The organism is Thiorhodococcus fuscus (assembly GCF_042682685.1).
GTDB classification, from domain to species: domain Bacteria; phylum Pseudomonadota; class Gammaproteobacteria; order Chromatiales; family Chromatiaceae; genus Imhoffiella; species Imhoffiella fuscus.
Genome location: NZ_JBHUHX010000007.1, coordinates 1 through 57671 on the forward strand (window position 1 = coordinate 1; position 57671 = coordinate 57671).

Below are 57671 nucleotides of genomic sequence, written 5' to 3' on the forward strand. Positions count from 1 at the left end.
ATCGACCCGTATCCGGACTTTCAGTCCGTAGCTTCAACCCACCAGCTTTAGCTGGTGGTTGTTGAGTGTTGCAATGAATTATGATGTCAGTCATGAGTGGGCTGTGCGGTTTTGCCGTTGGCCTAACTCATCTCATTGCGTGCATTTTCAATAAGCCATGAGCTTACCTAGCGAATTTGATCCCGTTGGTCACGTCTTCTCCAAAGGGTTTTTGCCGCAGGCTCAGCGTCGCCTTTGTGTTTGAGAGAGGGGCAGGCTAAATACCCGCTCTTGTACGATTGTGTGATTTGGTGCCTTTAATGGAAAAAAGTAATGGAAGATCCTGATTGTTATGTTTGAGATAAAATTTACCCGGTTCTTTTTCTTCCATCTGGTCAAAGCAATTATACGGGCTGTAAGGGAACTCGTTAAATTGTCTAATTTCTATGCCGGCATTTATCAATGAGGTGATCACGTCGCTTAACGAATGAGGCCAGGTGTAAATGGATGATTTGAAGTTTTCGCTGTTTTCCGTGTATGTCCCATCTTCTTCGAAATCAGGTTCGGTTTTGCCAAAATACGAATATCCCGCGAAGAGATCATTGAAAGGATGAAATTCAACCATGTAGAACGTGCCATTTGTTTCAAGACAGTCTGCAATAATGTTTGCCCATTCCTGCAAGTCGGGAAGCCAGCAAATTGCACCGTATGATGTAAATACAATGTCGAATTTGGAATGTATTTCTCTTCCATAATCATAAATGTCCGCGCATAAAAATCGCGCGTCCAAACGCGTTTCTGTCTTCAGGTAATGTGCTTTTCTGATTGCTTCGTCAGAAAAGTCCACGCCTGTAACTATTGCGCCTTCTCGTGCCCATGAGAGAGTGTCCAAACCAAAATGGCATTGAAGGTGAAGCAGCGTTTTGTCTTTTACATTTCCAAGTTCAGATAGTTCAATATTATTGAGTGATGAGGCGCCATTTAGAAAACCTTCAACATCATAAAATTTTGAACGAAAATGAATTTTAGTCCGCTGGTTCCAATTGTTTCGATTAGTGTTAATGTATGTCACGATAGTTTTTCTGTTTTTGTGATGCACATAAAGCATAAATCAGTCGATCCCAAAACGCGCAGCGGTTTTTAGGCGCGGCTGATTTTTGTTATGCGATTATTATCTCCAAGTTTTCAATCAAATCAGAAAGGACAGTTTTTTTACCTGTTCTCGATTCAAAGAAAATTTGATTTTTGCTGCCGCCATTGATTTGGAATTCATTTTCCAGACTGACTGGGATTTGATTTTTTATTGATACCGATTTTAACCTTTCGATATGATGCTTGCCTCCAGCGCATTCGGAAAATTCATTTTCAAGGCGTTTAGTCCAACCGTTAGTGTCAAAATGATATTTGACAAGAAAAAATGTAGGGAAAACTTGAGTTTCTTCCATGATAATGGTCGTGTGGGCCTCGCAATCTTCTCCTACCCTGTAATTTATCCCTGCAGCGCTCAATCGCTTCAGGGAATCGTCTAGAGACGTTGCGCTCTTGAATGCGATGCCACTGAATCCTTTGAATTTCTTTCCTTCAATGCCAAACCTGAATCTAAAATTTATGAATTCGATGTTTATATCGCCAAAATTCACGCCAATGCTGGTGTATTCGTTTTTTTCTATCAAAGGCCATGCAAAAGGCAAACCTAGTTGTTCTGCTACATTGCTGGCAATTTTCAGAGGATCAGTAGTTTCAATCATAAGATGATCTATTTCGAACATTTTTTACTTCTCTTTTTGTTTCGTGTGATTATGTGTCTCGTCGGGTTTCAGGATCAGATGTACATGGTTCGTCATTAGGCAGAAGCCGAAGCGTTTGCCACAGCTCATCTTTCGGAAGAAAGGGGCGCTGGCTCAGTGAACTATGTTCTTGCAGTGGTTATTTTCTCATTGAGCGATGTATACTCTTTTTCTGTAAAATGAATTTGTCGTATTTTTGAATACCTTTTCGCTAAATCTGGAGCCGTGACAGAATTGGCTCCTCGATATCGCTCGGATTCTCGAGGACAGCCCGCAGTCCAATTTCGACACCCATTGCGGATGTTTCCACCGACATGCTCGGAGCCCCGAGATTTTCAGGTAGCGCGGCAACGCTAGGAAGATGGGGGGGATGAATCCATCCCGCACGAATGGGCAGGCTGTTGATGTGGATCCGGTGAAGGATTCCATACATCAGATGGTTACAGCAAAAGGTGCCCGTAACATCCGATGTATCGGAAGGAATGCCGGACTCTCGCATCGCCTTGACCATGGCACGAATGGGCAGCGTCGAATAGTATGCGGCGGGGCCATCGGCAACCGTCGGTTGACCCTGCAGGGAGCACCCATTGTTGTCCGCGAGCCCGTATCGTGTCGAGTCGTTCAAATTTTGGGCAATCCGCTCGACGGTCACCATCGCACGTCCACCATATTCACCCATCATGACCACGATGTCCGGCGATGTTTCGGCAATCGAATCCCACACAAAATCGATACATTCGAAAAAGTTATTCGGGACTATGCGCGGAACGATTACCGATTCATCGATACGCTTACCATCAAGCCTCTGAGCGACCGCTTCTGCCGGGTTTTCGGGTGTATTTCCATACGCCTCGAATCCCGTTAGCAATATCTTCGCCATGGGTATTCCTCGTTGCCGCAACTCGAAGGGGATGGGTTTACTTCGGCTCGTCATCAAACCTGGTTCTTCTCGGTCGACCAGGTTTGCGATGCTCGATTCGGCGATCGATCATGGCCTCGACTTGATCGGTGAAGCGGTCGCTTCCGGTCAACTGGCCACGCTGCAAGGCTTCGCGGATCAGATTCCATTCTTCTTCCGGAATCGCTTCATGGACGAACTCACGGTACCGAAGGGCACGCTCCTCGGCGCTCGCGCTCAAGGCCATGTAGCAAGGATCCGCATCGAGCCAGTCGTAGTCCGGGCTTTCCCGAGTGTGCCACCGATAGCTCGGCCAGGGGTAGGCGGCCGGTGACTCCGTCATCCCCGCCCGCACGGGGTTCAGTTCGACATAGCGGCAACAGGCGAGCAGGTAGGCATCCGTATCGATCGGGCTCGACTTGTATCGCCCCTCCCAGAGCGTTCCGCTCCGGGATTCCTGCCGGTTGACGAAGCGCGTTTGGCGTCCCGCCAGGCGTTTCATGAACTGCCCGAGATCGGCAATCGCCTCCCCGGGCTGCAGGATCAGATGGACATGATTCGTCATCAGACAGAAGCCGAAGACCTTGACGTCATAGACATGCTTGAAGGCTTCCAGCGTGTCGAGGTAGTAACGGTAATCCGCCTCCTCGGCAAATACCACCTGTCGATTGTGCCCGCGCTGCACGACATGGTGTGGATAGTTTGGAAGAATGACGCGCCCGATTCTTGGCATGTTGAAACCGGCTCTGATCCGAGTGCCTGTGTATCATGTCAGTATAGCGCTAAATAAATCTGTCCCCTTTTTCACCTCGTCATCCCCGCCCGCACGGGGTTCAGTTCGACATAGCGGCAACAGGCGAGCAGGTAGGCATCCGTATCGATCGGGCTCGACTTGTATCGTCCCTCCCAGAGCGTTCCGCTCCGGGATTCCTGCCGGTTGACGAAGCGCGTCTGGCGTCCCGCCAGGCGTTTCATGAGCTGCCCGAGATCAGCGATCGCCTCGCCGGGCTGCAGGATCAGGTGCACATGATTCGTCATCAGACAGAAGCCGAAGACCTTGACGTCATAGACCTGCTTGAAGGCTTCCAGCGTATCGAGGTAGTAACGGTAATCCGCCTCCTCCGCAAACACCACCTGTCGGTTGTGCCCGCGCTGCACGACATGGTGTGGATAGTTCGGAAGAATGATGCGCCCGATTCTTGGCATGCTGAATACCGGCTCTGATCCGAGTGCCTGTGCATCATGTCAGTATAGCGGTAAATAAATCTGTCCCCTTTTTTGATTCACTCGTTAGGCGATTCTAGCTCGCCTCTTTGTTTATTACTCCACAGTGTACTTTGAATCCAAATAAGCTGTTATCAGGAGAAGTGCCTATATAAGTCGCAAAACACGCATCGCCTGACTGTGTTTTGAAATCCACGCGACCGCCGGGCTCTTTGCTTTCAATTTTGTTGTTCACGACTACATCAATAACGCCATTAGAGCGCCGATTTGTTACTCCAAATGATGTTGTTTCGCCAAGCGTAGCGCCACTATCCATTCGAAGCCAAAAATCGGCTTGATTTGATACAACGCCAGCAGGTTTCTGTAATAGTTCTGCAGATGCTTCTACTGCGCGAGCGTGCTCTCTAATTTGGTCTAGTCTTTGTACTATTTCTGGCGCGACATTCTGGGATTTTGCCAGCTCTATTGCTTCTTCTGAAAATCCTACCAAGGTGCTAGTTCCTGCGATCGTTTGTTCAGGCGCATTTTGTATAGACAAGTAATGCTGAGCGTAAGCTCCTCCTAAAGCACTGATTACTGTCGCTACAGCGGTTATTACTGCAGCTATAATTGTAGCGTTTGTACTGCTTGCCATTTTCTTGCTCCTGAACGAAAAACAACGTAGAAATTCAGTAAATCGGTTTGAGCGTAAGAGCAGTGAAGCCAAGATTCTTATCTATGTCAGTGCCCAAGTATTGCTTAGCCCAGCTGGCTAGCAGAAGCGAGCGTGATTATCTGCCACATTCCGTATACATGGAACTGAACAGGCTATCCGATAATCTGGGGCTTCGCCTAACGTTAAACCTAAGCCGGCCCATACTGCGCGGCGATGAGGTTGAACAAAGCACTGAGCTAAGAGCGCAGTATGGGATCGGCTTTAGGTGCGTGTTAGCTGCTATTCTTTATTCCAGTGGTTTAAGGTTAAGTAGTAATTCAACACGTAAAACCAGTTTCTCGACGGTTTCTGAATTATTGTTTGCCTTTTCGCCTTCCTGTAACACATATGTTGACAAGGCACGAAGATGAGCTGCTGCTTTTTCTATTGCTTTCCTCTCTGGCAATACGCCAAAGGACAGATGCCGAACAACCGAATAAATTGGTACTGCATGTAATTTGGAAATAAGATTGCACGAGTTCTCCCTTAGCGCTTGCTGCGCATCTGCTGACGCTTCCTTGGATCTCCCTATGGGTGTATGTATGGTTGGTGCATAAAATGCTAGGTTGAATCGGACTTCTCCCACCGTCTTCCGCAATTCATGTAGCGGCTCAATAAGAAATTTTGAAAGAAGTTGGCCGACTATATATATGCTTACGCCGGCTAAAGCACCCCAAACAATTCTTTCAGCATCAGTCATACACGTACTTTTCGCATTTGCCAGCTAACAGTGATTTAGGCGGAATTTGCCTGTTATGGTGCTAGGCGGATGTCCAGATATCAATGATAGGCTGAAACCTATCGTCAGCGAAATCTCTGCTTCAAATCGCGCCATACCTATTCCGCTCCCGTCCCACCCTGCTTCGCATACTCAATCCGAATCCCCTCCATCGTCTTCTCCACCTCATTCCGAAACCCCTGTATCCGATCCAATTCCTCACTCGAATACATCGACTTGATCCTCCGCATCTTGGCCAATAGCGGCAAATTCTGCAACTCCGACACCGGCACCCCCAGCTGAACCAGCGATTCACCGCTGCGGTAGATCCCAATAGCCAGATCCAGCAAAGCAAACTGCTTGGCCGGTGAGCAAAAGGTATCGATTTCGTCCAGCGCACTCTGCTGCAGCACTCCTTCCTTTATGAGCGCGGCCCCTTCCAACTCCCAGCGCTGCGCATCGGACAGCGCCTCTGGCCCGACCAGATTGACGATGCGCGAGAGTTCGGCGTCGCGGGCGAGGAGGGCGAGGGCGGCGGCGCGGCGTTGTTCCCAGTTCGGGTCGACCTCCGTGTGCCACCACTGGGCGGCGGTCTGGACGTGGCCCGAGAAGCTGGTGACCCAGTCGATCGAGGGATAGTGTCGGGCGTCGGCCAGCTCCTTGGAGAGCGCCCAGAAGGTCTCGATGATGTCCTTGGTGTGGCTGGTCACGGGTTCGGAGAAGTCGCCGCCGGGCGGGGAGACGGCGCCGATGAGGGTGACGGAGCCGGAGCCGGCGTTGTAGGTCTCGACCCGGCCGGCACGCTCGTAGATGGCGGCGAGGCGCGAGGCGAGATAGGCCGGATAGCCTTCCTCGACCGGCATCTGGCCGAGTCGGCCCGAGACCTCGCGCAGGGCCTCGGCCCAACGGCTGGTGGAGTCGGCGAGCATGACCACGTCGTAGCCCATGTCGCGGTAGTACTCGGCCATGGTCATGCCGACGTAGACCGATGCCTCGCGAGCCACCACCGGCATGTTGGAGGTGTTGGCGACCAGCAATGTGCGCTCCATCAGCTTGCGGCCGGAGTAGGGGTCGTCGAGCTGGGGGAAGGTTTCGAGCACGTCGACCAGCTCGTTGCCGCGTTCGCCGCAGCCGACATAGATGACGATATCGGCGTTGGACCAGCGGGCGATCTGCTGCTGGACCACGGTCTTGCCGGCGCCGAAGGGGCCGGGGACCGCGCCTTTGCCGCCCTTGAGCTGGGGGAAGAAGCTGTCGATGACGCGCTGGCCGGTGATGAGCGGCGCGATGCCGTCGTCGCGACGTAGATAGGGACGTGGTTTGCGTACCGGCCAGCGCTGATACATGCTCAGCCGGTGGTCGTTGCCCTTGGCGTCGCGTACCCGGGCGATGGTGGATTCGATGTCGTAGGCGCCGGACGGGGCGATCTCTTCCAGCTCGCCCGCGACGCCAGGTGGCACCAGGATGCGATGGAGGATGGTCTGGGTCTCCTGGACCGTGCCGAGCACGGTGCCTGGGCCGATCTTGGCGCCGGCCTCTAGTCCTGCCGTGCGCTCGAACTCCCACTGCTTGGAGCGATCCAGCGCGGGGATGGAGATACCGCGTCGAATGTAGTCGCCCGATTCCAGCGCGATCTTGGACAGGGGACGCTGCACCCCGTCGAAGATGCCGCCCATGAGTCCCGGCCCCAGCTCGACCGAGAGCGGCCAGCCGATGCCGATAGCGGGTTCGCCGGGTCGCACCCCGTCGGTCGATTCGTAGGTCTGGACTACGGCCTGGTGACCGCGCAGCGAGATGACCTCGCCGAAGAGCCCCAGTTCGCCGATCTTGACCTGCTCGCCGCTGCGCACGCCGGGCAGTTCGATGGTGACGATGGGGCCGTTGATGTCGCGGATGACGCCGACTCTGTTTGCTTCGTTCATGCTTTCATCCGGTGAAGAGGTTGGCTGTGTCGAACCCGCCGGGAAGCAGGCGTTCGAGAATGGTTTGCTGGATCTTGGGGCGTAGCCGTTCGAGCCGCCCCTCGAAGGTCTGGTCGACCCGGATCCGGCCGTCGCTGCTGGTGATCAGCACACCGGCGAGCGTATCGATGGCGTGCGCGCTGGAGGCCAGCTCGACGGTCTTGCCGGTCGGGAGCGACTGGCTGACCTTTTCCCAGCGCGCATGGAGGCGGTGCTGGTCCTGGTTGTTGGCCGAGACCACGAGCCGATCGCCCTCAATGGTCGTGACGGCGTTGAGGATGAGACTGTCGAGCCAGGCGTCGTATTGCGCCTCATCCTCCATGAACCGTCGCATGCGGTCGGCGAGGCGCCGCTCGACGCCCTGCACCAGATTCCAGCGCATGCGGTCGAGATGGGTCTGCATCTTGAGTTCGCTGGCCTGCACACGCTGATGGAAGGCACGCTCGCCGAGCGACTTGGCGATGGCTTCCTCGCGCGCCTCGCGCAGACGCAGACGTTCGGCGGCATCGCGCAGGATGCTGTCGCGGCTGTGTCCGGCGCGCTCGTGGTATTCGCTGGCCAGGCGCTCGGCGCGGGCCAGGATGGCCCGTTCCAGTTCGTCTACCTGATTCACTGTGGTTCTCGCTCTCCGGTTTGACTGGATTCGAGTGCGGCGGCGCCGAAGAGGGCCGCCAGACGCCGAGCCACATCGCTGGAGAGCGTGGGCGGCGCGTTGAGCGCCGGCACCGCGATCACCAGGATGCGACCGCCCTCGCGCCGGGCCTGCTGCAGATGCGGGATGTTCTGACCCATGATGGCGTCGTCGACGATGACGAAGGTTCGCTCGCGCGTGCGTTGCAGGTCGCGGAAGATGCGATCGACCTCCTCGGGCGAGGGATCCGGGTGGACCTCGAAACCGATCAGGCGGAAGCCGTCCGCGAGCCGACCCTCGCCGAGGAACAGCGTGCGGGTCGGCTGACTCAGGTCCTGTTGGGTATCCATCTTAGGCTGTGTCCGGCTCGGATCCTGTTGACTGGCTCAAATCGTGCGCCCGGCTCAAATCTTGTTGAGCAGCAGGATCGAGATGACCAGACCGTAGATGGCGATACCCTCGGCCAGTCCCAGATAGATGAGCGTGCGGCCTAGGTTCTCGGGCTTCTCGGTGATCGCTGCGAGCGATGCGGCACCGATGGGGCCGACGGCGATGCCGGCGCCGATGGTCGAGAGACCGGTCGGAATGCCTGCGCCGATGATGGCCAGGCCCATGCCGGTGGACATCTCCTTGAGCCCCTCCGCCGCCGCGCCGGCGGTCTCCGGGCTGGCCAGGACGTCGTTGATCCCGAGCAGCAGCAGTGCGAGCTGGGCGCCGACGAAGACGACCAGTTGGGTTCCGAGGGCTGGCTTGTACCAGCCGCGAATCGAGGCGACGAGCCGTGGGCGCCATTCCAGATAGAGTCCAGAGACGATTAGGCCGAGAATAGCGACGGACATGAGGGCGACGAGCCAGTACATGGTGAGCTCCAAAGTCATGTGTGAATGGCGAGGTTGATGGTGAACGACGGGTGCTGGATTGGGCGACCCCTCACAAGAAGCCGCGACGGAAGCGCAGCGGTTTGAAGGCGTGCCCGTCCCCCGAGAAATAGCGCGAGAATCCTTCGTAGTACTGCAGACGCATCACCTGAATCATGACGATGCCGCCCTCCAGCACCAGGACGAAGAGGTTGCCCAGGATGACGGTGACCAAATGCCCGAAGGCGCCCATCATGTCCGCCAGTGTGAAGACGGCGATGGAGAGCGCGACATGGTTGAGGCTGAAGGCCGCGACACGCAGGAAGGACAGGGTGTTGGAGACATAGCCGATGACGGTCTCCAGGGTCTCGATGAAGACGACTAGGATCTTCTCGCCCAGCCCCCCGTCCTGGTGCCGCCAGCTGTGCCAGGCCAGCGCGGCGAGCGCGCCGAGGACCAGTACGACGGTGTGGATGCCGATTCCCCCGCCGCGCGCCATCTCCAGCCCGCCGGCGACGAGCGCCAGATAGAAGATCAGATTGACGACGCCGTGGTGTCCGAACAGCGCCCCCGACCAGTTGCGAATGACCAGACGGTTGTAGATGGCCAGTAGACAGGCGGTGGTGATGAAGATCACGCCCCAGACGAGCGCGATGGAGAGCATCAGCAAGGGATCGCTGAGCGGGCTCATCCAGAGCGCCGGCAGGACGTGCTCGTAGCCGAAGACGCTGCCGTAGAGCAGTCCGAAGCCCATCGAGGCGAGCCCCGCCAGCAGACCGAACAGCCAGAAGCGGCCGAGCTTGCGCCGCGCCAGGAAGGCGGCGCCGGCGATGACCGCGCCCTGTCCGAGATCGCCGAACATGCTGCCGAACATGAGCAGGAAGGTGATGGCGAACAGGGGCGTCGGGTCCACCTCGCCATAGGATGGGATGCCGTATTGATCGACCAGCATGGCGAATGGGACCAGGAGCCGGTTCTTGGAGGCGACGGTCGGAACCAGCGGACGTTCCTCGGGAAGCGGATCGCGCGTGGTCAGATCGAAGGGGTGGTCGAGCGTCTTGCTCAGACGCTGCTCCAGGCGTTCGACGGCGCGCGCGGGAACCCAGCCGGCCAGGTGCGCCAGATGTCCGGCGCTGCGCAGCGAGGTGTCCAGCTCCACCAGCGGCTCGGCCAGCATCAGGGTATGTCGGGCCTCGATCAGTTTGGGGCGCTGTGGGGCACCCCAGCGAACCAGCGTCTCCTCCAGTGCGCGGCGCTGCTCTTCGATGCCGTTGAGTCGCGCCGCCAGCTCGCGTTGCAGCTCGGCCGGGGGACGGTCGAGTCCCTGCGGGATCGGTAGCCGCTGGAAGCCGGCCGCCGATAGAACGGTCGTCAGCGTGGATTCCTTGTCGCCCTTGGGGCCGACGATGACCACGTGGGCGTTGTCGGCCTGCTGCATGTAGACGTGCAGGATGTGATGGGCCAGACCGACGGCGCCCTCCAGTTGACGCAGGTTTTCGCGCGGGACCAGGCCGATATGGATGTCGAGGAAGCGCGTCTCGGTCTGCAGCATTCCCAGATCGATATTGAGCTCGGCGAAGTTGGCCAGCGCCGCCTGCTGTTCCTTGACCAGGCGTTCCTCGTCGTCGAGCAGGCGGAAGTCCTCCTCGTAACCGGAGGTTTCGTCCCAGAGCGGGCCGAGCCAAGCGTTGAGTCGGACGAGTTCCTCGGCATCGATCACCCGGATGGGCGCGATTTCGGCGACGGGGTCGAGCGGGATGTGCCGGACGATCTTGTCCAGGCGCGACTTGGCCTGGATGAAGACCTCGCGGTACTCGCGTCCGGGCAGGCCGGCGAGCTGGGTCTCGGTCGGCGGGCGCGTGTCCGGGTGGAAGCTTTCGGTTTCGGCCAGGGCCAGGGACGCCTGCGGCAGGTTCTCGGTCAGAACCAGTAGGCGGACGTGCTTCATTGGCATGGGCCTCAACATAGCGGGGTCTCTTTATCCGATGGATTGGTTGGCGTCCGACTGGTGCCGCTCCCGCCTCAGGCGGCTTGGCCAGCGCCTGTGGCGCATTCCGGGTCGATGAGATTGAGCGCCATCTCGATCCGATCGTTCGGAAACCCTAACAGCCGTCCCTGAATCACGGCGAAGAGTCGCATCAGATCGGCCTCCCGGAGCATCAGATAGGCCAGCGCCCGGGCGGCGCCGGACGGGCTGCGCGCCAAGAGCCAGCGGATTTCGCGTTGGGTGTGGATCTCCATGCGCCGCTGCACGTCCGCGATGGTGCGGCAGTCGGCCATCGTCTGGTTCAGGGGTTCCGGGAGTGCCTCCAGGATGCGCTCCAGGTTTTCCAGATTCACCAGGTTGAGCAGGCGCTCGCGGGTCAGCAGACGGGGCGAGGGCACGAGCTGGTAGAAGGTCTCGGACGGCGAAAGTTGATAGGAAAAGCGGAAACGCAGCATCCAAAGCAGTGCGGTCCGGTCCAGCTCGACGCCGATGAGACGGCGCAGCGAGGGCTGCTGGTGGCTGTCGAAGGCGAGGATGCGGTGTGCCAGGTCGGCGAAATAGCGCTGATCGACCGTGGCCTCCAGGGCGAAGGGCTCGCGCTGCTGTTCGTAGACCTCGCGCGCCTGACGCGCGATCCGGTGATGCGGGCCTGCCTCAAGCTGGCGCAGCATTTCCAGAACGTTCTCGGCCCCGAACAGCGCCTGGTCGGGTAGCCGGATGCTCTCGGGCAGGGCGTAGAGATTGTCGCCGATGTCCTTCTGGTCCAGTTCGTAGAGCTTGCCCCGGATCAGCGTTTTGAGGTTGAAGAGTGCGTATTTGCGTCCCCAGGCCAGGAGCAGGCCGCGCTCGGCGGTTTGCATGGGGCGGATCAGGATCTGAAGCTCGGTCATCAGCAGCCAGATCAGGCTCTGTTCGACGGCACGGCTACGGGCGGCGGTCGCGTGCTGCTCGTCGAGCAGGGCGGCCAATCCGAAACGCTCGGCCAGTGCGGGCAAGGGCATCTGGATGAGTTGTTCGGCGAGTTCGGGCGGGAAGAGCCGCGTGGCCATCACCGACACGCGCGTGTTGAGATAGGCCTGATCTGCGACGTGACTCATGGCGTCAGCGCTCGACCCCGGTCAGGATCTGGAAGGCCGTCTCCAGGGCCGCCTCTTCGCGCTGTTCCGCCTGATCCCTGAGCTGGATGTGGCGTTCGTCGTAGCGGCGTCTGAGCTCGGCGATGGTCTGCTCGGCCTTCTCCTCGGACTTGGCGATGAAGGAGCGATGCAGATCCGGAATCCGAGCCGTGAAGCGTTCGTTCTCCGTCTTGGCGTCGGCGATGGCCTTCTGGATGATGCGTTCCTGTTCCGCTTCGGCGTGCTGAGCGATCTGTTCCGCGCGCATCTCGGCGTCGAGCAATCGCTTGAGTGTGTCGTCCATAGTGGATACCTGCGACTACTAGGGCTCTTGGGCCCATACATTACGCGAACCCGCAGAGAATTGCGCGCGGGCTGTCGAGGAATTGTACGCCTTCGAAGCGGTCTGAGACCGAGGCCGTTCAAGGACGACGCGCCGCCTTCATTCCCATGAACCCGGTCCGCTGCCGACCATGCGGGCCGCCATTGAAGCCAATGGATTTCCAACAGGAGTTGACCGATGCAGATTCGACTGGGCTACGAGATGGTCTATACGTGCCCTCAGCGCACGCCCATGATCCTGACCCTGAACGTCCACTACAGTCGGGCGTCCGATCTGGTCGCCCCAGACCATGTCGTCACCCAGCCGGCGGTTCCGGTCATCGCCTATCGCGACGGATTCGGCAATTGGTGCAGCCGTCTCGTCGCACCCCCTGGGGATATCCGCATCAGCACCGACACCGTCATCAACGACAGCGGTCTGCCCGATGCGGTCGATACGACAGCCGTCCAGCATGCGGTCGAGGACCTGCCCAGCGAGACCCTGGTCTATCTGCAGGGGAGCCGCTATTGCGAGACCGACCGTCTCTCGGAGATCGCCTGGTCGCTGTTCGCAAAGACGCCACCAGGGTGGCCGCGCGTGCAGGCGATCAGCGATTTCGTCCATCAGCACATCACCTTCGGCTATCAGTACGCCCGTGCCACCAAGACCGCGCTCGAAGCCTTTCAGGAAAAGACCGGCGTCTGCCGCGACTACACCCATCTCGCCATCGCCTTCTGTCGCTGTATGAACATCCCCGCGCGCTACTGCACCGGCTATCTGGGCGACATCGGTGTGCCGCCAGCGCCTGAGCCCATGGACTTCTCCGCCTGGCTCGAGGTCTATCTGGGCGGGCGCTGGCATACCCTGGATCCGCGCAATTCGGTGCCCCGGATCGGACGGGTGCTGATCGCCCAGGGGCGCGACGCGGCCGATGTGCCGCTCAGCAATGCCTTCGGTCCGAACACCCTGAAGAGTTTCCGGGTCTGGTCCGATGAGGTGGTGGCGGGCGGCGCATGAGCGGTGATTCGGCGGGAGGGGAGCGCTTGCTCGACCCCGACGAGCCGCCCGCGTTCGAGCGGGTCAATCCGCACGGGACGGCGCGGCTTCTGCTGGTCTGCGATCACGCCTCCAATCGGATCCCCAAACGACTCGCGGGTCTTGGTCTGGCGTCCGAGCGTCTGGACGAGCATATCGCCTGGGATCCGGGCGCGGCGGCGGTCGCCCGGGGGCTTGCGGAGAGACTCGATGCCCCGCTGATCCTGGGCGGCTATTCGCGTCTGGTAGTGGATCTCAATCGCCCATTGGAAAGCCCGGAACTGATCCCTGAGCGCAGTGACGGGGTTGCGATCCCCGGAAACCGGAACCTGGATCAGGCGGCCCGAGAGCGACGACTCGCCGCCCTGTTCTGGCCCTATCATCAGGCCATCGCCGCCTGGCTCGATGCCCACTCGGATCCAGTGCCCTGTCTGCTCGCGCTCCATAGCTTCACGCCCCAACTCGATGGCGCGCGCCGCCCCTGGCACATCGGGATCGCCCACGGACGCGATCCGCGACTGGCCAAGCGTCTGCTGCGGGGACTCGCGGTGCACGAGGATCTGGTCGTCGGAGATAACTTCCCCTACGCGATCGAGGATAGCCACGATTACACCCTGACCAGGCACGGCGAGCGCCGAAGGCTTCCGCACGCCATGGTCGAGATCCGTCAGGACGGGGTGGAAACGCCCACGCAGATCGAGGCATGGGTGAATCGGCTTGCGTCTCTGTATGCGTCGGTCGGTACGCTAGAGGAACGGCATTGACGCAGGGTGCGCGCACCGGCATGGCCGGGCGCGCCGGATCCCGGTGCCTCAGGCGAGCCGACCCGTCGCGGCATCGACGCTGCAGCGCTGGCCGGTCATGCCCTGGGACTCCGCGCTCAAGAGCTGGATGTAGGCGTCCGTGACCGTCTCGGGGGCCGGATGGCTGGAGGGTTCCTCGCCGGGATAGAGGCTGGCGCGCAGGGCGGTGCGCAGGATTCCGGGGTCGAGGCTGTTGACCCGGATGTGGCTGCTGTCGCGCGTCTCGTCGGCCAGCACCTGCATCAGTCCCTCGGTCCCGAACTTGGCGGCTGCATAGGCGCCCCAATAGGCCATGCCGGTGCGACCGACCCGGTCCGAGGTGAAGACGATGGAGGCGTCCTTGGACAGGCGCAGGATAGGCATGCAGGCCTGAGTCAGCATGAAGGGCGCGGTGAGGTTGACCCGAATGACGCCCTCCCATTCGTTGGCGTCGTAGTCGTCGATACGGCTGAGGAAGGGCGCCGAGGCGGCGCAATGGACCAGGCCGTCGAGCCGTCCGAAGGTGTCGGCGACGATGTCGGCGGCGGCGATGAAATCGCGCTCGCCGGCCGTCTCCAAGTTCAGCGGCAGGATGGCGGGCTCGGGTCCGCCGTTGGCGACGATGGCGTCGTAGACCGGCTCCAGGTCGACCTCCTCGAAGGAGGACAGGATGACCGTCGCCCCCTCGGCCGCACAGGCCAGCGCGACGGCACGCCCGACGCCTTCGAGTGCGCCCGTGACTAGAATGATCCGCTCGTTGAGCCGTTGGCCGCGATCGTTCGATGGGGTGTTTGATTGAGTGCTCGATTGATCCATTGCTGGATGATCCTCGTCTTGCGGACTATCACCCGATCGGGATCGGCTCTCGCCCTGACCCCGGTCGAGTCGGTTGGTGTGATGCCGGATCGATCGGCTCGGTCCGGCTGGTGGTGATGATCGGCTTTAAAACTCGTGATGCGTGGTCCGCCTTGGAGCGGCCGGCGGCGAGTGTCTTTGAGTCTTCTGGGTTTCGAAGGGTTCCGAATCAGCGCTCACGCCAGGCATGCCAGAGCTTGCGGATGGGGGTGAGCGCGATGCGCTGGTTCACAACGTCGAATCCGCTCGATTCGAGCTCGGTCAGGAGCAGGTCGCTCAGTCGGGCGCGGATGCGGAGCGTTCTCGGCAGGGTCGCGCTGCTCGGGGCGATCTGGGCGCGCGCTGTGCGCACGTCTTCGGCGACGCGGGCGAGGAGGGCGCGTAGCTGGGTCTCGTGCTCGGTGAGCCGGATCCGGTGGAGGTCGAGGCCCGCCTCGGCGAGGCGGTCGCTGGTCAGACATCCGTGACGGCCTCGGCGCAGCGACCAGCCGCTGTCCCGGATGCCTTCGACCAAACCGCAGTAGGCGCCGAGTCGACGGGCGGCATCGATGGCGCTCGGATCGGTTTGGCCGTGACAGCGTGCGATCAGTTCGAAAAGCGCCCCTAGATCCTGCTTCGTTTCGGCCGCGAGGGCGGTGAAGTCGTCCGGCTGCGTTGGCGAGAGGCGCTCGACGGCGCTGGCGAGCAGGTCGCGCAATGGCTCGCTCGGCAGTGCGTGGCGCTCGCGGACGGAGGCCAGTTGCCGGGTCAGCGGATGCCGCGCGGTGCCGTCGAGGCTGAGTTCCAGTTCTTGAGACCACCAGTCGAGCTTGGCGGCGGCGACCTGGGGTTCGCTGACTTGGTCGGGCGTGGTGACGATCTCGTGACGCCAGGCGCAGAGGACGGCCAGGTCGTGACGCAGAGGCGCTGGCGCGAAGCGCAGGCTGTAATAGCTGGAAGAGCCGGGCGGGGTAGCCCCGTTGGGGAAGCCCCAGGTCTCTTCGGGTGTCGTCTCCGTCATGAGTCGATGGGCACGGACAGCCAGTCGAGCGTCTCCAGCGGGTGGGCGATGAGTCCGTGCGCGCCCCAGTCGGCTGGCGCGGTTTCGGTGCCGAGATAGCCGAAGAGCGCGGCGAGCGTGCCCATGCCGGCGGCGAGTCCGGCGTGGATGTCGCGCACGTCGTCGCCGACGTACCAGCAGCGGGCCGGCTCGACCCCGAGTTGGTCGGCGGCGTGCAGCAAGGGGTCGGGGGCTGGCTTGGGTCGGGGCGTGGTGTCGCCGCAGACGATGCAGGCGGCACGCTCGCGAAAGCCGAGCTGCTCCATCAGCGGTTCGGTGAGCGCGGTCAGCTTGTTGGTGACGATGCCCCAGGGAATGCCGCGCGCTTCGAGCGCATCGACCAGCTCGGGGATGCCGGGGAAGGGCCGGGTGCGCTCGACCAGGGCGGCGGTATAGAGCTCCAGGAATTCGGCCTTCAGCGGCTCGAAGTCGGGATCCTCCGGCGTCAGGCCGAAGCCGACCTGGAGCATGCCGCGCGCGCCGTGCGAGACGTGCGGTCGGACCTGCTCGAAGGGCAGCGCCGGCTGGCCGTGACGCGCGCGCAGGCGGTCGAGCGCGGCGGCCATGTCTGGGGCCGTGTCGGCGAAGGTGCCGTCCAGGTCGAAGAGCACCGCGCCGTCACGCAGGGCTGAGTGCTCAGGCATCGGTGTTGCGCACGCAGGTGACCAGATAGTTGACATCCAGGTTGTGCGGGTCGAGCCGGTAGGTCTGGGTCAGCGGGTTGTAGCTCATGCCGCTCATGTCGGTGGTGCGCAGCTCGGTCGGTCGAATCCAGGCGTCGAGCTCGGACGGGCGGATGAAGCGCGAGAAATCGTGGGTGCCGCGCGGGAGCATGCGCATGATGTACTCGGCCCCGACGACAGCCATCAGATAGGACTTGGCGTTGCGGTTGAGCGTGGAGAAGAAGACCTTGCCGCCCGGACGGACCAGTCGGGCGCAGGCGCCGATCACGGAGGCCGGGTTGGGGACGTGCTCCAGCATCTCCATGCAGGTGACCACGTCGAAGGCCCCTGGCAGCTCGTCGGCGAGAACCTCGACCGGGACGCGGCGGTATTCGACCTGCACGCCGGTCTCCAGGGTGTGCAGTTCGGCGACGCGCAGCGGCATGTCGCCCATGTCGATACCGGTCACCGTAGCGCCTTTGAGTGCCATGCTCTCGGACAGGATGCCGCCGCCGCAGCCCACGTCCAGGACGCGCTTGCCGGCCAGTCCGTCGGCGCCGCGCTCGATGTAGCCGAGACGCAGCGGGTTGATGTCGTGCAGGGTCTTGAATTCGCTGTGCGGATCCCACCAGCGCGAGGCGAGTTCCTCGAACTTGCTGATTTCGGCGCGATCGACGTTTGGATGCTGTTCGGTCATGGTCTGTGGATCCGGTGGTTGGTGCTCAATCGGGCTGCAATCGCACGGGCCGAAATCGTGGGTCGAGATCGCCAGGGCGGCTGGAATGCCACGATTCTGAAAATGGCCGCCATTCTAAACGAGCGGGAAGGTCGGCGCGTAGCGCGCGTGTTCGGCGCTTCGGTTCGGCTGGACGCGGGCGCTCGATCTGTTGCGGCCAGGCGCGCTCGGACTTCCCTGAGCGCGAATCCGCGCAGGTTGCGGCCGTGCCAGTTCAGCGCATTGGACGCCAGTGGAGGGGCTCGGTTCACTGGGCCGTCCGATCCGCGCGCGGCCTTGCGTCTCTGGAGCCGGAGACGTCATGCATGTCGTCTCGTGAAGTTTTCCCCAGATGAAGTGCATAGGTCTGTGGATAAGCTGTTATTGGAGTGGTTAAGTAATTCTTCTTTATTAAGAATCTGTGACTGGTCGAATCTTGGCCGGCTGGCGCGAGTCGGTCGGGTCGGGGAAGGTGACCTGCGCGCTGTCGAGGCTCCAGCTGTGGGCGTACCCGGCGTCGCGCCTTTTCCAGTCCTGGGTGAATTGGGCCGGTTTGGCTCGCGAGCTTCTTGATTGATCGTTATCCTTGAACGGTTACGGGGTTGGTGCGATCGCCAAGCCATGGCCGCGCTGATCGCCCCGATGGGGTTCGATGACTGATCGACAGGATTCGGAAAGGAGGCACGAATCGAAACATGACGCACTCGACGACGAGAACGTTCGACATCTATCCCGAACGCCGGCTTGTCGTTGGACGGTTCGCAGGGCCGATCGATTATCAGGATGTGATCGCATGGGTGAAGGATGCGATGGGCGAGGAGACCTTTTCGAGCGACTACGACGGTGTCGTGGATCTGCGCCGGTCGACGCTGAAGGAGGCGCGGCCGGACAGGGCCAGATTCGTTGCCAACTATACGATCGACGAGGGCTTCACCCAGGGGAGATGGGCGATCCTGGTGGATCGCCCCAAGGAAACCGCGCTGTCCTATATCTTCTCGTCGATCGCCGCAGGTCGGTATCCGGTCCAAGTCTTCTCGACGACCGATGCTGCTTCGATCTATCTGAGGCGCGATCTCTCGGATCTGCTCCCGGAATAGGCGTCGGACCAAGGCTTGAAGGTCGGAGCCTATCTGCGGGAGAAGTCGAGCATGCGGCGGATGGGGACGAGCGCGCGCTCGCGGATCGCCGGGTCGATCTGGATCTCCTGGTCGCCCGTTCGCAGTACCGTCTCCAGATTCTGCAGCGCGTTCATCGCCATCCAGGGACAGTGGGCGCAGCTTTCGCAGGTCGCGCCCTCGCCGGCGGTCGGGGCCGGAATCAGCGTCTTGTGTGGGGCGATCTGGCGCATCTTCCAAAAGATCCCGGCATCGGTGGCGACGATGAATTCCGGGTTCGGCATCTCCGAGACCGCCTTGATGAGCTGACTGGTCGAACCAACTAGATCGGCCTGATCCACCACTTCGTCCGGCGATTCCGGGTGCACCAGCACGGCGGCGTCCGGATGCAGCTTGCGTACCCGCTCCAGCGCGAAGGATTTGAACTCCTCGTGCACGACGCAGGCGCCGTTCCAGAGCAGCATGTCCGCGCCCGTCATGCGCTGGACATAGTGTCCCAGGTGCTTGTCGGGGGCCCAGATGATCTTTTCGCCCTGGGCGGCCAGGTGCTCGATCACCGGCAACGCGATGCTCGATGTGACGACCCAGTCGGCGCGCGCCTTCACCTCTGCGCTGGTGTTGGCGTAGACCACGACGGTGTGATCCGGGTGGGCGTCGCAGAAGGCGGTGAACTCGTCCGCCGGGCAGCCTTCGTCCAGCGAGCAGGTGGCGCCCAGGTCCGGCATGAGGACGCGCTTCTCCGGGTTGAGGATCTTGGCCGTCTCGCCCATGAAGCGCACGCCGCAGACCACCAGGGTCTTGGCCGGGGTCGTGGTGCCGAAACGGGCCATTTCGAGCGAGTCGGCGACGCGCCCCCCCGTCTCTTCGGCCAGTTCCTGGAGGTCGTCGTCGGTGTAGTAGTGGGCGACCAGCGTGGCATCCTCGGCCTTGAGCAGGTCGCGGATGCGCGTCTTGAGCTGGGCCTTTTCGTCTGGGGACAGGCTGGGCCACTGAGGATGGGACGGTACGCTGACCGGGTGTGGCTGGAGACCCTCGGGGGCCGGGTTGGGCATTCTGATACTCCGCATTGGTAAAGACGTCCGCCGCCCTGACTCGGCGCTGGACAATGCGTTCAATTCTAACGGTTGGTGACGATTAGATGTTACGCGGTGTTCATCCGTCGGTGTCGGATGGCGAGTCTGGGATACGGCTGAGCAGATCGGCAACGATGGAGCCGCATACGTCACCGCCGAAACCCTGGGTGTGGGTCACCATACAGGCGAAGGCGAGCCTATCCGCCCCGCCGCCCGGAGGCTGGTGCCAGCCGATCAGCCAGGCGGTGCCGTACTGTTCCTTTTGGCCTGGTTTCTGTGGCTGGGCGACATCGGCCGTGCCGGTTTTGGCGTATGTGTTGCACCATATCTCGGGATCGGTCTCGCTAAAGGCCTTGGCTGCGGTACCGGCCTGCACGACATCGCGCATGCCTCGGCGAATGAGCGACAGGTCCACCCCCAAGGGCGTCGGTGCCTTGAGTCGTACCGGATCCTCGCCCCAGGCGGCATCCAGATGAGGACGCACGATCGCCCCATCGGACAGAGTGGCGGCCAAAGTGGCCATGCGCAATGGGGTGACCAGCACACCCTGACCGATGGCGCTCTGGGCGATGATCCAACGCAGTGGTGTGGGCGTCTCGCCGAGCAGGTCGATCCGGTCTGCGCTCATCTGTGGCGAGCGTTCGCCGAGTGACGCAGGCGGTGCGGCAAGCAGCGATCGACTGGAGCCGAATCCCAGTTGGCGCATGGTGCCTATTAGGCGAAGGTCCGGTCGAGGGCGCTTGCTCAGGGGACGAGGATCGTTCTGATAGCGGTCTGCGGCTGCTCCATCGAGTTGCAGCGCCAAGGCCGAGAACCAGGTATTGAGCGACTCGCGCAGCGCGCTGGCGACGCTCAAATCATACTTGGCTGCGCTCTGTCCTGGGCACGTGGCTTTGGGCCGGCTCGGGGATGGGGTCAGCAAATTCTGAAGCGTTTCTCCAGCGAAGTTTTTGATGGTGTGATGCCCTCCGCTCGGATGGCCTCCTTCCACACCCGCATAGGGGTCGATGCGTGTCGATGCCAGATCGAGCCCTGTGAGCTGTTTGAACTCCGCAACGGAGAGTCCGCGTAGCATTCGATCGATCTGCGGTCGATCGGCGCTGGCCTCTAATCCGGCGAGTGCGATCAGTGGCTTGAGGGTCGACCCCGCCGCCTGATGGCGGTCCACGCCCTCCCAGGCGCGCATCTGAAGTGGATTGGCCAACGGATAGACGCGTGAAAACGCCGTCAGATCCCAGTTCGTGACCTGATTCAATGGCGGTGGCTGTGGGTGGCCGGCTGCGGCGAGGATCGCGCCGTCCGAGCGCAGTATGACCAAGGCGGCTCGGCGCTCCGCAGACCTGGAATCCTGCGTGTCCAGCTCCTTGAGCTTTTTGGTTAGTGCCGCGTTGGCGGCCGTTTGTAACCGGCTGTCCAAGGTGAGGGTCAGCTGAGCGCCGGGGCGCGCGGTGCCGAGCATCGCGCCGAGCCCGTAATAATCCTCGGGTCCATATCCGACCAAAGGGATCAATCCGAGCCGTTCGGCCTCGGGGGTGGGGTGCAGATCCGGGTCGAGCAGGGACACGCCATCGATCGTCGTGACGGACCAGATCGCGGGCGTGCCTCCGCTGCCAGGCCGTGGCGCGTGCCAGACGGGTTTGCACGCAATCTTCTCGTCCTGCGTTTTCATCGCCGAAACGCCGACCCGCAGCCCCTGCGAACTCAGGCTAGGATTGCGTGCTGGGTGAAGGCGGAGTGTTGCGGACAGCCGCCATCCCCCCTGGGGCACGCGTCGCCAGACGGACTCGGGAATGCGCCATTCGCCGACCTGATCGGTGTGTTGTGCGTTGCGTTCGAGGCAGGAGGGTATCGGGCGGTTGTTCCAAGCCGGTGGTGGCGCGTGGGCAAGGGACCGGCCTGCGGGCATCCCTTCCATGAATCGACCGACATAGAGGATCTTCAGCGGCAGGGGACCGGCCGCCTTGAACTCGCCGCGCCACTCGATGCAATCGGACTCTGAAGCGACGGCCGTCCAGGGAGAGAAACCCAGACGCAGTCGACCCTGGTGAACGTAGCCGAACGACGCGTCGACCGATGCAGGGGTGTCGATGAGTCGATCGTCTTTGCAATCGTAGGCCCTCCAGACCGCGTGGGTCACGCCGCTGGCGGCGCCATTGTCGCGAACGGCGGCCAAGCGGCGGCTACGGTTCCATCGCTTGATCTGGTCTTGCAGGCCCATTCCTGCGGCTGTGCCGTAGAGATCGCGTACCTGCTGCATGGCCGACTGTTGCCGAGTCTCACCGCGCCAGGCCGCAGCCAAGGGCGCATCTGGAGGTGGAATTTGCAACTGCGCATCAGGGGCAATGACAAGCTGACCGGAGTCGACGAGTCCCTCGAATAGATCCTGGGCCGCAGTGTGGGCGCCGGTGGGCTGGTGATTCGGAGGGGTGAAGGTCAGCATGCGCCAGGCAATCAGGATTCCAAGCGCGCTCAGTGTGAGCGTGGCGAGGCGACTCATGAGGCAGGTTCCGGGTCGAAGTAGCCGATGACCAGGGTCGTGTTGTCAGTGCCTCCCGCATCGATTGCCGTTCGAGCCACCTCGCCGATTGCGCCGGGGACCATGAGGTCGGTTGGCGGCGGCAGATCGCATCTGGTTTCACTCCATAAACCGTCGGTCGCCAAGATCAAGGCCGCGCCTCTTGGCAAGTCGATCGTGCGAAGATCGGCGTGCCCTTGCAGTGAGCGTGATAGGTCGCGCGTGGCATCGAGCCGGATTTCGGGCGCGAAACCGAAGCTTTCATGGCCCTCCGCATCCAGGATGACACCCCAAGCCCCATGTCCAAGCGCCTGGGCGAGGCGTTGATCGCTTCTCTTGCTCTCGGCGGCATAGGCCGAGGTATCGATGCGTCCGTCACGATAGCCGAATTCGGCCAATGTATGGTCATACGTCAGAGGGTGCCAGCGATCGTCCATGCCGAGCCAGGCGCGGCTGTCACCAAGATTCAGCACATGACAACAGCGTCGGAGCCGATCGATCTCGGCCCAGACCAGTGTGGTTCCTGGGCTGTTGGCTTGACCGGTTCCGAACTGGCGAAGCAGGTTTCGATGCAGATCGACGACGGCGCGGCGCTGCTTGAATGCCGATCGGCAGGGGGGCAATCGCCGAAGCGCGTCGACGGCCGACTCGGCGATTTCGCGTCCATGGGTATGGCCGCCCATACCATCCAAGACGGCCAATCGGATCCAACGGGCCGGCCAGGACGCGCGCGTCTCCTCTGCGACCGATCCGTCGCGTAGCCAACGCGCCTTGGGCTGTCCATCCGAGCCTTGGGCAATGATCAGATAGTTGTCCTGATTCTCGCTCCTGAGACCGGTGAGGCTGACCGCCTCGGTCTTGAAATCAGGCAGCAGCGCGGAGATACAGCGTCCGATGACACCCATTAGCCACCCTTGGAGCGAAAGCGCAGCAGATAATTTCCGGCCAGCAGGCAATCTCCGGGCGGAATGCGCAGTGCCTGACCCTCTTGGTCGTCCTGCATGGACTGTAGACGCCCATGTCGATCGAGGTGCATGAGCGAGCAGTTCGGTTTGCAGGCCTCGGCCAGCAACTGGTCTCCGTCCACCCAAATCCAGGCGTGGCTACGCGACAGACTCAGGTTGCAGAGCGTGAATCCAGGATCGATGCCGTTGGACCAGAGCAGCCCGCCGGGCTGGGCCAGTTGATCCAGTGCAATATCGGGCAGATTGCCGGGGTTCGTCGGATCCGTGCGTCCCAATAGACGCCTATCGTATGCCGGCGAGTAGAGGTCCGGTCGAGGGAGCGATAAAAGCCCTCGGCTTCCCGGTGACTCGAACGGAAGCAGTTTGGCGTCGGTTTGGCCGATCTCGACCGGCCCGCTCAGGTGGTCGCCAAGCGTCTGAAGCGGCTTGCCTGGAATGGCGAGCGAGATGCCGCGTCCATCCAACTGCACGCGGATGAGCGCGTCTGGATGCCGTCCGATCTGCTCTGGCGTTGCCAGCGTGCCGTCTTGTCCCAACCAGATCGTCCACTGTCTCAGTCCCTGATGCAGGGATGTGAGCGCAATGGCTTCGAGCTCCAGGGTGTAGGGTGAGATGGGCGAGGGCAGGCCGGGTATCAGTGTGCCGCCAGCGTCGCCGAATGTCTGCTGCTGCGCGAGATGCGCGGGCGCGAGTTCCAGCGACAGTATGTGTGGATCCTGGCCATCGGGACTGCGAAGCTCGAAGATCCAGCCGTCTCCTTGCCGTCGTTCGCTGGCCGTCCAATCACTCCTGCTGCTGCCATACGCCGCCCACTCGTTGACCCCAGTGCGGCGCACGAGGAGATAGGCGTCATCCGGTGTGCGCCAACCTGGAACCGGTATCGGGCCTCGTCCCTCCGGCGTCAGCAATAGACATTCCTGATCCGCATAGAACCCCGGCGGCTGTGCCTGCGCGTGTCCGCTCGGCAACCAGCGTAGCGACTCCAAAACCAAAGGGGCCTGATTCAGATTTGGTAACAGGTTGAAGGCCGGCCGGTCTTCGAGGTCTGGAAGAAAGACGGCGGGACCGAACAAGGACACCACCTGATCGTCAGGCAACTGCGGATCGGGTCGCAGCAGGTAACGTGGCGGACGCCCGGTTGGCAGGCTGGCCTTGAAGGCTTCTCGATGGCGGAAGATCAAATTTTGCGCCGCCACCTCGATGCGTTCGCCGCCCGTCGCCCGGATATCCTGGTCCCAGGCCGTCTGAGGGATCGAGAGGATGACGTCGGTGAAGCAACGATCGCCCAGAACCCATCGTCCGTGATTGGGGTCGCTCAACCGAACCCAGCGTCGATGATCTTGAAGGGCGCGACACAGGCGTCTGTTGGGCTCTCCGCTGGATAGCTCGCGGATATGGCGCCCGCTGCCGCCGCTATTGTCCCAGAGCGCATCCGCATCGAGTGGATCCTCGACTCCGCTCAGGGTCAGACTCCAGAGCAGGTGGTCGTCGTTCGGCGGCAGCCATTCATTGCGGCGGTAGGAAACGGGCGAGTCTCCCGAACCTCCCAGGGCTTGGCGAACGCGGTTGATGAAGTCGACCATGGCATGTCAATCCCATTTCGAATCCGAGTCGCGCGGCGGTCGTGCTCGACGCATCGTCTCGGTGCAAGGCTGTGCTTGGAGGCGCTGAACGGTATGATCTTCGTGGCCGATCGGTGTCTCCTTAAACCGACTTGACCGCGCGACTTCCGCCCCTGTTCCTCGAAGTCTGAGCGGCGAGTGTACTCTGGGTTCCTGAATTCGCACATGCATCAAGATCGCTCGCTCGGTCCCTTTTCGTTGGCGGTTCTACTGTTGCTTGGTTACGGCTATGCGGCTTGGTTGCTGCTGGCGCATGCGCCAAGCGGCTCGGTCGTGGCGAAGGTGACGATTGCGCTTGGGGCGGATGAGAGCCCCCTGATTCTTGGGCGGAAAGAATTGGGGCAGCGACCAGGCAGCGATTCCGCCGTCTTGGATCATCTGCGCGTGCGACACGACCAGTCGGGCTGGTGGGCAGCCAATGTGTCCGATCGACGTCGGGTCGATGCGCCAACGGCCATGCATCCCACGCGCTATCTGCGCCGCTGGTCTCTAGCCCCAGGTGATCGTCTGAGCCTGGATGGCAGGGTGATCGAGGTGACCGAGGCCCGGGCGGATCGTCTGATTCTTTCCGCACCCTCTGGTCGCGCCCGTTGGGAAGCGGGAGCGCTCGTCCAGGAACAGGGACGCTTTTCCGGCTGCCCGGATGAAGGCGGCGATTGGTGGATGCGTCGGGTGCGGCCCAAGGCCGAGATCGCCCTGTTTTCGATCGGCGGCCAGGTTCCTTGTCCGACGCGCTGGTCCTTGCCTGGTCTGCCTGCCAAAGGCGTCCGTGTGCTCTGGTCCGAGGGGCGTTTTTGGCTGGCCCCAGGAACGGCCGAGGTCCGCTTCTCTCGCGCCGGCGAACAGCGGTGGCGTGGCTTCGGAGATTTGGAGTGGCGTCTCGACGACCCGGTCGAGTCGGCACAGCGTCTGATATTGGGGCGCACCAGCTACAGGCTCGACTGGACGGATGCAGGGTCCAATGGCTCGACTCTGATACTCGTACCGACCCGAGGAACCGACGTCTGGCCGGAGGGACGCGAGGTGACGCCGCCTGTTTCGCGAGATGAGCGCGTGTCGCCGGACTGGCGGCCATACGCGCCGACCGCTGCTATGCCGTCGATGACCGAATGGATGGTCGGGCACTGGCCTTGGTGCTGTGCCGCGCTGGTCTTGGCCTTGGTGGCCGGAGTGCTCGAACTGCGTCGGCCCAGGCCGTATGGGCAGATGCCGCTTGGCGTTCGGCTGATCGCTTCGGTGCCGGCTCCTCTGTTCGGCATCCTGACCTTGGCGACCGCCTGGACCGGTCTCGTTTCACCGGCGTGGTTGTTGATGTCGATCGGTCTGGGGTGGGGGCTGGCGACGCTGCTGCTCGGTCTCGGCGGCCGGCTCGCCGGTCCTGTCGGCTGGTTGTGGTCGGCCGCACTGGGCCTGGTCTTGGTCGGTGCGCTGGTACAGGGACAACTGGGGCTTGGCGGCGACGATACCCGTTGGCTCCTGATCGCCCAGGACCACTGGCGTCTGTTGGCCCTGATGGGCTGGTCGATCGTCCCGCTGACCCTAGTCCGGCGCGAGACCTTCGAACGCTTGGCGACTCAGCTGACCGATCCGGAGGCATCCGCCGCCTGGAGACGTGTGCGTCTCTCGCTCTTGTCGGGCGCTGCGCTCGTCTTGCTGGCTCAGGGGCTGTTCGGGCAAGAGGAGGGCCTGGCTGGCGTGCAACCGGTCGAAGGCGTCAAGATCCTCACGGCACTGCTGCTCGCCTATGTGGCGCGACGTATGTGGGCGCGGCGTGCCGGTCTCGGCAGCTACCATCGCGCCGCGCCGCTGCGCTCCAGCCTGGAGTTGACCGGGATCGCCTTCTTCTTCCTGGCGTTTGCCTTGGCATTGCTCTGGGCGGTGCATGACATGTCGCCGGCCTTGCTGCTCCTGATGCTGGTGCTCCCAGGGATGTGGCTGGTCGCGCCCCATCCGCTGGGTGTGCCGAGCCGGGGTGCGCGATGGACCCGGATCGGGATCGCCGGGGCGAGTCTGCTGGGGCTCGGTTTCCTGATCTGGATCCACGCCGATCCGGACACGCTGCCGCGCTGGTTTCCGCAATATGCCCGACTCATGGCCTGGGCGCAGCCCGAGCGTTTTCCCGAGAGCGGCTATCAGGTCAGGTTGGCCTTGGATCTGGCCGCCGAGGGAGGGCGCATGGGGCCAGTGACCGGTCCATTCGGTTGGAATGGTGCCGTGATGGGGGTACCCGTGGTCCAGAACGATTTCATCGGGGCCTTCGTGCTCGATCGCGCCGGTTCCGTCGGCGGCATCCTCGTCCTGCTGCTTCAATTGTTGTTCGCCGGATCCCTGTTTGCGTTGAGCGAGCGTCTATCCGCCTGGGGTCGCCGTCAGGACGTCGCCCAACAGGGGCTTGGCGTCTTTTTGTCGTTCGCCCTATTCGCTTTGGCCTGGCTCTTCATCGCCCATGCGCTCATCGCATGGGGCAATGTGCTCGGGCTCCTGCCGGTCATGGGACAGCCCATGACCTTCATCGCCAGCGGCAACAGCCACCTTCTATTCTTTGCCTTGCCCCTGCTGCTGATCGGGCTGACGAGTGGCTGGATGATGGTGGGGGCGGAGTATCGGCCGACGAGATCCGGCTAACGTGGATCCCGGGCGAGTCGAAAGCCGATATCGGCGTAGCGGTAGCCCGGCTTGTTACTGCCTCGGAGCGCGGAGCGCACCCAGTTCGGTGCGGCGTTGAACCAGGAGCTGCCCCGGAGCGACCGGCGGCCGGGATTGGTTTCATCGGCACACCGACTCTCGGCTCCGCCATAGCGTTTATCGTAGACCGAGCAGGTCCACTCCCAGACATTGCCGAGCATGTCCTCCAGCCCCCAGGGGTTGGCTCGGAAGCTGCCGACCGGGGCGGACCATTCGTAACCATCGTCACAGGGAAAGCCCAGCTTCCAGCCATGCGCCTTGTCGGCGATGTTGGCGTATTGGCAGGCCCTGGCATCCACGGCATCGCCCCAATAACGCGCGCCTCGCGTCCCCGCGCGGGCGGCATATTCCCATTCCGCTTCGGTTGGCAGCCGGTAGCGACCTTTGCCCTGCGCGTTGAGCCAGGCGATGTAGGCTTGGGCGTCGTACCAGCTTACGCAGGCGACCGGATGAAGATGCTGGTCGTATTGATCGGGGTTTAGGGTGTGCCAATTCGCGTCTGCCCTGGCGCGCCACGACGTCCAACGCTTCTCTTGGTCGTAGTCCGCAAAGCAGCCCTCAAGGTCCCCCGCATTGCGCTCCGCGTCCGTGTGGTATCCCGTCGCTTCGACGAACCGTCTGAACTCGTCGACCGTGACTTCATGTCTGCCCAGGAGGAAGTCTTGGACACAGACTTGGTGTTGGCGCTCGTCCTCAAGGCGCTCGGTTTCATCCGCCGAGCTTCCCATCTGAAAGCATCCACCTTGAATTTCAATCATCTCGGGGGCCGGGGTCAGCTCCGCGCGCACTGTACGCAGCTCACCAGGCGTTAGATCAACCTGGGCCTCATAGTGAAAAAAGCCTGGCTTCTCGATGCGGATGCTGTGTGTCCCCGCTGCGGCTTCGTAGGGTTCGGGACTCGTCGGGCCAATACGGCGTCCGTCCAGATACCAGGTGTCTCCACTGACGTTGGAGCGCACGATCAGCTCGCCCTGCGGTTTGACTGGCGGTTTGGGGATTGGCGTCACAGGAATAGGGTGTGGTTCCTCATCGGACGCTGGGAACATAGCGGCCCAAAGAGACCAACCGCCTGCGATGATGGCGCCCATCAAGATCAATGCGAGCAGTCCTTTTTTGCGTCCCCGCGTGCCGTGCTGCGGGCGTTCGGGCTCGCCGTCCGACGCATCAACGGCGCTCGGCGAGGCGGCTGAGGGGGATGGGGTCTCATACGTATCGTGAGTCGATACCGGATGTTGGGTGGCGGTTGGTGCGGGTGGCGGCGGAGGTGGCAGTTGAGTCAGCGCCGCCAGCCGGGCTTGCAGGTCCAGCGCATCCCGAGGGCGTTGGTCGGCCGCCAGGTGCAGACAGTCCATCAGGACGCGAGCCACCCCTGGGTCCAGTTCCGGGACCCGTGCAGTCAGATCGGCGAGCGGTGCGCCGGCACGGCGTGCTTCTGCAGCTGGTGGCGCAACGGCGGTCAGGGCGGTGTAGAGCGTGGCGCCCAGGGTGTAGGCGTCCGCTGCTGGCGTGACGGGCTGCTGGCGTTGGCGGTCGGCCTGCTCCGGAGGCATGAAGTTCGGATGTCCGACCCCGGCGCCGATCGAGGCGTTTCCCGCAATCCGCTCGCCTGTGCGCGCCAGGCCGAAATCGAGCAATTTGATACGCCCTGGATCGGGTGCGTTCGATATCGGGTCCCGTTGTAGAACGAGGTTGTTGGGGGTCAGGTCCAGGTGCAGGATCGGTCCCTTGGGTTCGGGTTGGCGATGCAGGTAGGCCAATCCATCCAACGCCGAGAGCAGCAGCGGAAGCGCTTGGGCGGCGGGTAGCCGACGTTCCAGCACCAGTCCCGTACCGGTTTGCCGAAGCCCGCCGAGTGTATCCGCCAAGGTCTGCCCCCCGAGACGTTCCATCACCAGATAGGCGGTTTTGTTTTCCTCCAGCACATCATGGGCCTGGACGATGCCTGGGTGGTCGAGCTGCGCCAGTAGTCGTGCCTCTTCCAGAAAGCGCGCCTTCCAGCGTTCGAATGCATCCGGGTCGAGCGGGAACACGGACAGGCTGTCCTGTCCGTTGCGTCTGGCCAATGGATTGAAGGTGGAGGGAAAGAACTCTTTGATGGCGACCGGTTTGCCGATTCGGGCTTGCCATCCGGCATAGACCACCCCGAAACCGCCCGGCCGGCCAAGGACGCGGCCGACCAGATAGAGTCCGCCGCCGAGCCTGGTGAAGGGCGCGAGCAGGCTGGCGTCATGTACATAGGCGCTCGAGTCGAATCCGCAATGAGCGCAGACCGGATCGGGGGCGGGGGACTGAAAACAATCGGGGCAATGGCTGGTGCGGTCCATCGGGTCTCTCGGGGAACGGCGTCGGCGGCGATATGCGTGATCGGAGTTGCTGTCGCTGGATCGAGCCGCGTGCGATGGGCGTGTGCGCCTTGCGGGTTGGCAGAGGTCGCCTGATCGCGATCTTCATGGGCGAAACGCTCCTCGGCAGACAGGCGTTTTCCCTGTCTGCCGAGGAGCGTGGAAGCGAGCGATTGGCTCGGTTTCAGGCGGGTTCGGGCTCCATCTCGCTCAGATCGCGGCTGTTGGTGGGCGTGGGCGATTGCTGCCAGGTGTTGTCTTTCACGCCCTTGGGATTGGTGAAGCTCGCGTTCAGGGTCTGGATATAGCTTTCGCAGCCCTGGAAGACCTCGTCGATCTCGGAGCGCGATCCGCTGCTCCAGCCGAATGCCCGTCCGAGCAGTACGGTGCGCCAGAACCGCGTGTTGTGCTGGAAGGCGGCGATGACGTCGCCGGGCGGATTGCGCTTCTCGACCTCCTTGCGCAGCCCGGGCATGAGGCTTGCGGCAGCGAGACGGCGCACGCCGAAATGGATCAGGATTGCGATCAGCGCCAGCGCGCCCTCGAAGCCTTCGAGCCCCCAGGGGACGCTCTTCACCAGATCGAGCCACTGTGCCTCGTAGACCAGACCGTGCCACTGGTCCGCGCTCAGGCTCCAGGTCATGAACCCGACGACGGCACCGATCAGCAGGAACGCGTCGGCGGCGAGGGTGCGGCGACGCCACTTGCGTAGCGCCCCGTTCAGTAGGCCGACCGTGTCGCGGGTGAATTCGGTGGCGGTATTGCGCAGTGCGGCAATGATGCGGTAGGCGCGCTCGATCTCGACCTGCTCCATGCGCTGATAGATCTCGCCCAGATCCTCGTCGCGCTTCTTCTCGAAGCGCTTGCGGCGATACTCGTCCTTGATATAGGTATCGACGTCCGGGCTGTAGATGGTATAGAAGCGCCCGGCCGTGAGGCCCGCCTCGCCCATGGCGCGCAGCCAGGCGGCGACCACGTCTTCCGGGTTGTCCTCGCCTGCGGTCGAGTCGAGCTGGTTGAGGATGTAGAGGAACTTGCCGGAATCGGAGCGGTTGATGGTGTCGCCGACCAGATGCTTCAGCGTGTCGCGCATGGCGCCCGGTTCGGGGTGGCGCGCGTCGAAGAAGACCAGGACCAGATCGGACAGGTCGATCATGTGGTTGGTGATGCGCAGCACCGCCGTGCGCTGGGCGTCGGCGTCGAATCCGGGCGAGTCGATCAGGATCTTGCCGCGCAGCCGTTCGCTACGGGCGGTCTTGAGCTGGAGGTAGGCGTCGATCCGGCTGCCCTCGCCGTTGGCCACCTCTTCGATGGACTGCGACATGCGGAAGAAGGGGAAGCGCGGATCCGAATCGAGCGAGACGCCGGGCAGGGTGTGGCTCGTCTCCTCGGGGCTGTAGACGACGACGGTGAAGCGATCGTCGACCGCCTGGTTGCCCGTGCGCTGCAGCTTGCGTCCGAGGTAATGGTTGACGAAGGTCGACTTGCCGGCGGAGAAGGTGCCCAGGATGGAGATCAGCGGCCACCAGGGGATCTGATTGGCGAAGGATTGATTGGATTCCAGCAACCCCATGCGGTAAGCGACCTGATCGATCGCCCTGAAGCTCTGCACCGCGCTGAGCAGGACGGGGTTCTCCTGGGACAGATGCGATTCCAGTTCTTGGAGGCGTTGCTGAAGGGCGTCGGACGTGGACGTCATGGATGGGCTCCTCAGGTATTTCTGGGCGGTCGTCGAACAAACCGCAGCGGACAGGGTGGGCTGATGATGGTGGAAACCGGCGTATGTCGCGAGACCGCGTCGGGCGCTTGCGCAGTGGATCGCGATGTTACACCCATCCTCGCCCGAGACGGTAGCCGCCTGTCTGGCGAGGGAATTTGCGGACCGAATTCGATCCGGGTTCGCGCCTTGGGGCTTGCCCTCGGCTTGAATGTGGTCATGTGCTGAATGCATACTGCGCAACTGCGCCGCGAGGCATGGGCGAGGCAACGGAAGCGAGCGGCCTGCGATCCCGCGCGGTGCGTGGTCCGTCTGGCGTTCATCCGAGTCCAGTCGGCCTCTCCCCGAGACGGGCGCCATGTGCGACGCAGGGCCCGATGTCCTCGCCATTCAGGTCCGACCGCATCCATGCCCGTCGGGCATTCGACTCAAATATAAGAAGTATCATTTGGTGTGCGATCCGATGGGAATACAGATGAGTAACGCGCCCGCTGTGCGCCTGTTCGCCTTTGCCTTGGCGGTTGTCCCGGGGTTGGTGCTCGGACAGGTCGGGGAGTCTTTCGTCGTTCAACAGACCCAGGGGGTGCCCACGGTATCGGTGGGTGGAACCGTGGTGCCCTATAAGGAGGTCACGCTCTCGGCTCAGCTGCCTGGGCGGGTGACCTTCATCGCCGGCCGCGAGGGCAATTCCTTCGAAGAGGGCAAGCTGCTGGTCGCCATCGACGACGAGGAACTGCTCGCCAACCGTCGTGCGCTGCTCGCCCAGATGGCCAGCGCCGACGCCAAGTTGCGCAATGCCGGGGTGCAGTACACGCGCGAGATCTATTCTCCCCAGTCCCGGAACGCCCCCGGTGGCATGGGGCTGCCCAACCTGTTCGACCAGATGTTCACCCGTCCGGTGGAGAGCTTCGTCGGCGAACGCGACCACTCCACCGAGCGTTCGGCCGATCTGTTCGCCTCCGGTATCCAGATCCAGGAAGCGCAGAGCGCCATGATGCGGCTGCAGGCGGAGTTGCAGGCGCTCGACTCCAAGATTCGCGATGCGCGCAGCATCTCGCCCTTCGCCGGCGTCATCGTCAAGAAGTTCGTCGAGGTGGGCGATACGGTTCAGCCCGGTCAGCCGCTGATCAATTTCGCCGACATCGAGTTTCTCCAGGTCGAGGTGGACGTACCGGCGCGTCTTCGCCCCGGCTTGCGCGAGGGTCAGATGATTCCGGCCGAGATCGATCCGGGCGATCGGCGCGTGCCGGTCCGGGTGGCTCAGATCTATCCCATGGCCGACCCGCAGCGCCATACGGTGAAGGTCAAGTTCGACCTTCCGCAGGGCGTCTCGGAGCCCGGCATGTACGCCAAGGTATTGGTTTCCGACGTCAACGCCCCGGTCAAGTCCAATCCGGTGATTCCGAAGAACGCCGTGCGCTACAACGGCAGTCTTCCAGGCGTCTATGTGCTCGACGACAGCGGTCGACCGCAGCTGCGTTTGATCCGCGTCGGCGAGGAGCTGAACGATGGTCTCATCACGGTTCTCAGCGGACTGCGCGCGGGCGAGCGGATTCTGCTCAATCCCGACCCTGGGGTGACGGCCGGTTGGTCGAAGGGAGGAGCTGCCGACCGCTGATGCGATCGGCGATACATCTCTCAGCCGGCCGCGACCGCGTGGCATCGGCCTGGACAGTCTGGATTGGATGGATATGAGTCAAGATCTCAGCGCACAGTCTTCGCAAGAACGCCCGTTGCCGTCGAAGTCCGAGCAATTGGGCGTTGCCGGCCGCACGGCCAAATTCTTCATTCGTTCCCCGCTTTCCCCGCTGTTCTATGTCGCCATGCTCATGATGGGGCTGCTGGGGCTCATCCTGACGCCGCGTCAGGAGGATCCGCAGATCTCGGTCCCCATGATCGACATCATGGTGCAGTATCCGGGCGCCTCGGCACAGCAGGTCGCCAACCTCGCGGTCCAGCCGCTCGAGCGGATCATGAGCGAGATCGCCGGCATCAAGCACGTCTATTCGGTGGCGCAGCGCGGGCAGGGGCTGGTCACGGTCGAGTTCGACGTCGGCGAGGAGATGGGGCCCTCGCTGGTCAAGGTGAACGACCGGCTCGCCTCCAACATGGACAAGATTCCGCCCGGAGTTCTGCCCCCGCTGGTCAAGAGCAAGGGAATCGACGACGTTCCCATCGTCACGCTGACGCTCTGGTCCAAGGATCTCGACCGCGACGGTGCGGCCGACGTCGACGACGCCCAGTTGCGTCTGCTCGCCCAGGACGTGCTCCAGGCGCTCAAGCAGGTCCCCGACACGGGCAACGCCTTCATCGTCGGCGGTCGTCGCGAGCAGGTGACCATCAACGTCTCGCCCGAGCGATTGTCGGGCTATCGCATCAGCCTCGATCAGGTCGCCCAGACCATCAAGGGCGCCAATGCCGAGACCACCGCCGGCGGCGTCGAGGTGAGCGGCTCGCGCTTCTCGGTGACCACGGGCGCCTTCCTGACCGGGGTCGAGGACATCGCCCGTCTGGTGGTCGGGACCTACAACGACGTCCCCGTCTATCTGCACGACGTTGCCGATATCCGGCTCGGTCCCGAGGAGGATGCCTCGCAGCTCGTCAGCTATTACAGCGGCGCCTCCGCCGAGGATGTCGAGCGGGCCGACGGCCGTCCTGCCGTGACCATCGCCATCGCCAAGAAGGAGCTGACCAACGGCGTCACCGTCGCCAATGCGATCATCGACAAGGTCGAGGAGCTGAAGGGGTCGCGCATTCCCGACAACGTCGAGGTGAGCGTCACCCGCAACTACGGCGAGACCGCCAACGACAAGGTCAACGAGCTGATCTTCAAGCTGATCGTCGCGACCGGCTTCGTCTTCTTGCTGGTGCTGGTGGCCTTCCGTGCGCTGCGTCCGGCGATCGTCGTCATGCTGGTCATTCCGGTCGTGCTCTTCATGACGGTCTTCGTCGCCTGGATCTGGGGCATGACCATCGACCGGGTGAGTCTGTTCGCGCTCATTTTCTCGATCGGCATCCTGGTCGACGACGCTATCGTGGTGGTCGAGAACATCTACCGGCGCTGGCTGGAGGAGGGGCGTACCGACGACGAGACGGCGGTCGACGCCGTGCGCGAGGTCGGCAACCCGACCATTCTCGCCACCTTCACCGTCATCGCGGCGCTGCTGCCGATGGGCTTCGTCAGCGGCATGATGGGGCCTTACATGGCGCCGATCCCCAAGCTCGGCTCGGTGGCCATGTTCATCTCGCTGTTCGCGGCCTTCGTCTTCACGCCCTACCTGGCGATCTCCAAGTGGCTGCGCCCCTCGATGCGCTATCTGAACGCCGCCGAGAAGCGCGAGCACCGCGACGCCGAGCGTCTGGAACGCTTCTTCCGGCGGATCCTGACCCCGCTGATGGAGAATTCGCGCAAGCGCGCCATCTTCCGGCTGACGCTTTGGGGCGCCTTTCTGTTCACCTGCTCCTTCTTCTACTTCCACTGGGTGGCGGTCAAGATGCTGCCGCTCGACAACAAGCCCGAGTTCTCGGTGGTCATCGATATGCCCGAGGGCACCGCGCTGCCGGTCACGGCCAACCTGGCCCATCGCATGGCCGAGCGGATCAAGGGGGTCCCGGAGGTGACCGCGATGCAGCTCTATGTGGGCACCGCGCGACCCTTCGACTTCAACGGCATGGTCCGTCACTACTATCTGCGTTCCGATCCTTGGCAGGCCGAGCTTCAGGTCCAGCTCAGCGACAAGCATGAGCGCGAACGCAGCAGTCACGAGATCGCGGTCGAGGCGCGCAAGCTGTTGGAACCCATAATGTCCGGCACCGGTGCCCGGATCGCCGTGGTCGAGATGCCGCCGGGGCCGCCGGTTCTCCAGTCGGTGGTGGCCGAGATCTATGGACCGAACACCGAACTGAGGCATCGGTTCGCGCGCGAGGTGACGGACTTCTTCGCCCAGGCCGAGAGCACGCGCGACGTCGACAACTATCTGCGAGATCCCTTCGATTACTGGCGCTTCAACGTCGATACCGAGAAGGCGGTGCGTCGCGGCATTTCGGTCGATACCATCAACCGCAATCTGTCGATGGCGCTCGGCGGCTCTCCGATGGGCGACATCAAACAGCAGGCCGGGCGCCAGAGCGGGCACGAGCCGATCCAGATCGCGCTGCAGGTGCCGTTGGCCGAGCGTTCCGAGATCCAGCGTCTCGGCGATCTGCCGATCCAGTCGAATCAAGGCTTCACCGTGCCTCTGAGCGAGCTTGGATTCTTCCAGCGCACGCCCGAGGAGGATCTCATCTATCACAAGGATCTGCGGCCGGTCGAGTTCGTGGTCTCGGATGTCGGCGGCCGTCTGGCGGCGCCCGTCTATGCCATGTTCCAGATTCAGGACCTGATGGCGGCGCAGAACTATACGGCGCCCGACGGCTCCAAGCCGGCGGCCGGTGGAGGCTTCGATGACGCCTTCTATTGGCTCGGCCCACCGCCCGACAACAGCCGCCTGGCGTGGGAGTGGGGCGGCGAATGGACCGTGACCTACGAGACCTTCCGCGACATGGGTGCGGCCTTCGGCGTGGCGCTGGTCCTCATCTATATCCTGGTGGTTTGGGAGTTCGGAAACTTCCGTATCCCGCTCGTCATCATGGCGCCCATTCCGCTGACCCTGCTGGGCATCATTCCGGCCCATTCGGTGATGTTCGCCCTGGGAATCGGTGGCGAGTTCACCGCGACCTCGATGATCGGTTGGATCGCGCTGGCCGGTATCATCGTGCGCAATTCCATCCTGCTGGTCGACTTCGCGATCCACGAGATCCAGAAGGGCGTACCGGTGGCCGAGGCCATGATCCGCTCCTGTAAGATCCGGACGCGTCCGATCCTCATCACCGCCCTGGCGCTGGTGGCCGGGTCCAGCGTCATCATCACGGACCCGATCTTCCAGGGCATGGCCATCTCGCTGCTGTCCGGCGTATTGGTCTCGACCATGTTGACTCTGATCGTGATTCCGCTGGGCTGCGTCGCGGCGAAGGAGGATATGTGCATGGTCGCCGGTGCGGGCATGCCGCCCGGCGTCGAAATGCCCTGTCGGGTGGAGGCCGGTGCCGCGCGGGTCGCGAAGGCGGTGAAGACCGGGCGTTTGCGGCGTCTGTTCGGCACGCTGGTCGAGTTCTTCGTGCTGTTTCTCTATGCGATTCGAGGCATCTTCCTGCTCCTGTTCGATGCCTTGAAGGGGCTGCGCAAGACCAAGCCCAAGGCGCGACCCGTGCGTCCCGAGCCGGTTGAGCAGCCACCAGCCGCCGAGCCCGCTCGCCCCGAAACCCCGCTCGCCCCTGAGCCGGAGCCGCCGACGGTACCGGCTGCGCTGGACGCGGGTGCGGCGCCCGAATCGGCGGTGCCTCCTCCGGCCAAGAAAACGGCCGCCAAAAAGTCGGTGGCCAAGAAGCCGGCGGCCAAGAAGACCGCAAGCAAGAAAACGGCGACGAAAAAGGCGGCGAGCAAGAAAACGGCCGCCTCCTCGCAGACGGCTCCGGCCAAGGCGGCGGGCGGTGCGACCCAGAAGAAGTCGCCTCGGCGCGGGATCCGTCTCAAGGTCGATGACGATACGGATCCCGATCGGAGCTGACGCGTGAGCCTCTGGATCCTTTCCGGCTTGGAGCGGGGCGTTCGCTCGGGCTTGCGGGGGCGCGGTTTGATCATCGCGCTCAGCTGTTGTTTTAGCCTGGAGTGCCTCGCCCAATCGGCCTCGGATTGGAGTTGGTCCGCCGCGCCGTCCTCGGGTTCTCGCTCTTGGGGTGAGCCTTCGGTCGCGGACAGTTGGCGTGGTCGTCCCATTGTCCATGAAGCGCCTTCGCCGGGTGACGTCTATTCGCCCGAGGACGCGGATGCGTGGCGCTTCGCTCCGAGGGGCGAGGTGCCGTCTGCGAGCGATGGCTACGGGGTTCGCTCGGAAGGCTCGGTCGGTTCGAGCTGGCGGGACGGTTCCGTTGCGGTGGGGGCGGGGTTCTCCGACTCGGTTCCGGCCCAAGGCTATCGTTTTCGTGACGATCCCTCGTTGAATGGGGCCGTCCGTCCTGGCGAGGACGCGAGCCGGTATCGCTTTCGTCCGCTCACGGACGCGGAGCGTCGATCGGCCACCGAGGAGAGGGATTCGGTCTGGCGTCCGTTCGACTCCGGCGAGGAGGGCCGGCGTCCGGCGGATCTCTACGATTCGATGCAGCCGCCGGATGGCGACTGGTATAACCAGCCCGGCGGCTGGCGTTGACTCGGGCTGGACAGGGTTTCCCTTACCCCAAGCTCGGCTGGCAGATGACCGCAACCAGTCCGCAAAGGACGGTGTGACGAGGAGCGGCAACCGATCAATCTACGGGTCGGATGTTCTCCGACAATCGCTTTGAGACGAAGACATCAGGGGAGCGAGGCATGATGAGAATGCGAAGATACGTTCAGATTGCGGCCTTCCTGTCGTCGGCAGTCGTCACGACGGCTGGCGCGCAGATCGCGGGAACCCAATTCTCGGCCGACATGGTCAGTCGAGGACCGGACGGTCAGGTCTCGACCGGCAAGATGTACGTGGGCGATCGCCGGATGCGTGTGGAAATGACCCAGCAGGGCAAGGAGGTCGTGCGCATCACCGATCAGAATCAGGGCCGCGAGCTGCTGCTCTTCCCCGACCGCAAGGCTTACATGGAGCGCGACCTGGCATCCAGTCAGCAGGATTCGCCCGCGTCGGCCAACGCCGATCCCTGCGCGGGACTGGAAGGTGTGAATTGCCGCAAGGTCGGCGAGGAGGATGTCGGTGGACGCGCGGCGGTAAAGTGGGAGATGTCGGTCGTGCGCGACGGTCGGACCCTCACGGGTGTCCAGTGGCTCGATGTCGAGCGCGGTCTGCCGCTCAAGTACCAGATGCCCAATGGCCAATCCATGGAGCTGCGGATGCTTGGCAAGGAGACCATCGACGGGCGCGCCGTGGAGAAGTGGGAGATGACGAGCTCCGCGCCCAATCAGCAGCCGGTGAAGACCTTTCAGTGGTACGACCCCGAGCTGAAGCTTTCGGTGCGCGAGGAATTCCCTGGCGGCTATGTCCGAGAGCTCGACGCGATTCAGGTCGGTGACCAACCGGACGCACTGTTCGGCATTCCGGCTGGCTATAGCCGTTTGGAGTCGCCCCCGACGCAGCAGTAGTCCGTCAGCGGATCACGGGATGACAGGCCCTTCTTCGGAAGAATGACATGATTACGATCGTCGGTAGTTTGAAAGGCGGGTCCGGTAAGAGCACCGTGACCTTCAATCTCGCCGTTTGGCTGGCGATGGCGGAACTGGACGTCATGCTCGTCGACGCCGATCCCCAGGCGACCCTGACGGATGTGGCCGACGTGCGCAAGGAGGAGGGGTTCTCGCCGCGCCTGGAGGTGAGAGATCGGGCCGCACTCTCGGAGGAGACGCTACGCTCGGCGGACGAGGCCCTGATCGACGTCGGGACCTCGGACATGGAAAGCATGCGCCTGGCCATGTCGCTGTGCGATCGGGTGGTGGTCCCCGTGCCGCCCTCGCAGGCCGATATCTGGTCGACGCAGCGTTACATCCAGTCCGTCTCCGAGGTCGAGCGCTCGACTCCGATCGAGATGCTGGGCTTCATCAACCGTGGCGATACGCACCATGCCGTGCAGGAGACCAACGAGGCCGCCGCCGCCTTGGTTTCGCTGCCGGGTATCCGTTTCATCAAGCCGCGTTTGTCGCAGCGCACGGTCTTTCGTCGCTCGTTCAGCGAGGGGCTGGCCGTCTTCGAACTCGAGTCTCGCGGCAAGGCGGCACGCGAGTTTCTTGGATTGGCCGCTGCGCTCTATCCGCATCTCGTGGGCGACACGCATTGATGTCGTGTGTGTTGGGCGCCATTGGCCATTGGCGGGCGCAGATGTCCTGTCCGGCGGTGTTTTTTGCGCATCCGGTCAATTCTGTTAAGCTCCCAGCCGATCTGACCGATCTGACCGATCGGCTCTATCGCGGGTGCTCCGTGCACGCATAACCAGATCGCACGCATCATCACAGCAAGGTAGGACACGATTCCCAATATGCCGGACAACGAGAAGCCCTCGGACTCGACCGCATCGGTCCAGACGGCCGATGGACAGGCAGCGAACCTCGATAGTGTCGATGCCCAGGTCAACGCCTTCGCGATCGATCGGCTCTCGCAGGCGTTCGAGACCAGCGCCAAGCGTTGGGAGCTGATCGTCTATCCCAGCCTCTTCGCCTTCATCATCCTTGCGGCCTATGGGTTCTATTTGGTGTTCAGTCTGGCGAAGGACGTGCACTATCTGGCGATTAGTGTCGATACCAACATGACGGTGCTGGCCAGCAACATGCAGTCGATCTCGGACAACATGGCCCAGATGAGTTCCGATATGCGGACCATGTCCGTCTCCGTCGATTCGATGGCGCGCGACGTGAACGCCTTGGAGCCGATGCTGGCGAGCATGCAGAACATGGATCGCTCGATGCAGAATATGACGGCCTCGACCTCTTCCATGCGTCGCGACATGGCGGTCATGAATCAGAGCATCAGTCGCCCGATGCAATTTATGAATGGGTTCATGCCTTGGTAATTCCTCGAATTCGCCGTCAGGTGTGCTGACCCCGGGAATTTCGATCCATCTCCTCCGAGGTCGACGATGTCGGTAGACTCCAAGGATATCGAAGCGGTTCGGCTGGTCGTCGCCATTTCCTCTCGGGCGCTGTTCGATCTCAGCGAATCCCATCGTGTGTTCGAGACGCAGGGGGTCGATGCCTACCGCGAGTATCAGGTCGCCCACGAGTCGGACATCCTCTCGCCCGGCGTCGCCTTTCCCTTGGTCAAGAAGTTGATGAGCCTTAATGCCACGCTGGAGCAGCGCGGGCGGGTCGAGGTCATCCTGCTGTCGCGCAACAGCTCGGACACGGGGTTGCGGGTCCTCACATCGGCCCATCATCATGGCCTGGATATCACCCGCGCGGCCTTCACCGGGGGCGCGAGTCCCTATCGCTACGTTTCGGCGTTTGGGGCGCATCTCTTTCTCTCGGCCGATCCGCTGGACGTGCGTCTCGCATTGGATGCGGGCTGCGCGGCGGCGACCGTCCTGCCTGCGTCCGCACCCTCGGCCGAGGCACACGAGGGTCAGGTGCGCATTGCCTTCGACGGCGACGCGGTCCTTTTCTCGGATGAGGCGGAACGTCTGTTTCGTCGGGAAGGGCTCGATGTGTTCAACGCGAGCGAGTTCGCCTCGGCGCACGAGCCGCTGGCCAGCGGTCCGTTCAAGGGATTCCTGTTCGCCGTCCATCGGCTTCAGGCGCTGTTTCCCCAGGACGCCTCTCCGCTGCGCACGGCTCTGGTGACCTCGCGTGGTGCGCCTTCGCACGAGCGTGTGATTCGCACCCTGAGAGACTGGGGCATTCGGATCGACGAGGCGCTGTTTCTCGGCGGCATGCGCAAGGCCGATTTTCTGCGTGCTTTCGATGCCGACATCTTTTTCGACGATCAGGAGACCCACTGCGAGGCGGCGAGCCTTCACGTTGCGACCGGTCATGTCCCGCATGGTGTCGCCAACGGCTGACCTGCGAGCCTTTTGGAGCGGGATTGCGGATGAAATAGGCGCTATAGAGTGAAGTGAGGTGACGGCGATGAACGTGAAGTTCTGTCGTTCGTGTGTGTTCCCTACCTGTTCGCTCGAATGGCGAAGTCGCTGGAAAAACCTATAGTGCGATGGTGTAATTCATTCATGGAATTCTGGAGTCGAGGTGTATCGAGATGGCACTGCTGAAGAGATCGAGCGTTTCGCGCCCCTGGATGCTGGGGCTGTCATTGGGGCTTCTGGTGTCATTCATGATCACGGCTACGATTCCCGCCCTGGCCGATCGGGCGGTGCCCGAAGGCTATCGTCTACAGGCCGGTGACATCGTCGCGGTCTCGGTTTGGCAGGAACCTGGTCTGGAACAATTGGTGTTGGTGCGTCCGGACGGTGGTATCTCGTTCCCCCTGGCCGGCGATTTGAATGCATCCGGATTGACCATTGAGGAGCTGACCGAGGCGCTCAAGAAACGGCTGAAGAAATACATTTCGGATCCGGTCGTCACCGTGACCCTACAGGAGATTCCGGGCAATCGGATCTATGTCATGGGGCGTGTCAACAAGCCGGGCGATTTTCCGCTGGTCACCCGCGATGTGACCGTCATCCAGGCGCTGGCCATGGCCGGTGGATTGACCCCTTTCGCGGACGAGAAGCACATCAAGGTGCTGCGCACGGAGAATGGTGGGCAGCGCTCGATTCCGTTCAACTATAAGGATATCCGTCGCGGCAAGGCGCTGGAGCAGAACATCATGCTCGAAGCCGGCGATGTCATCGTCGTTCCTTGAGTGAGTGGACGTGTCGGCGACGGGTTCGAGCCTATCGGTTGGGGGAATGCATCGATGGTGGTCGTGGATAAGCAGGCAGAACGGACTCGCCTTTCGTTCCCTCTGGGCCTCTTGTGTCTTCCCCTGGTCCTCGGCAGTTCCATCGTCGTTGCCGAGCAATGGTATGTCGAGCCGCGTGCCATTTTGGAGACCTACTACGACGATAATGTGCGTCTCACCAGCCGCGACGAGAGGAATACCTCAGTGGCGAACGTCCAGGCCGATGTCAAGGCCGGGCGGCGCACCGAGATCAGTGACATTCAGCTTGGCGCTCGACTCACGTCGAGTCAGTATTTCGAGGCGTCCGATCTCGACGAGACCGACGGTTCGCTGAACGCCTTGGCCTCCTATCGTCTCGGTCGCAGCAGCTTCAAGCTCAACGGGGCGTTCGATTACGACTCGACCCTTACGAGCGAGGTGGCGACCTCCGGGTACGTCCAGGTCAACAAGCGCAGGCAGCGTTTCTACATTGAGCCGACCTGGACCTATCAGCTGACGCCGCGTGCGAGCGCCGAGATGACGCTCAGTTACGAGGACATCGCTTATGAGGATGTCGATGTCATTCCGCTCTATAATTACGACTACGCGACGGCGGGCCTCACCTTCATCTATGCCCTGAGCGAGCGGTCTCAGGCGTTCGCGCGTGCGACTTTCGATCGCTATGAGGCGAGCGATGTCGGTCTGAAATCCGAGAGTACGGGGCTGCTCTTGGGGGCGAGCTATCAGCTTTCCGAGACGCTGTCCGCGAGCGCCTATGCCGGCGTGAGACAGACCTCGTCAGAGGTTCCGACTTGGTTGGGCGTGCTGAAGAGCGACAGTAGCGGCCCGCTGTTCCAGTTCGAGCTCAACAAGTCATTCGAGGTCGGTAGTCTGAATTTCTCGGCCGCTCGCTCCATGCTTCCGAGCAGTAACGGCGAGTTGCTGGATACGACTTCCCTCGCGCTCGCCTTCAATTATCCATTGAGTCCCAAATGGAATTTCAGGCTCGACGCCGATTTCTATCGCAATCGTTCCGAGGATGATGCCGGTTCAAGCTCGGATCGCGATTATGCCTCAGTCGCGCCACGCTTCGAACTCAAGTTGAGCGAGGAGCTGCGTCTTGCGCTGAGCTATCGGTATCGCTGGCAGAAATACGAACTCAGCGACGAAGCGGCCGTCTCCAACTCGATCCATCTATATCTGACCTACGTCTTTCCGCAGACGCTGATCGGGAAATAGCGACGGCTCGTTTTTCGCTTCTGGAGCGCGGGTCTCTATCAGGTCGATCTCGATTCGGCGGTTGACCAAGGGGCCGCGCGTCTGCTCCACCTCGGGTTCGACGAGGAGTTCGTCCTCGCCCTTCCCGACGGCCTTGATGCGCTCCGATGCGACCCCTGCTGCAATCAACATATCGGCCACCTTGGCCGCGCGTCTGTCGGAGAGCGACTGATTGAGTTCGCGGCTTCCTTTGCTGTCCGTGTGCGCGGTGACGACGATATCCAGCGTGGCGTTCTGCTTGGCGATTTCGGCAAGGCGTATGAGTAGGGTCAGCGCCTGTTGGTCCAGCTCTGCGCTACCGGGTCCGAACTGAACCCGGTCGGCTAGATTGATCCGAATCCGGTCGGGTGCGATGCGTTCTGGGGAGAGGCCCATGGAGGCGATCTCCTGTGCGGCTTCGGCGAGGTCGTTGTTCTTGTCAGCTTGGGGCGACACGGACTCGTCGGCGGTCTCTTCGACAGCTGGGATCTGGGCCGTGGATGTGCCTGGCTGTTCCGTCGAGGGGGCTGTCTCGGGCTTGTTCGCCGTGTCCGGGGTCTCTGGCGCCTGAGCCGTGACGGCGGTTTTCTCGGCTGTTACGGGTGCTTGGTTGTCTGTCGCATCCGCCGTCGGGGCGTCTGCCGATTGTGGTTGATTTGCGGCTTCAGCGGGTGGCGGAGGTGTTTGCGGGGGCTCTGGGGCAGCGCTCGTCTGTCTGGTCTCAGTCTGCTCGGTCGGTGCTGCTTGGGATGCCGTCACGGCCGATTTTGGGGGGCGTTCATGCCCCCAGAACACATAGGTGAGCGCCAAGACGAATCCCAGCCCGAGCCCCAGGGTGATGGCGAGGAATTCTTTCGTTCGTTGACGCTTGGGAACCTGTATGGATTCGAGTCGCTGCTGGGTGGCGGTAAAATCCGTCTGAGGTAGATCCTCCTCGGTGAGGCGGATCGGAGGAATGATGTCCTCGGCCTCGCGGTTTGCGACGCTTTGTATCACCAGTCCGTGAGCCTTGAGTGGCTGCCGCGTGTTTGGAACTGGATGTGTGGCTTCGTGCTCTGGCTCTGGCTCTGGCTCTGGCTCTGGCTCTGGCTCTGGCGAAGGGGGAGCGTCTGTGGGTCGTTCGGGGGAATGCGCGTTGCCGATCGCAGGCTCCTGTGGGGCATCCGTTGCGGTGACATAGCTACGGTCGTGGGGTTGCGATTCGGTCGAGGCGGGTTCGATCTCTGTTTCATTGTGCTCGCCGGTTGCCTCGGGTGCCGACTCCTCCAATAGCGGGGGAGGCTCCTCTTGGGTGTAGCCGACGGCCTCCATGAAGCGCTGGACGGCCTCCTCGGTCAAAGGGACGCGCTCATCCGAGTCGACGGCGAAGAGCAGGTGCGAGGCCTCCGATCGGACGAAATCGTCGATCGCCTTGCCGGTGACGACCCGTTCTCCCATGCCATACGAGAGTACGAGCGCGGTCTCGCAGATCAGGTTGATGATGCGCGGGATGCCCTTGCTGTAATGAAAGGCGGCATGGCAGGCGTCGGGGGTGAATATCTCCTTGCTGCCGCCGACGACGCGGAGTCTATGCCGGATGTAATGAAAGGTCTCTTCGGATGAGAGTCGGCCGAGATGATAGGACGCCGAAACACGCTGAATGAACTGCTCCAGCTCGGGTTTTCTGAGCTGTTGTCTGAGCTGGGGTTGGCCGAGCAGCAGGAGCTGTAGGACCAGATCCTTGTCGGCGTTGATATTGGATAGGAGACGGATCTCTTCGAGCCTTTCGAGACCGAGATTCTGCGCCTCGTCGATGATGAGCAGGGTCTTCTTGCCCTTTGCGTATTGTCTGAGCAGGAAATCGACGAAGGCTTGGTGCTGATCGAGTTTTTTGCCGCTCGGCGCATCGAGTTCGAATGCGGCGCAGACCCAGTCCATGATCTGTCCGAGCGATTGATGGGTGTTCGATATGAGCCCGACGGTCAATTCGTCATCGAGCTGACCGAGCAGATAACGCATCAGGGTCGTCTTGCCAGATCCGACTTCGCCGGTCAGTACGGTGAATCCGGATTGGTTATAGAGCCCGTATTCGACGAGTGTCAACGCCTCTTGATGGATCTTGCTCAGATAGAAGAAACTGGGGTCCGGGAGGAGCGAAAATGGTTTTTCGTCGAGTCCAAAAAAAGATTCGTACATCTTCGAATTCCCAGGGGGTGATTGACGTCCATAGAGGCATGGTGCCTTATCTGCGCGAAGATCGACCCGCCTGGGCCGAGGCCGCAGTTTAACAAACTCGGCCTGGGTTGTTTGATCGGTCAATGGGGGGCTCTGTGTTGCCCGCCCTTGAGTTGGCTGCTCGTCTTGAGTCGCCGTTCCAGATGCGTTTGCACGACCGTTAGGGGGAGTCATGAAAACCAGTGTCACCAGCGATTTCCACGCTCTTCCAGGTTTCGGCGCAGGGCCTTGGTTGGGCGTGAGACGCGCGCGGCCTCTCGGCGCTTTTGCGCCGAGTTTGGGTTTCGCACTCCTGTTCGCCCTGAGTTCGCATCTTGCGGTGTGCAAGGCGGCGGATGTGGTGGAGCAGGATGGTGGACAGGGTGAGGCGGCGGTGTCCGTCGTCCAGCCTGATGTCAGCGCGCCGACGACGTCCGACGCGACGTCGGCGCAGCCGGAGAACCCCGTCGCTCGTGAATTGCCCAAGCCGCCCGAGGGTGGCCCCGTTCCGTCGCGCTCGAGCATCAGGGCGACCATGGATCGCTATGCCGCGCGCTATCGCCTGGATCCGCTGTTGCTGCAGGCGCTCGTCGCTGTCGAGTCGGCCTATGATCCCCATGCCGTGTCGTTGGCCGGGGCCATTGGACTGATGCAGGTGATGTCTGAAACGGCCGGCGATTATGGTGTGGCCTCGCCTAATGCGCTCTTCGACGTCGAGACCAATCTGGACGTCGGGATACGCCATCTGAAGCGTCTGATCGAGAAATACGGCAGCCTGGGCCACGCGGTCATGGCCTACAACGCGGGTGAGGGCGCGATGGAGCAAGGAGGTGGCGTCGTCGCGTTTCCGGAAACCCAGGTCTACACCCGTCAGGTGCTGACGCGGTATCTGAGGACGAAGGGCGTCTCCCTCTATTCCAAGCGGGCGGAGACGCTGCTGGGAATGCCTCTAGCGACTGTTTTTGCAACGGTGGGTCCGGGTGCTCCGACACGGCCGGCGACGATTGGGTTTGCGCCGACGGGCCAGGGAATCGCTGGTGATTACGCTTGGCCGGGGCCGCTGGAGTCGTCTGGTACGAAGCAGCCGAGCTACGAGATGCCGACGCGTCTGATGAGTCGGTTGAACGCGCCGAACAACTCGCTGCTCAAGAGCCATCTGGAGGAGATGGCAAAGCGCCGAACCGGTTTGCCGAAGCAGAAGCCCCAGGTGAAAAGCCTCCAGGCGGAGAGCTTTTTCTATCCCCCAATGGGACGTTGATTCCGGGGCTGTCGATCAGGCCTGAACTTCGAGTGTCGGGGAGGGGCGCTGGAGGAAATTGCCCTGCACGTAATCGACACCGGCCGTCCAGAGTACGGTGAGGGCGCGGGCGTCCTCGACCCCGGTGACGATGCTCTTGACGTTGAATTCCTTGGCCAGGGTGGCGAGCTGCAGGAGCCGCTGCTGCTTGTCGGCGTCGTCGGCGAGTCCCTGGGCGAAGCTCGGTTTCAACAGGACGAAATCGAGCGAGAGCCCCTGTAGGATCAGTTCCGGCCGTTCGCTGACCCCGAATCGGTTGATCGCCACGCGGCATTTGATCTTCTTCAGTGTCTCGACCAGTTTGCTGAGGCTGGCCAGGTTGCCGACCACCAGTTCCTCCTGGAACTGGAAGGTGAGCCAATTGCCTCGGACGTCGAATTCGCGCAGACAGTCGCAGATCCAGAGAACGATGCTCGGGTTCCTGAAGGTATCCTCGGAGAGATTGACGAAAAGGCTGAGATTGTGTCCGGCCTTGCGCTGCTCGCCGATGACCCGGATCGACGAGCGGATCGTCCACTTGTCCACCTCCTCGATCAGTCCACTGCGGATGGCGGGGCCGATGAAATCCTTGGCTTCGAGCAGGTTTTCTTCCTCGTCCAGCAACCGTACCAGAACGCTGTAGTTTTCCTGATTATCGCCCATCAGGCTGATGATCGGCTGATAGACCAGCTTGAGCTGATCGTTGTGCAGCGCGTATTCGATCTTGCGCGCGATGCTGACGTCGCCGTCCTCGTCCTCGACCTCTTGCTTGACCCGCGCGGCGAGCGAGGTCGGCGGCGGCTGTCCGGGCACGTGATCCCGTTCGGTGAAATCGTGACCGATGCAGAGTCGGTGGGCGGCGTTGACGATGTCCTCGGCCGCCGCCGCGCGGTCGCTCACCAGGAAGTAGCCGATCTCGCAATCTGCGGAGGCGTCGTTCGTCGCGCGGCGCTGGCCGGGCAGGCGCGCCTGGCTGGTGATGCGCTCCGCCAGGGATTTGGCCTCGAATGCCCCTAGATCATCCACGATCAGTCCGAAACCGTCGTCTCCGAGTCGCGCGAGGAACCCCGTTCCGGCGACGACCTCTTCAAGCGCCTTGCCGAACTCCTCGAAGAGCTCGAGCGCATGAGTCAGGCCAAGATCTCGGAGGAGGTCGGCGCTGTTCTTGATGCGGATATAGAAAATGGCGAAGTCTCTGTCGACGAGACGTTCGTTGCCGATATGGGCTTCGATCTCGGCAAGGAAGCGGATGAGACCGAGCTCGTTGCCGGTTCCCTGGGCTTGGGTGTTGGCATTGGAGGTTGGCGCAGGGGCGTTTGTTTGGAGGATCAAGCGCAGGCAGGGTTCGGCGTCGAATTCGGAGGGCGCCGCTAGCAAGTGGGCGCCGAAAGGGCTGCCATCGGTCCGATGGCAAACGAGATCGAGTTCGATCGGAGTCGATGTCGTTTGGGAATTGTTCCCGCGCAGGATGTCTCGAACCCGTTTTTGCGCGTCGGGTTCGACCAGATCCAGGAAGGGCGTCGCCAGCACGTCATCCTTGGTCTCGAAACCAAAGAGGCTCAAATAGGCCGGATTCGTTTCTACGTGCAGGCCGTCTTGGATGAAGGCGACCCCTGCGCTCGTGACCTCAATGATTTCGAGCGCGCGTTGCTCGCAGTCCTTCATACGTCCGTTCAGGGTGTCCGCCTCGCGCCGCCGGAACAGGTCGGAGCGTTCGCGTGCAACCGCGAGCTTGAGACGTTCGCTGTCGCCGCTCTCGACGAGATCGCGCACGCCGGCGCGGCGTGCCTTGATCGTGAGACCCGCGTCGGTGTCGCCATCGGTGACCAGAATGAACGGGACGTCCGCGCTCAGCTTGCGGTAGGCCGTCAGCACTGCATCCAGGTCGAGGTCGCGGTCGCTGGCGAAACAGATGATGATGTCGCAGCCACGCTGCGCGATTGTCTCGGCGAGTCGGTCCGCATTTGGGATGCTGACGCTTTTCGACGCCAAACCCTCTTCGCGCAGTCCTCCTAAAAGTCTTTCTGACTCGCTGGTTTCTGTGGTGATGAGAAGCAGGTTCGCTGTTTGAGTGTGCGGTGACATGCTGGTTTCTGGGCTGGGCGAGGGAGGTCTCGAACCTCGTATGCGTTCTAGGATGCGACGACTGGAGTCGAAAGGCAACGCGTTTGGGCGTTTCCTCAATTGAGGCGGCGCGTTGTTCTATCGATTTCGGTTCTCAGTCAATGGGTGTTTTTGAACCCTCTCCGGGGATCTCCCGAACCAGGCGTGGAACCAAATATCCGGGCAAGCGCTGGCGAAGACAATCCATGAGTCGTTTCGCCTCTTCGTCCGTTACCGAAAAATGCGCGGCCCCCTCCACGCGATCCAGTTGGTGGACGTAATAGGGGAGAACCCCGTTTTCGAAGAGTCGTTCGCTCAACCTTTCCAGCACCTCCGGGTCGTCGTTGATGTCCTTCAAGAGGACGCTTTGGTTCAGCAGCGTCACACCCGCCCGAGTCAGCCGTCGAAGCGCGCGTTCGGCTTGGGGGCCCAGTTCATGCGGATGGTTGGCGTGGATGACCATGATCGTTTGCAGGCCCAGCCCCGTCAGCATCCGGCAGAGTTCCTCGGTGATGCGTTCTGGAAGCACGATCGGGAGTCGGGTATGGATCCGTAGGCGCCGCAGATGTGGAATGGTGTCCAGCGGCGACAGCAGCCGCCGCAACGGGCCGTCATCGAGCATGAGCGGGTCGCCGCCACTGAGGATGACCTCGCTCAGAGAGGCGTCCTCGGCGATCTGCGCGATGGCCGCTTGGTGACCTGTCCCGCGTGCGGGCAGCGAGGCGTAGGGAAAATGGCGGCGGAAACAGTAACGGCAATGGATGGCGCAGGCGCCGGTCGCCATCAGCAGCGCCCGTCCACGGTATTTTTGGAGTAGGCCGTTTCCCCGGTCCGCCGAGCCGTCTCCGACCGGGTCGGCGACGAAGCCCTCGACCCTGTTTCGCTCGATTCGCAGCGGTAGCACCTGGCGCAGCAAGGGATCCATCGGGTCGCCATGCCGCATCAGTCCGGCGAAGCCGCGAGGCACCAGAAGCCTGAAACCGTCCGGGCTTGGATCCAGGTCCTCGATGTCATGCCTGTCCAGCCCGAGACTGTCCAGCAGGGTGTCGAGCTTGGTGAACGCATTGGCCAGCGCCGACTGCCAGGTCTCGCTCTGACAAGTCGCTATGGTTTGGGATAACATTCTCCGGTTTAGCTTCACAGACATTGAGGATGACATGGCTTTCTATAGCACCAATGAATTCAAGGGCGGACTCAAGATCATGCTGGACGGGGATCCGTACACCATCGTCGAGAACGAGTTCGTCAAGCCCGGCAAGGGGCAGGCATTCAACCGCGTGCGCGTGCGCAATCTGAAGACCGGCCGCACGGTCGAAAAGACCTTCAAGTCGGGCGACACTGTCGAGGCGGCGGATGTGCATGATACGGACATGCAGTATCTCTACAACGACGGCGAAGAATGGCACTTCATGCACCAGGAGACCTTCGAGCAGATGACTGCCAACGCGCCTGCCGTCGGCGAGGCTGCGAAGTGGATCAAGGATAACGACATCTGCAAGGTCACCCTCTGGAACGGCGTTCCGCTCTCCGTCGAGCCGCCCAATTTCGTGGTGCTCGAGATCACCGAGACGGATCCGGGCCTCAAAGGCGATACCTCCGGTGGCGGCGGCAAGCCGGCAACCCTCGAAACCGGCGCCGTGGTTCGCGTTCCGCTCTTCGTTCAGACTGGCGAACTCATCAAGGTCGACACCCGCACCGGTGAGTACGTGTCGCGCGCCAAGGACGCATGACGACTGCCTCGAACGGGGGCGGGCATCCGACAGAATTTCCAGATCCTCTCCGCGTGTTCGAGGGCGCCGACTGGCGGCCGAGCGCATCGCTGGAGAGGATTCGGGCGCGGGCCGACCTGCTGGGTCGGGTTCGCGCCTTCTTCGCCGCCGCCGGCGTGATGGAGGTCGAGACTCCCATCCTCTCGCGCGCTGCGGTGACGGATCCGGCGCTCGCCAGCCTGAGGACCTCTATCGAGGGTCCAGGTGGAGCCCAGGCGCTTTATTTGAACACCTCCCCCGAGTTCGCGATGAAGCGTCTGGTCGCCGCAGGTTCGGGGCCCATCTACCAGATCTGCAAGGTTTTCCGCGACGGTGAGCGCGGCCGCCGCCATCACCCCGAGTTCACCCTTCTGGAATGGTATCGGCCGGGTTGGGATCACCGGCGTCTCATGGACGAGGTTGCGGATCTGGTGCGAGGGATCCTGCGGCGTCCCGACATGCCGGACGAGCGGATTCGGTACCGGGATCTCTTCATGCGGCAATTGGATCTGGATCCCTGGTCGGCGACTCTCGATAGGCTGCGCCACGCGGCGGCCGATGTCGGGGTGGCGGATGCGGACCATTTGGAACTCGATCGCGATGGCTGGCTCGATCTGCTCCTGACCCATCGGCTCGAATCCGGGCTCGGTCGTGGCGGTATGACCTTCCTTTACGACTATCCGTCCTCGCAGGCGGCACTGGCCCGGGTCCGGCCGGGTCCCTTTCCGGCCGGTGAGCGATTCGAGCTCTATATCGAGGGCATCGAGCTGGCCAACGGGTTTCACGAGCTGACCGATGCCGACGAACAGCATCGGCGCTTCATGGACGACCTTGCGGTTCGACGCGACCTGGGTCTGCCCGAGCCTCCGGTCGACGACGCCTTCCTCGCGGCGCTTGCGTCCGGCATGCCGGACTGCTCCGGTGTGGCGCTGGGCCTCGATCGACTGCTGATGATCGCGGCCCAGGCCGATCACCTGGATCAGGTGCTCACCTTTCCCGTGGAGCGGGCCTGATCGTCCCCTGGAGCGGTTCTGGTCGCGGTGTCGCGGATCAGAATCGGACCTGGGTTCGCCAGCTGAGCGTCGTGCTGCCGTCGGCGGGAATCTCGACCGCCCAAGAGGCCAGGTTGGACGCCTCCTTGGTATGGGGCTGGCTTTCCTTGAGGATGTCCCAATCGCCCGGCAGGCTTTCGACGACCCGAACCGTGACTGGCGCCGGCTTGGCGTTCTTGAGCTCCATCTCGAAGCTTGCCTCATAGGCGTAGTTATAGGCCGAAGATCCGGATAGCTTCTTGAAGGCGGTCTGTTTGCGACGCGCGGTGACATCGAAGCTCTCGCCCAGCTTGAGCGCCACGGTCTCGTTCTTCGGGGTGTGGTCGATCTCGTCCTCGCCGATGAACTGGGCATTTCCCTGGCTGTCCTTGGTGTAGACCCGAATCACGCCCTTGGGCAGCGGAATGCCGAGCGAGCCATCGCGGTTGACGAATGTGAGCAAGGAATCCACCGCGAGCTTGGTCCAGCCGTCTCCACTCTCCGACTGATAGGCATAGGGTTGGCCGCGAACGACCAGCTCCTTGGTCACGGGTACCTGGCTGGCGCTGAGCAGCGCGACCTGCTTGGTCTGTTGGTTCAGGATGTCGGTCTGTCGGGGCAGGGTATAGAGATGATATTCGGCGAGCGCCTCTTCCTCGGGCATGGGCGCCGACGCTGCCATCGCCATCTTTCCGCGCATCAATGGCATCTGGGATTCGTTGCGGACCTGATTGATCTCGCCAGCCACCAGCTGGACCTGCGCCTGGCGGAGGGCGATGCCGCTGGCGTTGGTGAGCGTGACCCAACCGCTCAAATCCATGGTGCGCTCGTCCTGACTCAGATCGGCGACATAGTCCGCCTCCCAGGACAGGCCCGAGGTCAGATAGGAGAGCTGCAGATCCCGCTCGCCCGCCTTGGAAGCCATCAGGTGCAGCACCAGCGTGGGTTCGTCGCGCAGATCGTCCGGAACATCGGGAAAGGCGAGGTGACCCACGACCTGCGTCTCGATGCGATCGGCGTAGCGCAGCACGGGTCCGTCGTTGAATGCGAGCAGGGTGGCCGACTCGGTGGTGCGCTCGCCCGCGTCGTTGGTGCGCACGACCTCGATCTTCCGTCCGACATATTTCTTCAGCAAGCTCTGAGGCGTGAGCAGGTCGTAGTCGAAATTCTGTTCCAGCAGGGTCAGGCCCACGTCCTCCGAGACCGAGGTCAGTAGGGCAGTCTCGGGGCGAATTTGAGCGGAGACCTGGCGCCAGGCGAGCCGGTTCTCGCCTTGTGCCAAATCGACATGCCGCTGGTCCTTGATCAGGGCCAAATCCTGGTTGTAGATGGTGACGGCCAGCGCCTGCTGATCCGAGTCCTCGATACGGCGTTCCTGATCCATTGCGATCCCCGTGGAGCTGAAGAGGCCGAGGGCCAAGGTCGCGAGCGACAGTGCTGCATGTAACCTATTGCGCGGTTGGGTGTGAGAGAAAGGTGGGCGTTCGCTGTTCATCATGTCCTCATTAGATCTGTGTGGAGGTCGGTCATGCGAAAGATCTTCGACGCGCATTTCCATATCATCGATCCGAATTTTCCGCTGTGGCCCAATGCGGGATTTCTGCCCGAGCCTTTCGGAGTCGGCGACTATTTGGATCGTGTCGCGTCCCTGGGTGTGGTTGGCGGAGCTGTCGTGTCCGGTTCGTTTCAACGGTTAGATCAGGGCTATCTGCTCGCTGCGCTGGAACGGCTCGGTCCGGGATTCGTCGGCGTCACCCAGCTTCCGGCGAGTGTCTCCGAGCGGGCGATCAAGCGTCTTGATGTCCGGGGTATCCGGGGCGTGCGTTTCAACCTGAGACGCGGCGGCTCGATGTCCCTTCGGACGGTCGAGTCGCTGGCGCGTCGTGTCGACGATCTGGTCGGATGGCATAGCGAAGTCTATGCGGATACTGGTGATCTGTCCGATCTGGAGCCGCTTCTGCGACGTCTTTCCGCAGTGAGTATCGATCATCTGGGTCTGTCCAAGCGAGGGTTGCCGCGTCTTCTGCGCCTCGTCGAGCATGGCGTGCGGGTCAAGGCGAGCGGCTTCGGCCGGGTCGATTTCGATGTTGGAGACGCGTTGCGCGCGATCCACAGCGCCAATCCGAGGGCGCTCATGTTCGGGACCGATCTTCCCTCGACGCGGGCACCGCGTTCCTTCTCGGACGGGGACGTCTCGCTGGTCATCGATGCGCTCGGCGATGAGGGGGCCAGATCGGTCCTTTGGGAGAACGCCTTGGATTTCTATTCAAAAGAACGGGGATCGCCTGGTTAGGCCACCATGCGTCGATAGCTGTGCCAGGTGGCATAGCCGAGCAGCGGGAAGAGGGCGATCATGCCGATGAACCCGGTCAGGATGCCGATTCCGCTCAGTGTGACGATGCTCGCCGCCCAGACCAGCATGCCTGGCCAGTTGATGGCGAAGGCGCGCAGGCTGGTGTTGATGGCGGTTACCGGGCCGACGTCCCGATCCAGGATCATGGGGATGGCGAGGGCGCTGGTGGCGAAGACGGTGATGGCGAGCAGGAGACCGATGCCGAGGAAGAATGCGGCGATCAAGGGATCGAAGTGGCCCGAAAACATGCCCAGATAGCTGTCGACGCTGGGCGATAGGGCGTCGAATTGGATCGCGAACAGCAGGGCGGAAAGTCTGACCCAGGCGGCGGCGATCAGCCCCAGAAAGAGCACGAAGAGACTCAGGTTGGTACGTCTGATCCACAGCAGACTCAGGCTGTCGCGAATGCTCACGGACTGCCCCGACTCCTGCTGGCGCGCGGCCACGTAGAGCCCGGCTGCCAGAAAGGGTCCGAGCAGCATGAGCCCGGTGAGGAAGGCGAGGGCGAACCAGGGCATGGACCGGGTGAGTCCGATCGAGCCCCAGCAGGCGAGGGCGAAGAGGGCGCCGTAGAGCATGCTGTGTCCAGGGGCGCGGGCGAAGGTGGCGACCCCCTGTTTGAGCCAGTCGAGCGGTTCGTCGATCTCGATGTGGTGCACGGAGGGGGCGCCGTCGAACAGTGGGCGTGACGAGCGGATTGTCTGTGATCGCATAGCCTCATCTCCAGTGGGTTAGCGGTGTCCTGGATCGGGGTGGAGCCGGTCCGAGAGCGCCCCGTCGGCGGCGTCGTGTATGTCGATGGGGCGTCTTGAAGTGCCGATACGACTGGCGATGCATATGACCCATGGGATGGGTCGGGCTCTCGGAAGTTCAATTGCGGAGGGGGGGCGACCGTCGTGGATTCTGCTCGATCCGCCCCAAGCTGATGGCCCGAACCCTTCGAGCAGCGATTATCCAGAACGGGCCAATTGGAACCGCAAATGTCTCGTCCTTTGCGGTTCGACTGCTCTTATCTTTGCATCATGCCAAGAGGACAGAACCATGAGTGACGAACAGACCTGTGTCGATTTTCCGGGCGAAGAGATCGATGTCCGCTGGGACGGTCGGCTCTGCATCCATGTCGGCGAGTGCGGCAAGGCGAAGGGCGACCTTTTCGTCGGCGGGCGCGAGCCCTGGTGCCTTCCGGACACTACGACCAAGGCGGAGGTGCGCGAGGTGATCGAGCGCTGTCCGAGCGGCGCGCTGACCTATCGCGACACGTCTGGCGAACCCGAATCCCCGCCAGCCGAGAACCGGCTGATGATCGCCAGCGATGGTCCCTACTATCTGACGGGCGATCTCCAGATCGAGGGCGCCCCCGATGATATGCCCGGTGTGCGCACGCGCGCGGCCATCTGTCGCTGCGGGGCCTCCAAGAACAAACCCTTCTGCGACGGCAGTCACGAGGGTGCCGGTTTCAAGGACAGCGGCGCGGTCGGCGACCGTGGACGCGGACTGCCGTCGACCGGAGGTCCGGTGGTGGTGCGTCCCATCAAGGACGGTCCGGTGCAGGTCGAGGGCAAGCTGACGATCCAGGCGGGCTCCGGGCGTGTCGCCTGGCAGGGCGAGAACGTCTTTCTGTGTCGCTGCGGGGCCTCCAAGAACAAGCCCTTCTGCGATGGAAGCCACGCCGCCGCCGGGTTCAAGGGCGACTGACCGCGAGCCTGGGCGTCCCGGCATGGCGGTCCGATGCGATCGGCGGGAGGCGCGCCCAGGCTGTACCATACGACTGCCTTTCCGCCCATTGCACCAGGAGGTCTCATGTATGTGACCGCTTTTCTCTTCGGCCTGGCGTTCTATCTCGTCTACAAGGTCTTCATCCGCGCCTTCTACACCGTCAAACCGGACGAGCGCGCCATCATCACCTCCTTCGGTCGCGCCCAGCGACTTGGCAAGGTCATGGTCCAGGACGATTCGCTGAACGCGGAGGAGCAGGAGCGCTACCGCTTTCCGCGTCTGCGCACCGTCAGTCCCGGCGGACCCTATTTCAAATGGCCCTGGCAGGAGGTCCATAAGGTCCGGGTCGTCACCCAGGCGATCGATCTGACCTGGGATCCGACCAAGACGCAGACGACCGTCGAGGCCGTGACCAAGGACAACCTGACCACAGGGGTGGGTGGCCAGATCCGCTTCCGGGTTTCGGAGAAAAACCTCTATGCCTATTTCTTTGGCGTGGACAGTCCGCTTGAGCACGTCATGGGCTATTTCATCTCGGTGCTGCGCGAGCGTATCGCCAACTTCGTCGACCCCAAGGGGGCGAGCCTGGTCGCCGATCAGGAGACCTCGGATGCGGGCAGCGCCCCCGAATTGTCCGAGGGTGTCTCCATCAACGATCTGCGCAAGAATCTGCCGCTGCTGAACGACTACATGGAGCAGCAATGCCGCTCGACCTGGGCGCGCTACGGGATCGAACTGGACGCGGCGCTCATCACCCAGATCGATCCGCCGCCCGAGGTGGATCGGGCGCTTTCGGCCATCAATACCACCCGCAATCAGGTCGCGGCCGACATCAGTACCGCGCGGGCCGATGCCGAACAGCAGATCACCATGAGCACGCGCGCGGTGGAGATCGCGCGCAACAACGCCCAGGCCGAGGTGGCGCCGCTCAAGGAGCTGGCCGAGACCCTGCTGCGGATCAAGACCAGCGGCGGGCCGGATGCCCTGAGAGCCTATGTGCGCAACCTGCGCGTGCCGTTGCTCGGCAAGGCCGCACGCATCGTTCAAACCACATCGGCGTTCCGCTGATCCCAGGCGCCCGGAGGTCATCATGTTTCTCGATCTGGACAGCTCGATCGGTGTGGTCATCGCCTTCGTGCTCGGCGTCATCTATATCCCTTTGCTGCTCGCCATCGCGCGCATCCTGGGTCTGTACGCGGTCGTCGTCGAGCGCGAGGCGCAGGTCTTCACCCTGTTCGGCAAGGTCATCGGTACCCTGGACGAGCCGGGGCTGCGTTTTCCGCTCGCCCATTTCGGAGTCAAGGCGCTGTTGGTGCCCTTCTTCGGCAAGCTGTATCGCGTTCCGACCACCCTGCGTCAGCATTATCTGCGCGACCAGATGGTCAACTCGGAGGAGGGCACGCCCATGGGCGTAGGCATCTGGTACGAGATGCAGGTGAGCGATCCGGTCTCCTATCTGTTCCGCAACGCCAATCCCGAGTCCTCGCTTCAGGCCAACGTGGCCAGCTCGACCATTTCGACCCTGAGCAACCTGGAGATGGACAAGATGCTGGAGGATCGCCATCAGCTCAGCCGCCGGGTGCGGGCGACGGTCTCGCCTCTGTCCGAGCAATGGGGTTACAAGCTCGGGTCGGTCTATATCCGCAAGGTCGCCTTCACCGATCGCCAGATGGTCGATAACATCACCGAAAAGGTGGTCAAGCGTTTGGTGCAGGTGACCAGCGCCATGAAGCAGGACGGCGAGAACCGGGTCGGCCTCATCAAGAGTCAGACCGCCTTCAAGGTCTCGCAGAAAATGGCCGAGGCCGCTGCGGCGCGGCCAGCGATCGTCGGCGATGCGCTGAACGCCATCGCTCAGAAGGATTCGGAGGTGCTGGATGCCGTGATGGAGGTGATGGAGACCGAGCAGCTCATCCAGTCCGGCGCGGCGGTCGAGGTGTTGCCGAGCGGTTCGGAAATCCTGGTCCAGGTCGGTCCATAGGATCGTTATGTCTCTTCGGTCGGGCGGGCGCTGTGTCCACCCGGCCCCTGTCTTAGAGTTTTGCCTTGCCTCAGATTTGTTTCGATTTCGATGGAACCCTGGTCTATAGCTTCGATGCCGCCTTCAATGCCCTGCAGTCGGTCGGCCCCGCCTTTGGCTGCGGCGACCTGACTCGGGAGCAGCTTCAGGAGATGCGCGGGATGCATGTCCGCGACGTGATCCGCATCCTCGGCGTGCCCCTGTATCGGGTTCCCCAACTCGCCAGACGCATGCGTGCCGCCATGCGCGCCGAGCTGATGGAGACGCCCCCGGTCGAGGGCATACCCGAACTTC

The 57671-nt window shown here is 62.3% G+C and carries 49 protein-coding genes and 1 pseudogene (1 of these 50 running past the window's edge); 21 read left to right on the forward strand and 29 right to left on the reverse strand.

Annotation, left to right across the window (positions count from 1 at the left end; all coding sequences use genetic code 11):
* Positions 1–256: 256 nt before the first annotated feature.
* The 14 genes and pseudogenes from ACFSJC_RS03170 to ACFSJC_RS03235 form a co-directional block, all read right to left on the reverse strand.
* Entirely contained in the window at positions 257–1051 is a 795-nt protein-coding gene (locus tag ACFSJC_RS03170) for a class I SAM-dependent methyltransferase (RefSeq protein WP_386023103.1), read from the reverse strand.
* Between the two features lie 88 nt (positions 1052–1139).
* Positions 1140–1748, reverse strand: a complete 609-nt coding sequence (locus ACFSJC_RS03175) for a hypothetical protein (RefSeq protein WP_386023107.1) — start codon at positions 1746–1748, stop codon at positions 1140–1142.
* 229 nt (positions 1749–1977) lie between these two features.
* Entirely contained in the window at positions 1978–2646 is a 669-nt protein-coding gene (gene pcp, locus ACFSJC_RS03180) for a pyroglutamyl-peptidase I (RefSeq protein ID WP_386023110.1), read from the reverse strand.
* A gap of 37 nt (positions 2647–2683) precedes the next feature.
* The gene (locus tag ACFSJC_RS03185; protein ID WP_386023113.1) at positions 2684–3397 is read right to left on the reverse strand and encodes a transposase; all 714 of its coding nucleotides are present in this window, start codon (positions 3395–3397) and stop codon (positions 2684–2686) included.
* A gap of 80 nt (positions 3398–3477) precedes the next feature.
* A pseudogene (locus ACFSJC_RS03190) lies at positions 3478–3870 on the reverse strand (transposase); the annotation flags it as partial.
* Positions 3871–3964: 94 nt separating this feature from the next.
* The gene (locus tag ACFSJC_RS03195; protein WP_386023116.1) at positions 3965–4522 is read right to left on the reverse strand and encodes a hypothetical protein; all 558 of its coding nucleotides are present in this window, start codon (positions 4520–4522) and stop codon (positions 3965–3967) included.
* A 307-nt stretch (positions 4523–4829) separates the two neighbouring features.
* The gene (locus ACFSJC_RS03200; protein ID WP_386023119.1) at positions 4830–5282 is read right to left on the reverse strand and encodes a hypothetical protein; all 453 of its coding nucleotides are present in this window, start codon (positions 5280–5282) and stop codon (positions 4830–4832) included.
* Positions 5283–5419: 137 nt separating this feature from the next.
* Complete coding sequence (locus ACFSJC_RS03205) at positions 5420–7222, reverse strand: V-type ATP synthase subunit A (protein WP_386023121.1); 1803 nt, start codon at positions 7220–7222, stop codon at positions 5420–5422.
* A 4-nt stretch (positions 7223–7226) separates the two neighbouring features.
* Entirely contained in the window at positions 7227–7874 is a 648-nt protein-coding gene (locus tag ACFSJC_RS03210; protein ID WP_386023124.1) for a V-type ATP synthase subunit E, read from the reverse strand.
* Entirely contained in the window at positions 7871–8242 is a 372-nt protein-coding gene (locus ACFSJC_RS03215; protein ID WP_386023127.1) for a V-type ATP synthase subunit F, read from the reverse strand. The genes ACFSJC_RS03210 and ACFSJC_RS03215 overlap by 4 nt, the downstream gene beginning before the upstream one ends.
* 54 nt (positions 8243–8296) lie before the next feature.
* Positions 8297–8752, reverse strand: a complete 456-nt coding sequence (locus ACFSJC_RS03220; protein WP_386023129.1) for an ATP synthase subunit C — start codon at positions 8750–8752, stop codon at positions 8297–8299.
* 70 nt (positions 8753–8822) lie between these two features.
* Positions 8823–10697, reverse strand: coding sequence for a V-type ATP synthase subunit I (locus ACFSJC_RS03225; RefSeq protein ID WP_386023132.1), 1875 nt, complete (start codon positions 10695–10697; stop codon positions 8823–8825).
* 74 nt (positions 10698–10771) lie between these two features.
* Positions 10772–11833 (reverse strand): V0D/AC39 family V-type ATPase subunit, encoded by a 1062-nt coding sequence (locus tag ACFSJC_RS03230; RefSeq protein ID WP_386023135.1) that lies wholly within the window; start codon positions 11831–11833, stop codon positions 10772–10774.
* Between the two features lie 4 nt (positions 11834–11837).
* Positions 11838–12155: an ATPase gene (locus ACFSJC_RS03235; RefSeq protein ID WP_386023138.1), complete on the reverse strand. Its 318-nt coding sequence runs from the start codon at positions 12153–12155 to the stop codon at positions 11838–11840.
* Positions 12156–12371: 216 nt separating this feature from the next.
* Here ACFSJC_RS03235 and ACFSJC_RS03240 point away from each other — a divergent pair, with 216 nt between their 5' ends.
* Both ACFSJC_RS03240 and ACFSJC_RS03245 read left to right on the forward strand, forming a co-directional pair.
* Positions 12372–13190 carry a transglutaminase-like domain-containing protein gene (locus ACFSJC_RS03240; protein WP_386023140.1) on the forward strand — a complete coding sequence of 273 codons (819 nt, stop codon included), beginning with the start codon at positions 12372–12374 and terminating at the stop codon, positions 13188–13190.
* Positions 13187–13972 carry an N-formylglutamate amidohydrolase gene (locus ACFSJC_RS03245; protein ID WP_386023143.1) on the forward strand — a complete coding sequence of 262 codons (786 nt, stop codon included), beginning with the start codon at positions 13187–13189 and terminating at the stop codon, positions 13970–13972. The genes ACFSJC_RS03240 and ACFSJC_RS03245 overlap by 4 nt, the downstream gene beginning before the upstream one ends.
* Before the next feature lie 48 nt (positions 13973–14020).
* Here ACFSJC_RS03245 and ACFSJC_RS03250 read toward each other — a convergent pair whose 3' ends face one another.
* The 4 genes from ACFSJC_RS03250 to ubiG form a co-directional block, all read right to left on the reverse strand.
* The gene (locus ACFSJC_RS03250; RefSeq protein WP_386023146.1) at positions 14021–14806 is read right to left on the reverse strand and encodes an SDR family NAD(P)-dependent oxidoreductase; all 786 of its coding nucleotides are present in this window, start codon (positions 14804–14806) and stop codon (positions 14021–14023) included.
* Between the two features lie 208 nt (positions 14807–15014).
* Positions 15015–15845, reverse strand: a complete 831-nt coding sequence (locus tag ACFSJC_RS03255; protein WP_386023149.1) for a squalene/phytoene synthase family protein — start codon at positions 15843–15845, stop codon at positions 15015–15017.
* Positions 15842–16528, reverse strand: a complete 687-nt coding sequence (locus tag ACFSJC_RS03260) for an HAD family hydrolase (RefSeq protein WP_386023151.1) — start codon at positions 16526–16528, stop codon at positions 15842–15844. The genes ACFSJC_RS03255 and ACFSJC_RS03260 overlap by 4 nt, the downstream gene beginning before the upstream one ends.
* Complete coding sequence (ubiG, locus tag ACFSJC_RS03265; protein WP_386023153.1) at positions 16521–17243, reverse strand: bifunctional 2-polyprenyl-6-hydroxyphenol methylase/3-demethylubiquinol 3-O-methyltransferase UbiG; 723 nt, start codon at positions 17241–17243, stop codon at positions 16521–16523. Before ubiG ends, ACFSJC_RS03260 begins: the two co-directional genes overlap by 8 nt.
* Before the next feature lie 713 nt (positions 17244–17956).
* Between ubiG and ACFSJC_RS03270 the strand changes: the two genes are divergently transcribed.
* Positions 17957–18358, forward strand: a complete 402-nt coding sequence (locus ACFSJC_RS03270; RefSeq protein WP_386023156.1) for a hypothetical protein — start codon at positions 17957–17959, stop codon at positions 18356–18358.
* 29 nt (positions 18359–18387) lie between these two features.
* Here the strand turns inward: ACFSJC_RS03270 and nadA are convergent, their stop codons facing one another.
* From nadA to ACFSJC_RS03290, 4 genes are all read right to left on the reverse strand, one after another.
* Complete coding sequence (nadA, locus tag ACFSJC_RS03275) at positions 18388–19428, reverse strand: quinolinate synthase NadA (RefSeq protein ID WP_386023159.1); 1041 nt, start codon at positions 19426–19428, stop codon at positions 18388–18390.
* Between the two features lie 100 nt (positions 19429–19528).
* Positions 19529–21946, reverse strand: a complete 2418-nt coding sequence (locus ACFSJC_RS03280; protein WP_386023162.1) for a penicillin-binding transpeptidase domain-containing protein — start codon at positions 21944–21946, stop codon at positions 19529–19531.
* Positions 21943–22869, reverse strand: a complete 927-nt coding sequence (locus ACFSJC_RS03285) for a PP2C family protein-serine/threonine phosphatase (protein ID WP_386023165.1) — start codon at positions 22867–22869, stop codon at positions 21943–21945. Before ACFSJC_RS03285 ends, ACFSJC_RS03280 begins: the two co-directional genes overlap by 4 nt.
* Entirely contained in the window at positions 22869–24512 is a 1644-nt protein-coding gene (locus ACFSJC_RS03290) for a hypothetical protein (RefSeq protein ID WP_386023168.1), read from the reverse strand. The genes ACFSJC_RS03285 and ACFSJC_RS03290 overlap by 1 nt, the downstream gene beginning before the upstream one ends.
* A 204-nt stretch (positions 24513–24716) precedes the next feature.
* On the opposite strand from ACFSJC_RS03290, the gene ACFSJC_RS03295 reads away from it, so the two are divergent.
* Positions 24717–27176, forward strand: a complete 2460-nt coding sequence (locus ACFSJC_RS03295; RefSeq protein ID WP_386023171.1) for an FtsW/RodA/SpoVE family cell cycle protein — start codon at positions 24717–24719, stop codon at positions 27174–27176.
* Here ACFSJC_RS03295 and ACFSJC_RS03300 read toward each other — a convergent pair.
* The gene (locus tag ACFSJC_RS03300; RefSeq protein WP_386023174.1) at positions 27173–29560 is read right to left on the reverse strand and encodes an SUMF1/EgtB/PvdO family nonheme iron enzyme; all 2388 of its coding nucleotides are present in this window, start codon (positions 29558–29560) and stop codon (positions 27173–27175) included. The genes ACFSJC_RS03295 and ACFSJC_RS03300 overlap by 4 nt on opposite strands.
* 202 nt (positions 29561–29762) lie before the next feature.
* A complete protein-coding gene (locus tag ACFSJC_RS03305; protein ID WP_386023177.1) occupies positions 29763–31277 on the reverse strand; it encodes a dynamin family protein in 1515 nt (504 codons plus the stop codon).
* 493 nt (positions 31278–31770) lie between these two features.
* Here ACFSJC_RS03305 and ACFSJC_RS03310 point away from each other — a divergent pair, with 493 nt between their 5' ends.
* The 9 genes from ACFSJC_RS03310 (at position 31771) to ACFSJC_RS03350 (ending at position 42919) form a co-directional block, all read left to right on the forward strand.
* Positions 31771–32913 carry an efflux RND transporter periplasmic adaptor subunit gene (locus ACFSJC_RS03310; RefSeq protein WP_386023180.1) on the forward strand — a complete coding sequence of 381 codons (1143 nt, stop codon included), beginning with the start codon at positions 31771–31773 and terminating at the stop codon, positions 32911–32913.
* A gap of 73 nt (positions 32914–32986) precedes the next feature.
* Positions 32987–36901: an efflux RND transporter permease subunit gene (locus ACFSJC_RS03315; RefSeq protein ID WP_386023183.1), complete on the forward strand. Its 3915-nt coding sequence runs from the start codon at positions 32987–32989 to the stop codon at positions 36899–36901.
* Positions 36902–37189: 288 nt separating this feature from the next.
* Positions 37190–37540: a hypothetical protein gene (locus ACFSJC_RS03320; protein ID WP_386023186.1), complete on the forward strand. Its 351-nt coding sequence runs from the start codon at positions 37190–37192 to the stop codon at positions 37538–37540.
* 158 nt (positions 37541–37698) lie between these two features.
* Positions 37699–38460 (forward strand): LolA-like protein, encoded by a 762-nt coding sequence (locus ACFSJC_RS03325; protein ID WP_386023189.1) that lies wholly within the window; start codon positions 37699–37701, stop codon positions 38458–38460.
* A gap of 47 nt (positions 38461–38507) precedes the next feature.
* Positions 38508–39149 carry a nucleotide-binding protein gene (locus ACFSJC_RS03330; protein WP_386023191.1) on the forward strand — a complete coding sequence of 214 codons (642 nt, stop codon included), beginning with the start codon at positions 38508–38510 and terminating at the stop codon, positions 39147–39149.
* Positions 39150–39347: 198 nt separating this feature from the next.
* Positions 39348–39878: a hypothetical protein gene (locus tag ACFSJC_RS03335; RefSeq protein ID WP_386023194.1), complete on the forward strand. Its 531-nt coding sequence runs from the start codon at positions 39348–39350 to the stop codon at positions 39876–39878.
* A gap of 66 nt (positions 39879–39944) precedes the next feature.
* A complete protein-coding gene (locus tag ACFSJC_RS03340; RefSeq protein WP_386023197.1) occupies positions 39945–40862 on the forward strand; it encodes a 5'-nucleotidase in 918 nt (305 codons plus the stop codon).
* Positions 40863–41056: 194 nt separating this feature from the next.
* The gene (locus ACFSJC_RS03345; protein ID WP_386023200.1) at positions 41057–41662 is read left to right on the forward strand and encodes a polysaccharide biosynthesis/export family protein; all 606 of its coding nucleotides are present in this window, start codon (positions 41057–41059) and stop codon (positions 41660–41662) included.
* A gap of 63 nt (positions 41663–41725) precedes the next feature.
* Positions 41726–42919 carry a porin family protein gene (locus tag ACFSJC_RS03350; protein ID WP_386023203.1) on the forward strand — a complete coding sequence of 398 codons (1194 nt, stop codon included), beginning with the start codon at positions 41726–41728 and terminating at the stop codon, positions 42917–42919.
* Here the strand turns inward: ACFSJC_RS03350 and ACFSJC_RS03355 are convergent.
* Positions 42875–45112: an AAA family ATPase gene (locus ACFSJC_RS03355; RefSeq protein ID WP_386023206.1), complete on the reverse strand. Its 2238-nt coding sequence runs from the start codon at positions 45110–45112 to the stop codon at positions 42875–42877. The genes ACFSJC_RS03350 and ACFSJC_RS03355 overlap by 45 nt on opposite strands.
* A gap of 211 nt (positions 45113–45323) precedes the next feature.
* On the opposite strand from ACFSJC_RS03355, the gene ACFSJC_RS03360 reads away from it, so the two are divergent.
* Entirely contained in the window at positions 45324–46388 is a 1065-nt protein-coding gene (locus ACFSJC_RS03360) for a lytic transglycosylase domain-containing protein (protein WP_386023209.1), read from the forward strand.
* Between the two features lie 15 nt (positions 46389–46403).
* On the opposite strand, the gene ACFSJC_RS03365 is transcribed toward ACFSJC_RS03360, so the two are convergent.
* A complete protein-coding gene (locus ACFSJC_RS03365) occupies positions 46404–48491 on the reverse strand; it encodes an EAL domain-containing response regulator (RefSeq protein WP_386023212.1) in 2088 nt (695 codons plus the stop codon).
* A gap of 133 nt (positions 48492–48624) precedes the next feature.
* A complete protein-coding gene (gene epmB, locus ACFSJC_RS03370) occupies positions 48625–49632 on the reverse strand; it encodes an EF-P beta-lysylation protein EpmB (RefSeq protein WP_386023215.1) in 1008 nt (335 codons plus the stop codon).
* Between the two features lie 34 nt (positions 49633–49666).
* Here epmB and efp point away from each other — a divergent pair, with 34 nt between their 5' ends.
* Positions 49667–50239, forward strand: a complete 573-nt coding sequence (efp, locus tag ACFSJC_RS03375; RefSeq protein WP_386023217.1) for an elongation factor P — start codon at positions 49667–49669, stop codon at positions 50237–50239.
* Entirely contained in the window at positions 50236–51270 is a 1035-nt protein-coding gene (gene epmA, locus ACFSJC_RS03380; protein WP_386023220.1) for an EF-P lysine aminoacylase EpmA, read from the forward strand. Before efp ends, epmA begins: the two co-directional genes overlap by 4 nt.
* Positions 51271–51307: 37 nt before the next feature.
* Here the strand turns inward: epmA and ACFSJC_RS03385 are convergent, their stop codons facing one another.
* Positions 51308–52783: a DUF4139 domain-containing protein gene (locus ACFSJC_RS03385; protein ID WP_386023223.1), complete on the reverse strand. Its 1476-nt coding sequence runs from the start codon at positions 52781–52783 to the stop codon at positions 51308–51310.
* 33 nt (positions 52784–52816) lie between these two features.
* On the opposite strand from ACFSJC_RS03385, the gene ACFSJC_RS03390 reads away from it, so the two are divergent.
* Positions 52817–53581: an amidohydrolase family protein gene (locus ACFSJC_RS03390; protein ID WP_386023226.1), complete on the forward strand. Its 765-nt coding sequence runs from the start codon at positions 52817–52819 to the stop codon at positions 53579–53581.
* Here ACFSJC_RS03390 and ACFSJC_RS03395 read toward each other — a convergent pair.
* On the reverse strand, positions 53578–54354 hold the full coding sequence (locus ACFSJC_RS03395; RefSeq protein WP_386023229.1) for a DUF2189 domain-containing protein: 777 nt from the start codon (positions 54352–54354) through the stop codon (positions 53578–53580). The genes ACFSJC_RS03390 and ACFSJC_RS03395 overlap by 4 nt on opposite strands.
* A gap of 328 nt (positions 54355–54682) precedes the next feature.
* Here ACFSJC_RS03395 and ACFSJC_RS03400 point away from each other — a divergent pair, with 328 nt between their 5' ends.
* The 4 genes from ACFSJC_RS03400 to ACFSJC_RS03415 form a co-directional block, all read left to right on the forward strand.
* The gene (locus ACFSJC_RS03400) at positions 54683–55336 is read left to right on the forward strand and encodes a CDGSH iron-sulfur domain-containing protein (RefSeq protein WP_386023232.1); all 654 of its coding nucleotides are present in this window, start codon (positions 54683–54685) and stop codon (positions 55334–55336) included.
* Positions 55337–55441: 105 nt separating this feature from the next.
* Positions 55442–56425: an SPFH domain-containing protein gene (locus tag ACFSJC_RS03405; RefSeq protein WP_386023235.1), complete on the forward strand. Its 984-nt coding sequence runs from the start codon at positions 55442–55444 to the stop codon at positions 56423–56425.
* Positions 56426–56447: 22 nt separating this feature from the next.
* Entirely contained in the window at positions 56448–57338 is an 891-nt protein-coding gene (locus tag ACFSJC_RS03410; protein WP_386023238.1) for an SPFH domain-containing protein, read from the forward strand.
* A gap of 65 nt (positions 57339–57403) precedes the next feature.
* Positions 57404–57671, forward strand: partial view of an HAD hydrolase-like protein gene (locus ACFSJC_RS03415; protein ID WP_386023241.1) — the 5' end (the start) only. 377 nt of this gene lie beyond the right edge of the window; 268 of the gene's 645 nt are visible here — the first part of the coding sequence; it begins with the start codon at positions 57404–57406; its stop codon lies beyond the right edge, outside the window.

Bases quoted from the DNA above. Each gene is read 5' to 3' on its own strand.
- nadA (WP_386023159.1), bottom strand. From the start codon at position 19,428: ATGCCCAACCCGGCCCCCGAGGGTCTCCAGCCACACCCGGTCAGCGTA.
- ACFSJC_RS03300 (WP_386023174.1), bottom strand. From the start codon at position 29,560: ATGGACCGCACCAGCCATTGCCCCGATTGTTTTCAGTCCCCCGCCCCC.
- ACFSJC_RS03290 (WP_386023168.1), bottom strand. From the start codon at position 24,512: ATGGTCGACTTCATCAACCGCGTTCGCCAAGCCCTGGGAGGTTCGGGA.
- ACFSJC_RS03305 (WP_386023177.1), bottom strand. From the start codon at position 31,277: ATGACGTCCACGTCCGACGCCCTTCAGCAACGCCTCCAAGAACTGGAA.
- ACFSJC_RS03270 (WP_386023156.1), top strand. From the start codon at position 17,957: ATGACGCACTCGACGACGAGAACGTTCGACATCTATCCCGAACGCCGG.
- ACFSJC_RS03220 (WP_386023129.1), bottom strand. From the start codon at position 8,752: ATGTACTGGCTCGTCGCCCTCATGTCCGTCGCTATTCTCGGCCTAATC.
- epmB (WP_386023215.1), bottom strand. From the start codon at position 49,632: ATGTTATCCCAAACCATAGCGACTTGTCAGAGCGAGACCTGGCAGTCG.
- ACFSJC_RS03400 (WP_386023232.1), top strand. From the start codon at position 54,683: ATGAGTGACGAACAGACCTGTGTCGATTTTCCGGGCGAAGAGATCGAT.
- ACFSJC_RS03250 (WP_386023146.1), bottom strand. From the start codon at position 14,806: ATGGATCAATCGAGCACTCAATCAAACACCCCATCGAACGATCGCGGC.
- ACFSJC_RS03365 (WP_386023212.1), bottom strand. From the start codon at position 48,491: ATGTCACCGCACACTCAAACAGCGAACCTGCTTCTCATCACCACAGAA.
- ACFSJC_RS03340 (WP_386023197.1), top strand. From the start codon at position 39,945: ATGTCGGTAGACTCCAAGGATATCGAAGCGGTTCGGCTGGTCGTCGCC.
- ACFSJC_RS03355 (WP_386023206.1), bottom strand. From the start codon at position 45,112: ATGTACGAATCTTTTTTTGGACTCGACGAAAAACCATTTTCGCTCCTC.
- ACFSJC_RS03325 (WP_386023189.1), top strand. From the start codon at position 37,699: ATGATGAGAATGCGAAGATACGTTCAGATTGCGGCCTTCCTGTCGTCG.
- ACFSJC_RS03295 (WP_386023171.1), top strand. From the start codon at position 24,717: ATGCATCAAGATCGCTCGCTCGGTCCCTTTTCGTTGGCGGTTCTACTG.
- ACFSJC_RS03280 (WP_386023162.1), bottom strand. From the start codon at position 21,946: ATGAGTCGCCTCGCCACGCTCACACTGAGCGCGCTTGGAATCCTGATT.
- ACFSJC_RS03230 (WP_386023135.1), bottom strand. From the start codon at position 11,833: ATGAGTCACGTCGCAGATCAGGCCTATCTCAACACGCGCGTGTCGGTG.
- ACFSJC_RS03235 (WP_386023138.1), bottom strand. From the start codon at position 12,155: ATGGACGACACACTCAAGCGATTGCTCGACGCCGAGATGCGCGCGGAA.
- ACFSJC_RS03285 (WP_386023165.1), bottom strand. From the start codon at position 22,869: ATGGGTGTCATCGGACGCTGTATCTCCGCGCTGCTGCCTGATTTCAAG.
- ACFSJC_RS03215 (WP_386023127.1), bottom strand. From the start codon at position 8,242: ATGGATACCCAACAGGACCTGAGTCAGCCGACCCGCACGCTGTTCCTC.
- ACFSJC_RS03360 (WP_386023209.1), top strand. From the start codon at position 45,324: ATGAAAACCAGTGTCACCAGCGATTTCCACGCTCTTCCAGGTTTCGGC.
- ACFSJC_RS03385 (WP_386023223.1), bottom strand. From the start codon at position 52,783: ATGAACAGCGAACGCCCACCTTTCTCTCACACCCAACCGCGCAATAGG.
- ACFSJC_RS03330 (WP_386023191.1), top strand. From the start codon at position 38,508: ATGATTACGATCGTCGGTAGTTTGAAAGGCGGGTCCGGTAAGAGCACC.
- ACFSJC_RS03185 (WP_386023113.1), bottom strand. From the start codon at position 3,397: ATGCCAAGAATCGGGCGCGTCATTCTTCCAAACTATCCACACCATGTC.
- ubiG (WP_386023153.1), bottom strand. From the start codon at position 17,243: ATGACCGAACAGCATCCAAACGTCGATCGCGCCGAAATCAGCAAGTTC.
- ACFSJC_RS03255 (WP_386023149.1), bottom strand. From the start codon at position 15,845: ATGACGGAGACGACACCCGAAGAGACCTGGGGCTTCCCCAACGGGGCT.
- efp (WP_386023217.1), top strand. From the start codon at position 49,667: ATGGCTTTCTATAGCACCAATGAATTCAAGGGCGGACTCAAGATCATG.
- ACFSJC_RS03245 (WP_386023143.1), top strand. From the start codon at position 13,187: ATGAGCGGTGATTCGGCGGGAGGGGAGCGCTTGCTCGACCCCGACGAG.
- ACFSJC_RS03390 (WP_386023226.1), top strand. From the start codon at position 52,817: ATGCGAAAGATCTTCGACGCGCATTTCCATATCATCGATCCGAATTTT.
- ACFSJC_RS03310 (WP_386023180.1), top strand. From the start codon at position 31,771: ATGAGTAACGCGCCCGCTGTGCGCCTGTTCGCCTTTGCCTTGGCGGTT.
- ACFSJC_RS03315 (WP_386023183.1), top strand. From the start codon at position 32,987: ATGAGTCAAGATCTCAGCGCACAGTCTTCGCAAGAACGCCCGTTGCCG.
- ACFSJC_RS03395 (WP_386023229.1), bottom strand. From the start codon at position 54,354: ATGCGATCACAGACAATCCGCTCGTCACGCCCACTGTTCGACGGCGCC.
- ACFSJC_RS03195 (WP_386023116.1), bottom strand. From the start codon at position 4,522: ATGGCAAGCAGTACAAACGCTACAATTATAGCTGCAGTAATAACCGCT.
- ACFSJC_RS03345 (WP_386023200.1), top strand. From the start codon at position 41,057: ATGGCACTGCTGAAGAGATCGAGCGTTTCGCGCCCCTGGATGCTGGGG.
- ACFSJC_RS03175 (WP_386023107.1), bottom strand. From the start codon at position 1,748: ATGTTCGAAATAGATCATCTTATGATTGAAACTACTGATCCTCTGAAA.
- ACFSJC_RS03240 (WP_386023140.1), top strand. From the start codon at position 12,372: ATGCAGATTCGACTGGGCTACGAGATGGTCTATACGTGCCCTCAGCGC.
- epmA (WP_386023220.1), top strand. From the start codon at position 50,236: ATGACGACTGCCTCGAACGGGGGCGGGCATCCGACAGAATTTCCAGAT.
- ACFSJC_RS03200 (WP_386023119.1), bottom strand. From the start codon at position 5,282: ATGACTGATGCTGAAAGAATTGTTTGGGGTGCTTTAGCCGGCGTAAGC.
- ACFSJC_RS03410 (WP_386023238.1), top strand. From the start codon at position 56,448: ATGTTTCTCGATCTGGACAGCTCGATCGGTGTGGTCATCGCCTTCGTG.
- ACFSJC_RS03260 (WP_386023151.1), bottom strand. From the start codon at position 16,528: ATGCCTGAGCACTCAGCCCTGCGTGACGGCGCGGTGCTCTTCGACCTG.
- ACFSJC_RS03335 (WP_386023194.1), top strand. From the start codon at position 39,348: ATGCCGGACAACGAGAAGCCCTCGGACTCGACCGCATCGGTCCAGACG.
- ACFSJC_RS03205 (WP_386023121.1), bottom strand. From the start codon at position 7,222: ATGAACGAAGCAAACAGAGTCGGCGTCATCCGCGACATCAACGGCCCC.
- pcp (WP_386023110.1), bottom strand. From the start codon at position 2,646: ATGGCGAAGATATTGCTAACGGGATTCGAGGCGTATGGAAATACACCC.
- ACFSJC_RS03225 (WP_386023132.1), bottom strand. From the start codon at position 10,697: ATGAAGCACGTCCGCCTACTGGTTCTGACCGAGAACCTGCCGCAGGCG.
- ACFSJC_RS03405 (WP_386023235.1), top strand. From the start codon at position 55,442: ATGTATGTGACCGCTTTTCTCTTCGGCCTGGCGTTCTATCTCGTCTAC.